This window comes from Micromonospora citrea (assembly GCF_049629545.1).
Lineage (GTDB): Bacteria > Actinomycetota > Actinomycetes > Mycobacteriales > Micromonosporaceae > Micromonospora > Micromonospora citrea_A.
Genome location: NZ_JBNADX010000016.1, coordinates 109,143 through 153,899, shown reverse-complemented (window position 1 = coordinate 153,899; position 44,757 = coordinate 109,143). Strand labels below are relative to the sequence as shown.

At 73.1% G+C, this 44,757-nt stretch carries 48 protein-coding genes and 3 tRNA genes (1 of these 51 cut by a window edge); 25 read left to right on the top strand and 26 right to left on the bottom strand.

Annotation, left to right across the window (positions count from 1 at the left end):
* Positions 1-117 precede the first annotated feature (117 nt).
* Together ACPFP2_RS18780 and purD are read left to right on the top strand one after the other, a co-directional pair.
* Positions 118-909, top strand: a complete 792-nt coding sequence (locus tag ACPFP2_RS18780) for a type IV toxin-antitoxin system AbiEi family antitoxin domain-containing protein (RefSeq protein ID WP_424090466.1) — start codon at positions 118-120, stop codon at positions 907-909.
* Positions 910-993: 84 nt separating this feature from the next.
* Positions 994-2,241, top strand: a complete 1,248-nt coding sequence (purD, locus tag ACPFP2_RS18775) for a phosphoribosylamine--glycine ligase (protein WP_424090465.1) — start codon at positions 994-996, stop codon at positions 2,239-2,241.
* A gap of 122 nt (positions 2,242-2,363) precedes the next feature.
* Here the strand turns inward: purD and ACPFP2_RS18770 are convergent, their stop codons facing one another.
* The 3 genes from ACPFP2_RS18770 to ACPFP2_RS18760 form a co-directional block, all read right to left on the bottom strand.
* Positions 2,364-3,926, bottom strand: a complete 1,563-nt coding sequence (locus ACPFP2_RS18770; protein WP_424090464.1) for an AMP-binding protein — start codon at positions 3,924-3,926, stop codon at positions 2,364-2,366.
* A gap of 156 nt (positions 3,927-4,082) precedes the next feature.
* Positions 4,083-5,297 carry an acyl-CoA dehydrogenase family protein gene (locus ACPFP2_RS18765; protein ID WP_424090463.1) on the bottom strand — a complete coding sequence of 405 codons (1,215 nt, stop codon included), beginning with the start codon at positions 5,295-5,297 and terminating at the stop codon, positions 4,083-4,085.
* 1 nt (position 5,298) lies between these two features.
* Positions 5,299-5,751, bottom strand: coding sequence for an SCP2 sterol-binding domain-containing protein (locus ACPFP2_RS18760; RefSeq protein WP_424090462.1), 453 nt, complete (start codon positions 5,749-5,751; stop codon positions 5,299-5,301).
* Between the two features lie 74 nt (positions 5,752-5,825).
* On the opposite strand from ACPFP2_RS18760, the gene ACPFP2_RS18755 reads away from it, so the two are divergent.
* On the top strand, positions 5,826-6,464 hold the full coding sequence (locus tag ACPFP2_RS18755) for a TetR/AcrR family transcriptional regulator (RefSeq protein WP_424090461.1): 639 nt from the start codon (positions 5,826-5,828) through the stop codon (positions 6,462-6,464).
* Positions 6,465-6,573: 109 nt separating this feature from the next.
* On the opposite strand, the gene ACPFP2_RS18750 is transcribed toward ACPFP2_RS18755, so the two are convergent.
* The 3 genes from ACPFP2_RS18750 to ACPFP2_RS18740 all read right to left on the bottom strand — a co-directional run bounded on the left by ACPFP2_RS18750 (position 6,574) and on the right by ACPFP2_RS18740 (position 9,675).
* Entirely contained in the window at positions 6,574-7,191 is a 618-nt protein-coding gene (locus ACPFP2_RS18750; protein ID WP_424090460.1) for a DedA family protein, read from the bottom strand.
* 85 nt (positions 7,192-7,276) lie between these two features.
* The gene (locus ACPFP2_RS18745) at positions 7,277-8,101 is read right to left on the bottom strand and encodes a MaoC/PaaZ C-terminal domain-containing protein (RefSeq protein WP_424090477.1); all 825 of its coding nucleotides are present in this window, start codon (positions 8,099-8,101) and stop codon (positions 7,277-7,279) included.
* A gap of 218 nt (positions 8,102-8,319) precedes the next feature.
* Positions 8,320-9,675 (bottom strand): 3-oxoacyl-ACP reductase, encoded by a 1,356-nt coding sequence (locus ACPFP2_RS18740; RefSeq protein ID WP_424090459.1) that lies wholly within the window; start codon positions 9,673-9,675, stop codon positions 8,320-8,322.
* 56 nt (positions 9,676-9,731) lie between these two features.
* On the opposite strand from ACPFP2_RS18740, the gene ACPFP2_RS18735 reads away from it, so the two are divergent.
* The 3 genes from ACPFP2_RS18735 to ACPFP2_RS18725 all read left to right on the top strand — a co-directional run bounded on the left by ACPFP2_RS18735 (position 9,732) and on the right by ACPFP2_RS18725 (position 12,495).
* Positions 9,732-11,024 carry an acetyl-CoA C-acetyltransferase gene (locus tag ACPFP2_RS18735; RefSeq protein WP_424090458.1) on the top strand — a complete coding sequence of 431 codons (1,293 nt, stop codon included), beginning with the start codon at positions 9,732-9,734 and terminating at the stop codon, positions 11,022-11,024.
* 136 nt (positions 11,025-11,160) lie between these two features.
* Entirely contained in the window at positions 11,161-12,135 is a 975-nt protein-coding gene (locus ACPFP2_RS18730) for a TNT domain-containing protein (protein ID WP_424090457.1), read from the top strand.
* A gap of 108 nt (positions 12,136-12,243) precedes the next feature.
* Positions 12,244-12,495: a hypothetical protein gene (locus ACPFP2_RS18725; RefSeq protein ID WP_424090456.1), complete on the top strand. Its 252-nt coding sequence runs from the start codon at positions 12,244-12,246 to the stop codon at positions 12,493-12,495.
* 335 nt (positions 12,496-12,830) lie between these two features.
* On the opposite strand, the gene ACPFP2_RS18720 is transcribed toward ACPFP2_RS18725, so the two are convergent.
* Together ACPFP2_RS18720 and ACPFP2_RS18715 are read right to left on the bottom strand one after the other, a co-directional pair.
* Positions 12,831-13,175: a type II toxin-antitoxin system PemK/MazF family toxin gene (locus ACPFP2_RS18720; RefSeq protein WP_424090455.1), complete on the bottom strand. Its 345-nt coding sequence runs from the start codon at positions 13,173-13,175 to the stop codon at positions 12,831-12,833.
* Positions 13,172-13,426, bottom strand: coding sequence for a hypothetical protein (locus ACPFP2_RS18715; protein ID WP_424090454.1), 255 nt, complete (start codon positions 13,424-13,426; stop codon positions 13,172-13,174). Before ACPFP2_RS18715 ends, ACPFP2_RS18720 begins: the two co-directional genes overlap by 4 nt.
* 78 nt (positions 13,427-13,504) lie before the next feature.
* Here ACPFP2_RS18715 and purB point away from each other — a divergent pair, with 78 nt between their 5' ends.
* Positions 13,505-14,929 carry an adenylosuccinate lyase gene (purB, locus tag ACPFP2_RS18710; protein WP_424090453.1) on the top strand — a complete coding sequence of 475 codons (1,425 nt, stop codon included), beginning with the start codon at positions 13,505-13,507 and terminating at the stop codon, positions 14,927-14,929.
* A gap of 103 nt (positions 14,930-15,032) precedes the next feature.
* On the opposite strand, the gene ACPFP2_RS18705 is transcribed toward purB, so the two are convergent.
* Positions 15,033-15,596 (bottom strand): YbjQ family protein, encoded by a 564-nt coding sequence (locus ACPFP2_RS18705; RefSeq protein WP_424090452.1) that lies wholly within the window; start codon positions 15,594-15,596, stop codon positions 15,033-15,035.
* A 23-nt stretch (positions 15,597-15,619) separates the two neighbouring features.
* Positions 15,620-16,303, bottom strand: coding sequence for a S1 family peptidase (locus ACPFP2_RS18700; RefSeq protein ID WP_424090451.1), 684 nt, complete (start codon positions 16,301-16,303; stop codon positions 15,620-15,622).
* Between the two features lie 463 nt (positions 16,304-16,766).
* Here ACPFP2_RS18700 and purS point away from each other — a divergent pair, with 463 nt between their 5' ends.
* From purS to ACPFP2_RS18680, 4 genes are all read left to right on the top strand, one after another.
* Positions 16,767-17,030: a phosphoribosylformylglycinamidine synthase subunit PurS gene (purS, locus tag ACPFP2_RS18695; RefSeq protein ID WP_088959474.1), complete on the top strand. Its 264-nt coding sequence runs from the start codon at positions 16,767-16,769 to the stop codon at positions 17,028-17,030.
* Positions 17,027-17,710: a phosphoribosylformylglycinamidine synthase subunit PurQ gene (gene purQ, locus ACPFP2_RS18690; RefSeq protein ID WP_424090450.1), complete on the top strand. Its 684-nt coding sequence runs from the start codon at positions 17,027-17,029 to the stop codon at positions 17,708-17,710. Before purS ends, purQ begins: the two co-directional genes overlap by 4 nt.
* A 70-nt stretch (positions 17,711-17,780) precedes the next feature.
* Positions 17,781-20,564 (top strand): phosphoribosylformylglycinamidine synthase subunit PurL, encoded by a 2,784-nt coding sequence (gene purL / locus ACPFP2_RS18685; protein WP_424090449.1) that lies wholly within the window; start codon positions 17,781-17,783, stop codon positions 20,562-20,564.
* 4 nt (positions 20,565-20,568) lie between these two features.
* On the top strand, positions 20,569-21,324 hold the full coding sequence (locus ACPFP2_RS18680; protein ID WP_424090448.1) for a 2-phosphosulfolactate phosphatase: 756 nt from the start codon (positions 20,569-20,571) through the stop codon (positions 21,322-21,324).
* Positions 21,325-21,393: 69 nt separating this feature from the next.
* Here ACPFP2_RS18680 and ACPFP2_RS18675 read toward each other — a convergent pair whose 3' ends face one another.
* A complete protein-coding gene (locus tag ACPFP2_RS18675; protein ID WP_424090447.1) occupies positions 21,394-23,451 on the bottom strand; it encodes a carboxypeptidase regulatory-like domain-containing protein in 2,058 nt (685 codons plus the stop codon).
* Between the two features lie 154 nt (positions 23,452-23,605).
* On the opposite strand from ACPFP2_RS18675, the gene ACPFP2_RS18670 reads away from it, so the two are divergent.
* From ACPFP2_RS18670 to amcA, 5 genes are all read left to right on the top strand, one after another.
* The gene (locus tag ACPFP2_RS18670; RefSeq protein WP_424090446.1) at positions 23,606-23,959 is read left to right on the top strand and encodes a sterol carrier family protein; all 354 of its coding nucleotides are present in this window, start codon (positions 23,606-23,608) and stop codon (positions 23,957-23,959) included.
* A 159-nt stretch (positions 23,960-24,118) separates the two neighbouring features.
* Entirely contained in the window at positions 24,119-25,660 is a 1,542-nt protein-coding gene (purF, locus tag ACPFP2_RS18665) for an amidophosphoribosyltransferase (RefSeq protein ID WP_424090445.1), read from the top strand.
* 61 nt (positions 25,661-25,721) lie between these two features.
* Positions 25,722-26,876 (top strand): phosphoribosylformylglycinamidine cyclo-ligase, encoded by a 1,155-nt coding sequence (purM, locus tag ACPFP2_RS18660; protein ID WP_424090444.1) that lies wholly within the window; start codon positions 25,722-25,724, stop codon positions 26,874-26,876.
* A 130-nt stretch (positions 26,877-27,006) separates the two neighbouring features.
* Positions 27,007-28,110: a cyclophane-forming radical SAM peptide maturase AmcB gene (gene amcB / locus ACPFP2_RS18655; protein WP_424090476.1), complete on the top strand. Its 1,104-nt coding sequence runs from the start codon at positions 27,007-27,009 to the stop codon at positions 28,108-28,110.
* Positions 28,079-28,315: a multiple cyclophane-containing RiPP AmcA gene (gene amcA, locus ACPFP2_RS18650; protein WP_424090443.1), complete on the top strand. Its 237-nt coding sequence runs from the start codon at positions 28,079-28,081 to the stop codon at positions 28,313-28,315. The genes amcB and amcA overlap by 32 nt, the downstream gene beginning before the upstream one ends.
* 146 nt (positions 28,316-28,461) lie before the next feature.
* Here the strand turns inward: amcA and ACPFP2_RS18645 are convergent, their stop codons facing one another.
* Together ACPFP2_RS18645 and ACPFP2_RS18640 are read right to left on the bottom strand one after the other, a co-directional pair.
* A complete protein-coding gene (locus ACPFP2_RS18645) occupies positions 28,462-28,677 on the bottom strand; it encodes a DUF3073 domain-containing protein (protein ID WP_088976875.1) in 216 nt (71 codons plus the stop codon).
* Between the two features lie 289 nt (positions 28,678-28,966).
* Complete coding sequence (locus tag ACPFP2_RS18640) at positions 28,967-30,049, bottom strand: Glu/Leu/Phe/Val family dehydrogenase (protein ID WP_424090442.1); 1,083 nt, start codon at positions 30,047-30,049, stop codon at positions 28,967-28,969.
* A 174-nt stretch (positions 30,050-30,223) separates the two neighbouring features.
* Between ACPFP2_RS18640 and ACPFP2_RS18635 the strand changes: the two genes are divergently transcribed.
* Together ACPFP2_RS18635 and ACPFP2_RS18630 are read left to right on the top strand one after the other, a co-directional pair.
* Positions 30,224-31,063: a hypothetical protein gene (locus ACPFP2_RS18635; RefSeq protein WP_424090441.1), complete on the top strand. Its 840-nt coding sequence runs from the start codon at positions 30,224-30,226 to the stop codon at positions 31,061-31,063.
* A gap of 241 nt (positions 31,064-31,304) precedes the next feature.
* A complete protein-coding gene (locus ACPFP2_RS18630) occupies positions 31,305-31,514 on the top strand; it encodes a BldC family transcriptional regulator (protein ID WP_007073996.1) in 210 nt (69 codons plus the stop codon).
* 98 nt (positions 31,515-31,612) lie between these two features.
* Here the strand turns inward: ACPFP2_RS18630 and ACPFP2_RS18625 are convergent, their stop codons facing one another.
* A complete protein-coding gene (locus ACPFP2_RS18625; RefSeq protein WP_424090440.1) occupies positions 31,613-31,993 on the bottom strand; it encodes a PPOX class F420-dependent oxidoreductase in 381 nt (126 codons plus the stop codon).
* A 55-nt stretch (positions 31,994-32,048) separates the two neighbouring features.
* Between ACPFP2_RS18625 and ACPFP2_RS18620 the strand changes: the two genes are divergently transcribed.
* Positions 32,049-32,828 (top strand): class I SAM-dependent methyltransferase, encoded by a 780-nt coding sequence (locus ACPFP2_RS18620; protein WP_424090439.1) that lies wholly within the window; start codon positions 32,049-32,051, stop codon positions 32,826-32,828.
* Positions 32,829-32,856: 28 nt separating this feature from the next.
* On the opposite strand, the gene ACPFP2_RS18615 is transcribed toward ACPFP2_RS18620, so the two are convergent.
* A complete protein-coding gene (locus tag ACPFP2_RS18615; RefSeq protein ID WP_424090438.1) occupies positions 32,857-33,147 on the bottom strand; it encodes a hypothetical protein in 291 nt (96 codons plus the stop codon).
* 160 nt (positions 33,148-33,307) lie between these two features.
* Here ACPFP2_RS18615 and ACPFP2_RS18610 point away from each other — a divergent pair, with 160 nt between their 5' ends.
* Together ACPFP2_RS18610 and ACPFP2_RS18605 are read left to right on the top strand one after the other, a co-directional pair.
* Positions 33,308-34,165 carry a 3-hydroxyacyl-CoA dehydrogenase family protein gene (locus ACPFP2_RS18610; protein WP_424090437.1) on the top strand — a complete coding sequence of 286 codons (858 nt, stop codon included), beginning with the start codon at positions 33,308-33,310 and terminating at the stop codon, positions 34,163-34,165.
* Entirely contained in the window at positions 34,162-34,905 is a 744-nt protein-coding gene (locus tag ACPFP2_RS18605; RefSeq protein WP_424090436.1) for an enoyl-CoA hydratase/isomerase family protein, read from the top strand. The genes ACPFP2_RS18610 and ACPFP2_RS18605 overlap by 4 nt, the downstream gene beginning before the upstream one ends.
* A 61-nt stretch (positions 34,906-34,966) precedes the next feature.
* Here ACPFP2_RS18605 and ACPFP2_RS18600 read toward each other — a convergent pair whose 3' ends face one another.
* Positions 34,967-36,319 carry an ABC transporter substrate-binding protein gene (locus tag ACPFP2_RS18600; protein WP_424090435.1) on the bottom strand — a complete coding sequence of 451 codons (1,353 nt, stop codon included), beginning with the start codon at positions 36,317-36,319 and terminating at the stop codon, positions 34,967-34,969.
* A gap of 124 nt (positions 36,320-36,443) precedes the next feature.
* On the opposite strand from ACPFP2_RS18600, the gene ACPFP2_RS18595 reads away from it, so the two are divergent.
* Entirely contained in the window at positions 36,444-36,875 is a 432-nt protein-coding gene (locus ACPFP2_RS18595) for a hypothetical protein (RefSeq protein ID WP_424090475.1), read from the top strand.
* A gap of 43 nt (positions 36,876-36,918) precedes the next feature.
* Here the strand turns inward: ACPFP2_RS18595 and ACPFP2_RS18590 are convergent, their stop codons facing one another.
* Entirely contained in the window at positions 36,919-37,332 is a 414-nt protein-coding gene (locus tag ACPFP2_RS18590; protein WP_424090434.1) for a hypothetical protein, read from the bottom strand.
* A gap of 123 nt (positions 37,333-37,455) precedes the next feature.
* On the opposite strand from ACPFP2_RS18590, the gene ACPFP2_RS18585 reads away from it, so the two are divergent.
* Positions 37,456-38,163, top strand: coding sequence for a DUF2786 domain-containing protein (locus tag ACPFP2_RS18585; RefSeq protein ID WP_424090433.1), 708 nt, complete (start codon positions 37,456-37,458; stop codon positions 38,161-38,163).
* Between the two features lie 112 nt (positions 38,164-38,275).
* Here ACPFP2_RS18585 and ACPFP2_RS18580 read toward each other — a convergent pair whose 3' ends face one another.
* Entirely contained in the window at positions 38,276-38,788 is a 513-nt protein-coding gene (locus ACPFP2_RS18580; protein ID WP_424090432.1) for an SRPBCC family protein, read from the bottom strand.
* Positions 38,789-39,077: 289 nt separating this feature from the next.
* On the opposite strand from ACPFP2_RS18580, the gene ACPFP2_RS18575 reads away from it, so the two are divergent.
* Positions 39,078-40,055 carry a hypothetical protein gene (locus ACPFP2_RS18575; protein WP_424090431.1) on the top strand — a complete coding sequence of 326 codons (978 nt, stop codon included), beginning with the start codon at positions 39,078-39,080 and terminating at the stop codon, positions 40,053-40,055.
* Between the two features lie 52 nt (positions 40,056-40,107).
* Here ACPFP2_RS18575 and ACPFP2_RS18570 read toward each other — a convergent pair whose 3' ends face one another.
* Complete coding sequence (locus tag ACPFP2_RS18570; protein ID WP_424090430.1) at positions 40,108-40,842, bottom strand: hypothetical protein; 735 nt, start codon at positions 40,840-40,842, stop codon at positions 40,108-40,110.
* Between the two features lie 99 nt (positions 40,843-40,941).
* On the opposite strand from ACPFP2_RS18570, the gene ACPFP2_RS18565 reads away from it, so the two are divergent.
* Positions 40,942-41,280 (top strand): hypothetical protein, encoded by a 339-nt coding sequence (locus ACPFP2_RS18565; RefSeq protein ID WP_424090429.1) that lies wholly within the window; start codon positions 40,942-40,944, stop codon positions 41,278-41,280.
* Positions 41,281-41,441: 161 nt separating this feature from the next.
* Here the strand turns inward: ACPFP2_RS18565 and ACPFP2_RS18560 are convergent.
* The 7 genes from ACPFP2_RS18560 to crtI all read right to left on the bottom strand — a co-directional run.
* Positions 41,442-41,515 (bottom strand) — tRNA-Phe (locus ACPFP2_RS18560).
* Between the two features lie 102 nt (positions 41,516-41,617).
* Positions 41,618-41,694, bottom strand: a tRNA-Asp gene (locus ACPFP2_RS18555).
* 33 nt (positions 41,695-41,727) lie between these two features.
* Positions 41,728-41,800: transfer RNA gene (locus ACPFP2_RS18550), tRNA-Glu, on the bottom strand.
* Positions 41,801-41,955: 155 nt separating this feature from the next.
* Positions 41,956-42,747 (bottom strand): polysaccharide deacetylase family protein, encoded by a 792-nt coding sequence (locus ACPFP2_RS18545; protein WP_424090428.1) that lies wholly within the window; start codon positions 42,745-42,747, stop codon positions 41,956-41,958.
* Positions 42,748-42,821: 74 nt separating this feature from the next.
* Positions 42,822-43,757: a MerR family transcriptional regulator gene (locus tag ACPFP2_RS18540; protein ID WP_424090474.1), complete on the bottom strand. Its 936-nt coding sequence runs from the start codon at positions 43,755-43,757 to the stop codon at positions 42,822-42,824.
* A complete protein-coding gene (gene idi, locus ACPFP2_RS18535; RefSeq protein WP_424090427.1) occupies positions 43,747-44,379 on the bottom strand; it encodes an isopentenyl-diphosphate Delta-isomerase in 633 nt (210 codons plus the stop codon). Before idi ends, ACPFP2_RS18540 begins: the two co-directional genes overlap by 11 nt.
* A gap of 43 nt (positions 44,380-44,422) precedes the next feature.
* Positions 44,423-44,757: the 3' end of a phytoene desaturase family protein gene (gene crtI, locus ACPFP2_RS18530; RefSeq protein WP_424090426.1), read on the bottom strand. It continues 1,147 nt past the right edge of the window; 335 of the gene's 1,482 nt are visible here — the last part of the coding sequence; the start codon falls outside the window, past its right edge; its stop codon occupies positions 44,423-44,425.

Genomic DNA, 44,757 nt, shown 5'->3' with positions numbered 1-44,757 from the left:
GTGTCGCGGCAATAACTTCATGATCGACGCGCTTCCCCGGAGCGGGTTTTCCACAGGGGTGTGGATGGTTGTCCACAGGGGGTTCAGGCGAGTGCTGCGGGCCGGGACAGTGGCGGTGTGGATGCGCTGACGGTGCTGCGGCGGATGGCTGCCCAGCGGGACGGGGTGGTGACCCTGAGGCAGGCCCGCGCGGCCGGCCTGACGGTGCACGAGGTGCAGCGGCTGTGCCGGGCGGGGCGCTGGCGGGTCGTCGCCAGGGGCGGGTACCTCGTCGATGCCGATCTCCATGACGGCATTCCCCGCCGCGCGCGGATCCGCGCCGTCGTCGCATCCTTCGGTCCGTCGGCGGCTGCCGTTCTCGGGACGGCTGCCGAGTTGCACGGGATCGCCGGGTGTCGGCGGACCGACGAGATCCACCTCTCGGTGCCCGGGAAGGTGGCGAGACCGCTTCGGGCCGCTCACCCGGAGGTGGTCGTCCATCAGTTGGTCGTCGCCCCCGGGGAATTGGTCCGGGTGGCGGGGATCGCCACCACCGGGTCGTTGCGCACCGTCGCGGACGTGATTCTTCGCGAGGCGCGGTATCCGGCGGTCTGCGTGATCGACTCGGCGCTGAACCGTGGCCTCGTCACGGACGAGGAGTTGCTGACCCGTCCGCGTCTGATCCGGGGTGGCTACCTGCTCGGCATCGGCGACCTCGGCTGGCGGGTTCCGAGGCTGATCGCCGAGGCGGACGGTCGGGGCCCGCACGGCACCTCGGAAGCCGTCTTCGCCGACCGTCGCCGCCAGAACCGCCTCCTCAACGCAGGCTGGCGCATCCTCCGCTTCACCTGGCAGGACACCCTCGACCCCCACTACATCCCCTGGACCGTCCGCCAGGCGATCGCCGCCGCACAAGCCCCGCGATCATGAAATTGGCGGCGAGGTGGATCTCAGATACTGCCGCCTACTTCATGATCAACTGGGCGGGTGGAAGGGCGCGTAGGATGCGGGGTCGTGCGCGTACTTCTTGTGGGGGGTGGCGGGCGGGAGCATGCGCTCGCGCTCGGACTCGCGAACGATCCCGCCGTCGACCAGTTGATCGCGGCACCCGGTAACCCGGGCATCGCCGCCGTGGCCGAGCTGCGGGAGGTGGCGGGGAACGATCCCGCCGCCGTCGCCGCGCTCGCCGTCGAGGTGCAGGCCGACCTGGTGGTGATCGGGCCGGAGGCGCCGCTGGTCGCCGGGGTCGCCGACGCCGTACGCGCCAAGGGCATCCCGGCCTTCGGGCCGTCGGCTGAGGCGGCCCGGCTGGAGGGTTCGAAGACCTTCGCCAAGGAGATCATGACGGCGGCGCAGGTGCCGACCGCCCGCGCCCACACCTGCACGGATGCGGAGAGCACCGCAGAGGCGCTCGACGACTTCGGCCCGCCGTACGTGGTGAAGAACGACGGGCTCGCCGCCGGCAAGGGCGTCGTCGTCACCGACGACCGGACGATCGCCGAGGAGCACGCGCGTGAGTGCGGCCGGGTGGTGATCGAGGAGTACCTGGCCGGTCCCGAGGTCTCCCTGTTCGTGGTGACCGACGGCGAGGCGGCGCTGCCGCTGCTGCCGGCGCAGGACTTCAAGCGGGTCGGCGACGGTGACACCGGCCCGAACACCGGCGGCATGGGGGCGTACGCGCCGCTGCCCTGGACCCCGCCGGGTCTGGTCGACGAGGTGATGCGCGACGTCGTGCACCCGACGCTGGCCGAGATGCGCCGCCGGGGCACCCCGTTCGCCGGTCTGCTCTACGTCGGTCTGGCGCTGACCGCCGCCGGCCCCCGGGTGATCGAGTTCAACGCCCGCTTCGGCGACCCGGAGACGCAGGTCGTCCTGGCCCTGCTGGAGACGCCACTGGCCGGGCTGCTGCACGCCGCCGCCACCGGCACGCTGGCCGCCCACCCGCCGCTGCGCTGGCGCGAGGGCGCCGCCGTCACCGTGGTGGTCGCGGCCGAGGGCTACCCGGCGGCCCCGCGTACCGGTGACGAGATCGTCGGCGCGGACCGCGCCGGGATCATCCACGCCGGCACCCGCCGGGCCGACGACGGCACGCTGCGCTCCGCCGGCGGCCGGGTCCTCTGCGGTACGGCCACCGGCCCCGACCTGGCCGCCGCGCGGGACGCCGCCTACGCCCTGGTGCGCGGGATCGAGCTGGCCGGCTCCCACCACCGCACCGACATCGCCGCCGCAGCGGTCGAGGGGCGGATCGCCGTCCCCGACTGACGGCCACCGGGGTGGACCCGGCTCGCCGGTCGACCCGGCGACCAGCCCGTCGAGTGGACCGGTCCCCAAGGTCAGGATTGTTCCGGGTCCGTCGGGGCCCGAGGGGTGTGCCGAGGGCCCGGTCAGCCGTAGTAGCGGCGCAGTTCCCGGGTGAGCACCTTGCCGGTGGCGTTGCGCGGCAGGTACTTGACGAAGATCACGTCCCGGGGGACGGAGAAGCGGGCCAGGTAGTGCCGGACGTACTCGCGGACCGCCTCGGGGTCGAGGGTCTCGCCGGGGTGCAGGCCGAGGAAGGCGGCGAGCCGCTGGCCGTACTGGGGGTCTTCGACGCCGATGACGGCGGCCTCGCGTACCTGGGGGAGGCGGGCGAGCAGGTCCTCCACCTCGGACGGGAAGACGTTCTCCCCGCCGGAGACGATCATGTCGTCGGCGCGGCCGTCGACGAAGAGCAGCCCGTCGCTGTTGATCCGCCCCAGGTCGCCGGTGTCGAGCAGCCCGTCGCGGGTCTCCCGCCGCGCCCCGGAGGTGTAGCCCTCGAAGAGCATCTCGTTGCCGACGAAGATCCGGCCCACCCGCCCGTCGGGGACCGGCCGGCCGTCGTCGTCCAGGATGGCCAGTCGGGTGCCGTGCGGGGGGCGGCCGGCGGTGGTGGGAGCCTCCCGCAGGTCGGCGGGGGTGGCGATGGAGGCCCAGGAGACCTCCGTCGAGCCGTACAGGTTGTAGATGACGTCGCCGTAGACGTCCATGAACCGGGGCGCGAGGCCGCCGGGCAGCGCCGAGCCGCTGACCGCGACCACCTTCAGCGGGGGCCGCGGGTCCGGTGGCGGCACGTCGAGCATCCGCTGCACCATCACGGGTACGGCGAAGAGCGCCTGGCACTGGTGGGTCACGAGCGCGTCCCGGGTGGCGGCCGGGTCGAACCGCCGGTGCAGCACGATCGTCGCGCGCAGCGCGAAGCAGACCTGGAGGGCGGCGTACCCCCAGGTGTGGAAGATCGGCGCGGCGATCAGCACGGTGTCGCGGGCGTGCAGCGGGATGCGGTCGATGATGGACACCAGCGGGCCGAAGCCGTTGGGGGTGGGACGCCGGGCGCCCTTCGGCGTGCCGGTGGTCCCGGAGGTGAGGACGATGGTGCGCCCGTCGCGCTCCGGCGGTTGCAGGTCGCCGGGGAGCGCGCCGGCCACCAGGTCCTCGTGCGCGCGTTCGTCGACCCGCTGCACCTCGGCGGGGAGGCCGACGACCCGCTCGGCGAACTCGTCGTCGTGCACCAGCACCCGCAGCTGCTGCTCCTCGGCGACGGTGGCCAGTTGGGCGGCGGAGAGACCGGTGTTGACCAGCACGGCGTCCGCACCGAGCACGGTAGTGGCGACGATCGCCTCGATCAGCCCGTGGTGGTTGCGGCAGAGCAGCCCGACCCGGTCGCCGGCCTGTACGCCGAGCGCGGCGCGCATGGCCCGGGCCAGCCGTTCGGCCCGGTCCAGCAGTTGCTGGTACGTCAGCTCGGCGCCCGTGTCGTCGATCACGGCGGTCCGGTCCGGGTCCCGGGCGGCGGCCTGCCGGAGCTCGCCGGTGAGGCTCCAGCCCCATTTGCGCAGCGCCCCGAGCTGGGAGGCGACCCGGATCGGCCGGCCCGGGGTGAGCAGTCCGCGCCGGGTCAGCGTGGCCACGACGAACGGCAGGTCCATGCGGCGGGCTCCTCGTGCGGGGTGCGGTGAAGGGCCCCACGAGGGGCCCTTCACCTGGGCTTCACCTTTCGATCATGCCCCGGTCGGCGGTGTCGGCCCAAGCCGTGGAACCGTCCGCCACCTCAGGTGTTGGACGTCGACACCGACGGTGACGGGTCAGCGGACGTGCACTCCGGAGATGGCGCGGGAGATGACCAGCCGCTGGATCTCGGAGGTGCCCTCGAAGATGGTGTAGATCTTCGCGTCCCGGTACCAGCGCTCGACCGGGTGGTCACGGAGGAAGCCGGCCCCGCCGAGCAGCTGCACCGCCTTCTCGGTGACCGAGACGGCCACCTCGCCGGCCTTGAGTTTGGACATCGAGCCCTCGCCGGCGGTGAAGGGGCGGTTGTTGCGCCCCATCCAGGAGGCCCGCCAGACCAGCAGCCGGGCGGCGTCGATCTCCATCCTCATGTCGGCCAGCGCGAACGCGACCGCCTGGTTCTCGATGATCGGCCGTCCGAACTGGACCCGGTCCTTGGCGTAGTCCAGGGCGTACTCGTAGGCGGCCCGGGCCACGCCGAGCGCCTGCGCGCCGACAGTGGGCCGGGACAGCTCGAAGGTGCGCATCGCGGCCTGGCCGGAGGCGCGCTGCCCGGAGCGGGCGCGGGCCAGCCGCTCGTCCAGGGCTTCCTTGCCGCCGAGCAGGCAGCGCCCGGGTACGCGTACGTCGTCGAGGAAGACGTCGGCGGTGTGCGAGGCGCGCAGGCCGAGCTTGCGCAGCTTGCGGGTCGCGTTGAGCCCGGCCGTCCCCGGCGGTACGACGAACGCGGCCTGCCCGCGCGAACCGAGTTCGGGCTCGACGGAGGCGGTGACCACGTGGACCCCGGCGATCCCACCGTTGGTGGCGTACGCCTTCTGGCCGCGCAGCACCCACTCGTCGGTGGCCTCGTCGTAGACGGCCCGGGTACGCATGGCGCCGACGTCGGAGCCGGCCTCCGGCTCGCTGGTGCAGAACGCCGCGACGGCCGGGGAGTCGATGCTGCCGAAGCACTGCGGCACCCATTCGACCATCTGGTCGGGGGTGCCGGCGCCGTAGATGGCGGCGACCGCGAGGCCGGTGCCGAAGATGCTCAGCCCGATGCCGGCGTCACCCCAGAAGAGTTCTTCGCTGGCGATCGGCAGAGACAGGCCGGTGGGGTCTGCCCAGCAGGTGGCGAGGAATTCGAAGCCGTACAGGCCGACCTTCACCGCCTCCTGGATGACCGGCCAGGGGGTCTCCTCCCGGGCGTCCCACTCGGCTGCGGCCGGGCGCACGACCTCGGCGGCGAAGCCGTGCACCCAGTCGCGTAGATCCCGCTGTTCCTCGTTCAGGTCGAGCGAGAACTCGGTCATGTCAGGCCTTGGGGATGTCGAACAGGTTGGCGATGTTGGCGGCCAGGCCCAGGTCGCCCTTGGCCTTGAGCTTGCCGGTCATGAACATCATCACCGGGTTGGCGCCACCGGAGACGATCTTGAGGAACTCGACCGGGCCCATGGTGAGGCTGAGCTTCGGGTCGCGGGTGGCGCCCTCGTTGACGGTGCAGGCGCCGTCGGCGATGGCCACCTCGTAGGTGTCGGTGCCACCGTCGGGGCGGCCGGTGATGTTCCAGTGGATGACCGCGTTGGTCGAGCCCGCCCGGTCGGCGCGGAAGAGCTGCGGCATCCGGCCGAAGACCTCGCTGAGGATCTTGCCGCGCAGGTCGCCGGACATCACCTCGGCGATCTTGTCGTCCGGGGTGGACTTGACCAGCTGGGCGAACTCCTTGGGGCCGACGTTGGCGAAGTTGGCCGGGTCGAAGTCAGTCATGGGGGATGCACCTTCCGGGGGTGTGAGTGGTTACTCGAGCGTAACCTTACGCACGGGTAGGTATGCTCGCAAGAGTGTCCAGCACACCCACCTTCAAGCGTCTCCCGCGCGCCGTCCGTGAGCAGCAGATGCTCGACGCCGCCGTGAAAGTCTTCTCCCGACGTGGCTTTCACGCCGCCAGCATGGACGAGATCGCCGACGATGCCGGCATCTCCAAGCCGATGGTCTACGCGTACCTGGGCACCAAGGAGGAGCTCTTCGTCGCCTGCCTGCACCGGGAGACCGCCCGGATGATGGAGGCGATCGCCGGGGCCGCCGCGCCGGACCTCCCCGCCGACCAGCGGCTCTGGCGCGGGTTGCGCGCCTTCTTCGGCTTCGTCGGGGCGCACCGGGACGGTTGGGCGGTGCTCTACCGGCAGGCTCGTGGCTCCCAGCCGTTCGCCGGGGAGTTGGCCGCCATGCGGGCCCGGCTGGTCGACGTGGTCGCCGGGATGCTGGACCACGCGCTGCGCACCGAGGGGCGCGAGGTCCCCGATTCCGAGCTGGAGGTCGTCGCGTACGCCCTGGTCGGGGCGTCCGAGTCGCTGGCCGACTGGCTCGCCGACCACCCCGAGGCCGACCCGGGGCGGACCGCCACCCGGATGATGAACGTCGCCTGGCTGGGCGCCGCCCAACTGCTCCACGGCACCACCTGGCGCCCCCCAACCCCCTGACCCCCCATCCCCAGGAGCCAGCATTGATCATGAAGTTGTTGCCGCGACACGCCGAAAAACCGGGCAACAACTTCGTGATCGGCGAGGGGAGTGGGAGACGCGGGGGCGGTCAGCGGTGGGTGGCGGCGCGGCGGTGGGCGCGGCGGCGCAGCCAGCGGGCCAGCTCGACCAGGCCGGTGACGGCCAGGGAGAGGCCGACTCCGACGAGCAGGCCCTTGACCGGATCACGCTCGAAGGCCAGCCCGCCGAAGTAGCCGAGCAGCCCGCAGTACAGGCCCCAGGTGCCGGCGGCCAGCGCGTCGAAGAACAGGAACCGCGGCAGCGGGTAGCGGACCGCGCCCATGGTCAGGGTGACCGCGGTGCGACCGCCGGGCACGTACCGCGAGGTGGTGAGGATCGAGCCGCCCCGCCGGTCCACGGCCCGCCGGGCCCACTCGGAGCCGGCGCGGCGGCGGCTGTCGGCCGGCAGCCGGGCCAGCCGGTGCGCGCCACCGCCCCGGCCGATGGCGTACGAGACGTGGTCGCCGGCGAGCGCGCCGAGCGCGGCGGCCACGATCACCACGACCAGCGCGGGCTCGCCCCCGGCGGCGAAGACCCCGGCGGTGATCACGACCGTCTCGCCCGGGACGGCCGGGAAGAACGCGTCGACCGCGGTGACCGCGAAGATCACCAGGTACACCCACGGCGAGGTGACCGTGTGGTGCAGCAGGTCGAGCACGGACTCCATGCCCTCATGCTCGGCGCTCGGTCCGGGTCGCGGACCGAGTCGCCGGATCACGTCCGCCGCCGGCCGACGGAGCCGGCGGCGGACGTCAGCGGACCGTGCCGACCAGGTGCGGGCGGGCGGTCCGCGCGTCGTGCAGGGTGAAGTCCCAGGCTCCGGTGGCGCTGAAGGCCACCGTCGTGGGCAGGGGCACCGGCAGCTTGAACGCCACCTCGACCGTGTACGACTCCGGCAGGCGGCTCTCCAGGGCGGCCAGGCAGCGCGCCTTGCTCCACATGCCGTGCGCGATCGGCCGGGGGAAGCCGAACAGCCGCGCCGCCAGCCGGGAGGTGTGGATCGGGTTGTGGTCGCCGGAGACCCGGGCGTAGTCCGTACCGACCCGGGGGGTGACCCGCCAGTGCGCGGTGGCGGCCGGGGGCGTGGGCCGCTCGCCCGGGTCGCGCCGCCCGCCGCCTGCCGCGCGCCCCTTGCCGAGGTACGTCGAGACGCCGCGCCAGACCTCCTCGCCGCCGACCGACCCGACCAGCACGACGTCGATCTGCCGCCCCCGCTCGTGCGGTCGCAGGTGCTCCGCGTGGGTGACGAAGTCCAGCGTCTCTCCGGCGAGGACCGGGCGGTGCACGGTGATCCGGTTGCCCACGTGCACCACGCCGGCGAGCGGGACGGGGAACTCCGGCGTGGTCATCAGCCGCAGCGCCAGCGGGAAGCCCAGCACGTGCGGGTACGTCCCCGGCAGCGTGTCCGACAGCCGGAACCCGCAGACCCGGTCGTACTCGGCGAGGTGGGCCCGGTCGACGGTCACCCCGGCGACGGCCAGTTCGACCTCCGGCGCGACGTCCGGACGGTGGGACCGGCCGATCATCGGCACCGCGTCGCGCAGCGCCCGCCGGTAGAGGGCGCCCGGCGTCGGCATCCGGGGCAGCTCGACCCGGGCCCGACCGGCCCGGGCGGTGTGCGCCGAGAGGTCCTCGGTGGCGTACCCGGACAGGTCGTGCGTCTCCTCGACGCTGACGTCGTGCCGGTGCCCGGCGGCGCGGACGGCGGCCAGGGCGTCCGCCGAGATGACCTCGGTCGGCCCGTCGATCAGCTCGTGCACGGAGAGGTCGTCGCTCGGTTCGTCGTGCCGTGCCATCACGCCCCCAGCAGGCTCTGGCCGCAGACCCGGACGACGTTGCCGCTGACCGCCCCGGAGGCCGGCCAGGCCAGCCAGCCGATGGTCTCGGCCACGTCCACCGGCAGGCCGCCCTGCGACATGCTGTTCATCCGGCGGCCCGCCTCGCGGACCATCAGCGGGATGCGGGCGGTCATCCGGGTCTCGATGAACCCGGGGGCGACCGCGTTGACGCTGATCTGCTTCTCGCGCAGCACCGGCGCCAGCGAGTCGACCAGTCCGATCACGCCGGCCTTGCTGGTGGCGTAGTTGGTCTGGCCCCGGTTGCCGGCGATGCCGGCGATGGAGGAGACCGCCACGATCCGTCCGCCGGCCGGGATGAGTTCGCGTTCCAGCAGCACGTCGTTGATCCGTTCCTGGCTGGAGAGGTTGACGTCGATCACCGAGTCCCAGCGGTCGGCGTCCATCCGGCCGAGGGTCTTGTCCCGGGTGATGCCGGCGTTGTGCACCACCACGTCGACCCGGCCGTGCCGGGCGGCCAGGTGCTCGGCGAGCCGGGCGGGGGCCTCCGGGGTGGTCAGGTCGAGCTGCACGGCGCTGCCGCCGATCTCGTTGGCGACCGCGGCCAGCGCGTCCCCGGCGGCCGGCACGTCCAGGGCGACGACCTGGGCGCCGTCGCGGGCGAGCACCCGGGCCAGCGCGGCACCGATCCCGCGCGCCGCCCCGGTGACCAGGGCGACCTGCCCGTCCAGCGGCCGGTCCCAGTCCGCCGGGGCCTGCGCGTGGCCGGCGCCGACCCGGACCACCTGCCCGGAGACGTACGCGGAGCGGCCGGAGAGAAGGAATCGGAGGGTCGATTCGAGGCCGGTGAGGGTGCCGTCGTCACCGGCCGGGGTGACGTACACGAGTTGGGCGGTGACGCCCCGGCCGAACTCCTTGCCGACGCTGCGGGTCAGCCCCTCCAGGGCCCGCTGGGCGGTGGCCGCACGGGGGGATCCGCATTCGGCGGGCGGGGTGCCGAGCACGATCACCCGGCCGCTGGGCAGCACGGAGCGGGCGTGCGGGTGGAGGAAGTCGTAGAGCTGGCGCAGGCCGGTGGAGTCGGTGATGCCGGTGGCGTCGTACACCAGGGCTCCGAAGCGGGTGTCGGCGTCGACGGCGAGGGGGTCGCGCACCTCGACCCCGGCGAAGGCCAGGATCCTTCCGACCGGCTCGGCGAGCCGGCCGCCGGTGGCCGCGCCGAGCAGGGCGGGGCCGGTCAGCAGCGGGTCGCCGGGGGTGTGCCGGCGCAGGCTCGGCGGGTCGGGCAGCCCGAGGCGCTTGACCAGCGTGCGGCCGGCCCCCGATTGGACGAAGCTCGCGTACCTGTCGGTCATAGGCGTAGCCTACTGGCCAGTAGGTTGTGGGCAAGTCCTGAAACGGAGGCGGGATCGTGCAGAGCATCCGGCGGGTCGCGGTCATCGGCGGCAACCGCATCCCCTTCGCCCGGTCCAACTCGCGGTACGCGAGCGCGTCCAACGCCGACATGCTCGGCGCGGCGCTGGACGGGCTGGTGGCCCGGTTCGGGCTGGCCGGGCAGCGGGTCGGCGAGGTGGTCGCCGGGGCGGTGCTCAAGCACTCGAAGGACTTCAACCTGACCCGCGAGGTGGTGCTCGGCTCCCGGCTCGACCCGCACACCCCCGCGTACGACATCCAGCAGGCCTGCGGCACCGGCCTGGAGGCGGCCATCCTGGTCGCCAACAAGATCGCCCTCGGGCAGATCGAGGTCGGCATCGCCGGTGGCGTCGACACCACCTCCGACGCGCCGCTGGCGGTCAACGAGGACCTGCGCCGCACCCTGCTCAAGCTCAACTCCGCCCGTACCCTCGGCGAGCGGTTGAAGATCGCCGCGAAGCTCCGCCCGCACCAGCCGTTCAAGCCGGAGATCCCGCGCAACGCCGAGCCGCGTACCGGGCTGTCGATGGGTGAGCACGCCGCCCGGACGGCGCTGCGCTGGGGGATCGACCGGCAGTCCCAGGACGAGTTGGCGCTGCGCTCGCACCAGCGGCTCGCCGCCGCGTACGACCGGGGATTCTTCGACGACCTGCTGACGCCGTACCTGGGGCTGACCCGGGACCAGAACCTGCGCGCGGAGACCAGCCTGGAGAAGTTGGGCTCGCTCAGGCCGGTCTTCGGCGCCAAGGGGCCGGACGCCGAGCAGGCCACGATGACCGCCGGCAACTCCTCCCCGCTCACCGACGGAGCGTCGACCGTGCTGCTGGCCAGCGAGGAGTGGGCGCGCGAGCACCACCTGCCGGTGGCCGCCTGGTTCTCCTGGTCGGAGACGGCCGCCGTCGACTTCGTGCACGGCGACGAGGGGCTGCTGATGGCCCCGGCGTACGCCGTCCCGCGGATGCTGACCCGGGCCGGGCTGACCCTGCAGGACTTCGACTACTACGAGATCCACGAGGCGTTCGCCTCGCAGGTGCTGGCCACCCTGGCGGCCTGGGAGTCGCCGGAGTTCTGCAAGGACCGGCTGGGCCTGGACGCCCCGCTCGGGTCGATCGACCGGGACAGGCTCAACGTCAACGGCTCCTCGCTCGCCGCCGGGCACCCGTTCGCCGCCACCGGCGGACGGATCGTCGCCACCCTGGCCAAGCTGCTCGCCGAGAAGGGCGGCGGCCGTGGGTTGATCTCCATCTGCGCGGCCGGTGGGCAGGGCGTCACCGCCATCCTGGAGCGCTGAGACCGGGCTCCCCGCACGTCTCCGGACGAGCGGGGAGCTGTCCACCTTTAGTGGGCAAAATGTCACTAACGCTCACATTCACCCACTGATCTCTCCACGATGAGGGCGCTGGTCGTCTGTCAACGGGAGGTTCGTGGTGAGGCGTAGACGTTGGCTGCTCGCCGTCGTGTCCGGCGCGGCCCTGGCCATCTTTCCCGGTGGGGCGCAACAGGCCGCCACCCCCACCGCCGTGCCGCAGGCCGTCGGTCTCTCCGACGACGGCTCGCGTCCCGGTGGCGGCGGGAGCCGCCCCGGTGACGGCGACCAACGCGACGGCCGGGCGGGCTGGCCCGGTCAGCCCGGTCAGCCCGACGGTCGGCCCGGTCAGCCGGAGCCGCCCGGTGGTGGGTCACAGCCGCCGGGGCACCAGGGTCTCTGCCGTCCCGGCGTGCCGCCGAACGCGCCGCAGACCACCCGGTTCTACGACGACAACCGGCTGCTCGGCCCGGAGGCGTTGCCGCTCCAGTCACCGGTCGGCCCGCTGCTCGCCGGCTACCAGCGGTTCGGCGCACAGAGCGAGGCGCAGTGGATCCGGAACTTCACCGTGAACGGGGCCGGGACCCAGCTGGTCTTCCCGCCCGAGAACGGCTTCGTCCTCGGCCCGGACGGCGAGCCGGTCAAGCAGCGGCAGACCCTGCTGCCCGGGTACCGCCTCGACCGTTTCGGCTTCCCCGGCGGCGCCTTCCTGGCCCCGCTCGGCACGCCGTTCGGCTCCCGCTCCCTGGCCCCGCAGAGCCTGAACACCCCGCCCACGCCGCCGGCCACCACACCGCCCGCGCCGCTGGCGAACTACCACACCTACTGCGTGCTCAAGCCGTTCGACGTCGACTCCGGCCCGATCGCGCCGTGGTTCGCGCAGCCCGGCATGGGCACCCAGTTCCAGCTCAACCCCGCGTACGTGCCGCGGGCCGGCAACAACCTGACCGTGCAGTGGCTGCTCGACCACCACTTCATCGTCGAGGAGCACCTGGGCGGGCCCGTCCCGCCGCCGTGCCCGACCGACGCCGTGCCGCTGCCCGTACCGCTGGAGGGTGGGGCGGGCGGCGGCGTGCCCACCGTCCAGGTCTGCTGATCGCGGGGTTCACTGGGAGTGCGAATCGTCGGCCGGCGGTCACCGGAACGGGGTGGCCGCCGGCCGCCTGGACGACGCGGGCGCAGGTGAGAGACCGAGGAGGACGGGATGGACCGGCACGAGGTGCGCAACGCCCTGATGAAGGCCGGCATCTCACCGGACGCCTTCGATTTGGAGGGCGTGCACGAGCACGTCCCCCTACCGCCCGACTTCTGGTTCCTGCGCCGGTCCGGCGACGGGCGGTGGGAGATCGGGGCGTACGAGCGCGGGGTGTACGACGTACGCCAGACCTTCGACACCGAGGAGGACGCCTGCGGGGGGCTGTGGCACGCGCTGACCGGGCGGCCCGTGCCGTCCTGACCGGCGGCGATCGCCCTGACCAGTCCTGACCGGTGTTGATCGACTCCGTTCCGCCGCAATGGCGGTGTCGGGGCCGTTCCGACCCCGCCATCTCGCCGACATGGAGTCATCAGGTCGGCCGAAGCCAGCCGAGGAAGCGGGCGTACAGGTCGCCGGCCGCGGCGGACCGCCAACACCACCGCGCTCCTGACGGATCTGGCGGCGCGTCTGGAGTGAGGACATGGCGGCGTTGAAGGCGACGACGGCCAAGATGCTGCCCGAGGTGGCCTGGTACATCAGCACCAGGAGTGATGCCGGAAGCGGCAACTTGACCATCGAGTAGCAAGCTGGTGCACTCACAGGTCGAGCATCTGGCGGAGCATCCGGCGTACCTCCGCGATCTGCTCGGGCCGGAGCCGGTACACCGGCCCGCGACCGGTCAACCGGTTGGCGGACACCGTCCGCACCTGCTCGGTGATGACCCACCCGGTCCGCCGGTCGGGCACCTCGATCGGCACCCGGTGCAGCCATCCCGGCCGTTCCCGGGTCGTCAGGGGCAGCACGCTGACCAGCGCGCCGCCGGTCAGGTCGAGGTGGAAGCGGGACGACACGACCAGGGCCGGGCGCTGCCCGGCCTGCTCACGACCCTCGGTCGGGTCGAAGTCGAGCCACCGGATCTCCCATGGCTTGATCCGGCTCACGCCTCCTCGGCCCACGGGTCGCCGACGGGGGCGTCGGCGCCGTGCCATTCCTCGGTCTCGACGAGGTATTCGGCCCAGCCCCCGGGGTCGGTCGCGCGATAGTGGTCCATCGCGGCGACCGCCTTGACCCGCCAGTGCTCCTCCAACAGGCGCTTGACCGCCTCGTCGGCGCTCACCCCGCCGAAGTCCTCGGCGGCGACCCGGAGCACCTGCTCCCGGGTCTCCGGGCTGACCCGCATCATCGTCGTCACACCGGCCAGTATACGTCGGCGTAAACGTTGCCGCCCGCAGCGACGGGACGAGATTCGGACCATGAAAGACTGAGGTACGTGACGACGATCCCGAACGTGCTCGCCAACCGGTACGCCTCGCCCGAACTGGTCGCCCTCTGGTCGCCGGAGGAGAAGGTACGGATGGAGCGGCGGCTCTGGCTCGCCGTACTCAAGGCCCAGCGGGACCTCGGCGTGGCCGTGCCGGACGGCGTGGTCGAGGCGTACGAGCGGGTGCTCGACGACGTCGACCTGGCCTCGATCGCCGAGCGGGAGCGGGTGACCCGGCACGACGTGAAGGCCCGGATCGAGGAGTTCAGCGCGCTCGCCGGGCACGAGCACGTGCACAAGGGGATGACCTCCCGGGACCTCACCGAGAACGTCGAGCAGCTCCAGGTCCGCGCCTCGCTGGAGCTGATCCGGGACCGGGTGGTCGCCGCGCTGGCCCGGCTGGCCCGGCTCGCGACCGAGCACTCCGGCCTGGTGATGACGGGCCGGTCGCACAACGTCGCCGCGCAGGCCACCACGCTCGGCAAGCGGTTCGCCTCGGCCGCCGAGGAGCTGCTGATCGCGTACGAGCGGCTGACGGACCTGATCGACCGGTACCCGCTGCGGGGCATCAAGGGCCCGGTCGGCACCGCCGCCGACCAGCTCGACCTCTTCGACGGTGACGCCGGCAAGGTCGCCGAGCTGGAGCGCCGGGTCGCCGCGCACCTCGGGTTCAGCCGGGTGCTGGACAGCGTCGGCCAGGTCTACCCGCGCTCGATCGACTTCGACGTGCTCTCCGCACTGGCCCAGGTGGCCGCCGCGCCGTCGTCGCTGGCCACCACGATCCGGCTGATGGTCGGGCAGGAGCTGGCCACCGAGGGCTTCAAGCCCGGCCAGGTCGGTTCCAGCGCGATGCCGCACAAGATGAACACCCGCTCGTCGGAGCGGGTGAACGGCTTCGCGGTGATCATCCGGGGTTACCTGTCGATGGTCGGCGAGCTGGCCGGCGACCAGTGGAACGAGGGGGACGTCTCCTGCTCGGTGGTCCGCCGGGTGGCCCTGCCGGACGCGTTCTTCGCCGCCGACGGGCTCTTCCAGACCTTCCTCACCGTGCTCGACGAGTTCGGGGCGTACCCGGCGGTGATCGGCCGGGAGCTGGAGCGCTTCCTGCCGTTCCTGGCCACCACCAAGATCCTGGTCGCGGCGGTGCGCCGGGGCGTCGGGCGTGAGGTCGCGCACGAGGTGATCAAGGAGCACGCGGTGGCCGTGGCGCTGGCCATGCGGGAGAAGGGCGCCGCCGAGAACGACCTCTTCGACCGCCTCGCCGCCGACACCCGCCTCGGCCTGTCCCGGGCCGAGATCGACACCCTCGTCGCCGACCCCACCACCTTCACCGGCGCCGCCCGCTCCCAGGTCGACGCGGTCACCCGGCGCATCAGCGCGGTCGTGAAGACCCACCCCCACGCCGCCACCTACACCCCACCCCCCATCCTCTGACCCGCCCGCCACGCCCGGGGTCTCTCGCCGTTTGCGGCGTGTCGCGCTGTCGTCCGGCGGGGACACCGCGACACGCCGCAAACGGAGTGGATCAGGTGCGGGGTCATTGGCCGGTGGGGGTTTCGGCGGCGGAGGAGAGGTTGGGGGCGCTCGCCGGTTCTGCGATGCCGCCGGGGGCCTCGGTGATCGTCGGGTCGTGGGCGGTCTCGGCGGCCACCAGGGGCTGGTCGGGCGGCATGACGTCGGCGACCTTGGGGGCCACGATCACCGCCGTACCGTACGCGCAGATCTCCATCCACATCTCGCCGCAGTCCCGGCTGTCGAAGCGCATGCCCACCACGGCGTTCGCGCCGAGCCGGCGGGCCTCCTCGCCGAGCCGGGCCACCGAGTCGGTACGCCAGCGGGTGAGGTTGTCCGGCGCCATCGGGTCGTACGCGCCACCGCGCAGGTTCTTCACCCCCTCGCGGTAGGGGTTCCGGGTCCTGGCCATCGAGGACACCACTTCGCCGAGGATCTGGCGGATCTCGTAGCCGGGCAGTTGATCCGTCGTCACGACCAGCACGGTTCCGATGCTGTCAGTCGTGGGCCGACCCGTTCGTGACCCGTGTTCACCTGAGCGGATGCTGCAAAACGAGGCGGCGCGGACGTCCGGCGCCAGGCCGGCCATCCGCGCCGCCGGGGCGCTAACCGTCAGACACCGGCCACCGAGGTGATCCAGGCCCGGTTGTACGCGACGCTGCCGTAGTTCTGGATGCTGTAGCCGTCGGCGGTCGAGGCGACGCCGACCTGCCGGCCGTTGTAGAACTGCGGGCCGCCCGAGTCGCCGCGCCAGGCGTTGCCGCTGATCTCGGTGCTCCGGATCGCCTGGCCGCCGTACGCGTCGGTGTAGTTGGTGCTGGTCACCCGGACCGAGGCGGTCTTGAGCTGGCTGGAGGCGGAGCAGCCGCTGTAGCAGGTCTGGCCCCAGCCGTAGATCGTGTTGGTGGAGTTGATCGGCGGGTTGGCGCTGGCCAGGGTCACGTACGAGGTGCTGACCGGGCTGGACAGGCGCATCAGGGCCAGGTCGTAGCGGCTGTAGGTGGCGCTGACGGTGCGGGTCACGCCGCCCGACGAGCGGTAGACGCTGCCGATCCGGACGGACATCGAGCCGTTGATGCAGTGCCTGGCGGTGAGCACCCACTGCGACGAGATGACGCTGCCGGAGCAGGTGAACGAGCCGTTGCTGAACACCGCGGCGGCCCAGGGGGCGGAGGAGACGGTGCTGCCGCCGATGATCGGCTGGGGGCCGGCCGGGGCGGCGGTGGCGCCGGAGGCGGTGGCGAGGACGCCGGCGAGGGCGGTGGTCAGCACCGCGAGCAGGGGGCGGAGACGCATGTCGGGACTCCTTGTCGGGGTGGCCCGGGGTCACCGGGCGAGAGCCGGAGCGTCGGCGGGCGAGGGGTGGTCCGCCGAGGACGCCACGCATGGACGTCTGTCGATGTACGCTAGGGCTCGCGAGTCCCGTTCACAAGAGTGCGATCGAGATTAACCGATGTGACACAGTGGGTCGACGACATGCTCGTCCCTGTTTGTCGGGAACTGGTCAGCCGGGTGTGACGAAACCGCAACTTCCCTGGTCAGAGCGGTGACGACAGCGTGTCGCCGCCGTGACAGGCAACGAATCCGCATCAGCGGCGCAACGAACGCGCATCAGCCGGCCGCTCGGACGTCCGGTTATGTCGATCACTGCCTGAACTGCCCCCGGCCGGTGCGTCCGGAGCGGAATCTGCCAGGTACGCTGGCTGCGCTCGCCCGTAGTGGGCCGGCACCCAACTGCGTACACAGTCAGGAGTGCCCAGTGCCTCGCGTCGTCGTCGACGTCATGCTCAAGCCCGAGATCCTCGATCCTCAGGGCCAGGCCGTCGCAAACGCGCTGCCGCGGCTCGGCGTCAGTGACGTCGCCTCTGTCCGGATCGGCAGGCGGATCGAGATCGAGTTCACCGGCGAACCGGACCTGGACCGGGCCCGGGAGATCGCCGACAAGCTGCTCGCCAACCCCGTCATCGAGGACTTCACCGTCCGCGTGGTGGAGGCCGACGAGACCGTGGACGCGCACCCGTGACCGCGCGCGTCGGTGTGGTGACCTTCCCCGGCTCGCTGGACGACGGGGACGCCGCCCGGGCCGTACGGATCGCCGGGGCGGAGCCGGTCCGGCTCTGGCACGGTGACGCGGAGCTGCACGGGGTGGACGCCGTCGTCCTCCCGGGTGGCTTCTCCTACGGCGACTACCTGCGCTGCGGCGCCATCGCCCGGTTCGCCCCGGTGATGGAGAAGATCGTGGACGCCGCCCGGGGCGGCCTGCCGGTGCTCGGCATCTGCAACGGCTTCCAGATCCTCTGCGAGGCCCACCTGCTCCCCGGCGCGCTCACCCGCAACCAGCACCTGCACTTCCGCAACCGGGACCAGGTCCTGCGGGTGGAGTCGGCCGGCACCGCCTGGACGAACGCGTTCCAGGCGGGCCAGGAGATCCTCGTCCCGGTCAAGAACGGCGAGGGGTGCTACGTCGCGGACACCGCGACCCTGGACGAGCTGGAGGGCGAGGGGCGCGTCGTCGCCCGCTACGTCGGCGGCAACCCCAACGGGTCGCAGCGCGACATCGCCGCGATCACCAACCCCGCCGGCAACGTGGTCGGCATCATGCCCCACCCCGAGCACGCGGTGGAAGCACTCACCGGCCCCTCCCTGGACGGCCTCGGCTTCTTCACCTCGGTGCTCAAGCACCTGGTGGGGACGCCGGCGTGACCGTGCGCGGCAGGATCATCGGTCGGCTCCACCGCCCGGCGGGCGGCCACGAGCGCAGCGAGGAGAGGTCATGACCACCCATCCGGACCCGGTCGTGCGGGAGACCCCGGGCACCTACCCGGCCGTCCCGGCGGAGCCGCGCGGGGCCGTGGCGCCGCAGGGCGGCCCGGCCGACGCGGGCCGTCCGGTCGCCCCGGCGCCGGGCGCCGAGTGGGCCGACGGCGTGGACACCGTGCCGCGCGCCGCCGGCACCCCGGAGGAGCTCCAGCCGTACGCCGAGCTGGGCCTCCGTGACGACGAGTACGACCGGATCCGGCACATCCTCGGCCGGCGTCCCACCCAGGCCGAGCTGGCCATGTACTCGATCATGTGGAGTGAGCACTGCTCCTACAAGTCGAGCAAGGTGCACCTGCGCCAGTTCGGCGAGAAGGCCCCGCCGAGCGACCGGCTGCTCGCCGGCATCGGGGAGAACGCCGGCGTGGTCCGGGTCTCCGACGAGCTGGCGGTGACCTTCAAGGTCGAGTCGCACAACCACCCGAGCTTCGTCGAGCCGTACCAGGGCGCGGCGACCGGCGTCGGCGGCATCGTCCGGGACATCCTCGCCATGGGCGCCCGCCCGGTCGCCGTGATGGACCCGCTGCGCTTCGGCGCGGCCGACCACCCGGACACCGCCCGGGTGCTGCCCGGCGTCGTCGCCGGCGTCGGCGGGTACGGCAACTGCCTCGGCCTGCCGAACATCGGCGGCGAGGTCGTATTCGACCCCTGCTACCAGGGCAACCCGCTGGTCAACGCGCTCTGCCTCGGCGTGCTGCCGGTGGACCGGCTGCAGAAGAAGGACGCCACCGGCCCCGGCAACATCGTGGTGCTGATGGGCGCCCGGACCGGCCGGGACGGCATCGGCGGCGTGTCGGTGCTGGCCAGCGCCACCTTCGACGAGGGCAGCGAGCAGCGCCGCCCGTCGGTGCAGGTCGGCGACCCGTTCATGGAGAAGCTGCTGATCGAGGCCTGCCTGGAGCTGTACGACGCCGAGCTGGTCGTCGGCATCCAGGACCTCGGCGGCGCCGGCCTGACCTGCGCGCTCACCGAGACCGCCGCGTCGGCCGGCACCGGTATGCGGGTGTGGCTGGAGCGGGTGCCGCTGCGCGAGCCCTCGATGGAGCCGCACGAGATCCTGGCCAGCGAGTCCCAGGAGCGGATGCTGCTGGTCGTCTCGCCGGACAAGCTGGAGGCGGTGCTCAAGACCGCCGAGAAGTGGGGCGTCTGGGCCACCGCGATCGGCGAGGTCACCGCGCCCTCCCCGGACGGCCGGCCGGGCCGGTTGGTGGTCACCTGGCGCGACCAGCTCGTGGTCGACGTCCCGCCGGGCTCGCTGGTGGACGACGGTCCGGTCTACGCCCGCCCGATGCGCGAGCCGGCCGACCTGATCCTGCTCCAGGCCGACCGGGCCGAGACGCTGCCCCGGCCGACCGACCCGGAGGCGCTGCGGGAGACCGTGCTCCGGATGATCGCGTCGCCGAACCTGGCCGACAAGACCTGGGTCACCGAGCAGTACGACCGCTACGTGCTGGGCAACACCGTGCTCGCCCAGCCGGAGGACTCCGGCGTGATCCGGATCGACGAGCGGACCGGCCTCGGGGTCGCCCTCTCCGTCGACGGCAACGGCCGGTACGCCCGCCTCGACCCGTACAACGGGACGAAGCTGGCGCTGGCCGAGGCGTACCGGAACGTCGCGGTGACCGGCGCGAAGCCGATCGCCGTGACGAACTGCCTCAACTTCGGCTCCCCCGAGGACCCGGGCGTGATGTGGCAGTTCGCCGAGGCCGTGCGCGGCCTGGCGGACGGCTGCCTGGAGCTGGGCATCCCGGTGACGGGCGGCAACGTCAGCTTCTACAACCAGACCGGTGCCGCCCCGATCCACCCGACCCCGGTGGTCGGCGTGCTGGGCGTGCTGGACGACGTGGCCGACCGGGTGCCGATGGGCTTCGTCCCGCGCGCCGGCGGCGACCACGACCAGCTCTTCCTGCTCGGCGACACGCACGTGGAGCTCTCCGGCTCGGAGTGGGCCTGGGTGACCCACGAGCACCTGGGTGGCATGCCGCCGCAGGTCGACCTGGCCCGCGAGCGGCAGCTCGCCGAGCTGATGGCGGAGGCGGCCCGGGTGGGTCACCTCAGCTCCGCGCACGACCTCTCCGACGGTGGTCTCGCCCAGAGCCTGGTCGAGTCCTGCCTGCGGCGCGGGGTCGGCGCGCGGATCGCGGTGCCCGAGCGGTTCGCCGACGGTTCCCTGCCGTTCGTCTTCCTGTTCAGCGAGTCCGCCGGCCGGGTGCTGGTCTCGGTGCCGCGCGGGCACGAGAAGGCGTTCACCGCGCTCTGCTCCGAGCGGGGCGTGCCGTGGGAACTGATCGGCGTCACCGACCCGACCGGCGGCGCGCTGGAGGTGCACGGCCAGTTCCGGCTCGGCCTGGAGGAGCTGCGCGAGGCGCACACCGCGACCCTGCCGAAGCTCTTCGGTGGCCCGGAGGCGGTGCAGGTCGAGGTCGAGGCGACCCGTACCGGCACCACCACCGTCGCCCCGGCGACCGCCGCGCAGCCGGTGGACGTGCCGACCGGCGGGCCGGCCGAGGCTGCCGACGCTCCGGCGGCCGAGGTGGTCGCGGTGGTGCCGGCTGCCGAGGGCGTACCGGTGGCGGAGGCCGCGCCGGTCGACGAGGCCGACGACACCGAGGCCGACGAGCCGGCCGCCGAACCGGAGTCGACCACGGAGGCCAGCGCCGATGCCACGGCTCCCGACGCTGCGGCGGCGCAGACCGACTCCGGTGACGACGAGCAGCCCTCCGCGCCCGATAAGCGCTGAGGCGTTGGCCGCGGCCGTCTACGCCCAACCCGGCTCGGGCGCCCGGTTCGACTGGGGCCTGAGCGGGGCGGCGGAACTCGGCCGCGTCTGCGCGGCGCTGGTGGTGGTGGACGTGCTCTCGTTCACCACCGCCGTGGAGGTCGCGGTCGGCCGGGGCATGCGGGTGCACCCGTTTCCCTGGGGGGAGCAGGCGGCCGACTACGCGCGGCGGGTCGGCGCGGTCGCCGCGGTGGGCCGTCGACAGATGACCCCGGAACACCCGTGGTCGCTCTCCCCGGCGGCGCTGGCCACCGCGCCGGTCGTCGCCGATCTGGTGCTGCCGTCCCCGAACGGGTCGGCCATCAGCGCCGCCGCGAGCGCCACCGGCCTACCGGTGGTCGCCGCCTGCCTGCGCAACGCCCGCGCCGTCGGGCGATGGCTGCGCCGCCACGGGTACGGCTCGAAGGACGCCCCGGTGGGGGTGGTCGCCTCCGGCGAACGGTGGCCCGACGGCACGCTCCGCCCGTCGGTGGAGGACCAGCTCGGCGCGGCCAGCGTGCTCGACGCCCTTTCCGGGGTGCCGGGCGGGCTCTCGGTGGAGGCGGCGATGGCGCTCGCCGCGCTGGCCAGCACCCCGGACGTCCCCGCGGCGGTCCGTGGCTGCGTCTCCGGCCGGGAACTGATCGAGGGCGGCTTCGCCGCCGACGTGGAGGTCGCCGTGCGGGTGGACGTCTCCGAGGTGGTCCCGCTGCTCCGCCAGGGCGTCTTCTCCGCCGCCTGACCCGCTGCGGCTGAAACGTACGAAGGGCCGCCCGGATCCCGGGCGGCCCTTCGTACGTGTGTCCTCGGGTCAGTCGTCCAGCCAGTCGAGGCGGCGACCGCCCCGGTCCTGTGCCGGGGGCACGTCGGGCCGGGCCCGGCCCGCGGGGGCCTGGTCGCCGTAGTAGCCGCCGCCCTGCTGCTGGTCGTAGCCGGGAGCGTCGTACCCGCCGCCGCGCTGCTGCGGGGGCTGCTGGTCGTACCCGCCCTGCTGCTGGTCGTACCCGCCCTGGTGGCCGGCGTAGCCGCCGCCGGGCTGCTCGTACCCGGCCTGCGCGCCGTAGCCGCCCTGCTGGTCGTAGCCGCCGCGCTGGTCGTACCCGTTGTCGTAGCCCTGCTGCGGGCCGTACCCGTTGCCGCTCCGGTAGCCGCCGGCCGGCTCCTGGCCGTAGGCCGGCTCGGGCTGGCCGTAGCCCTGCTCCGGCTGGTAGGTGCTGGTCGGGTACGGGTCGGCCGGCGGGGTGTAGTTGCCGGTGGGCTCGCCGGTGTAGCGGCCGGTCGGCTCGTCGTACCGCTCGCCGTAGCCGCCGCCCTGGTCCTGCCCGGCGTAGCCGGGACCGCCGGCCGGGGCGCGGTAGTCGTTGCCGTAGCCGCCGCCGGAGGCGGGCGCGTTGCCGTAGCCGCCGGCCGCGGCGCCGGCGGCGCCGTAACCGGGCTCGCCGCCGTAGCCGGCGCCGGAGGCCGGGGCGTTGCCGTAGCCGGGACCCGAGGCGGGTGCGTTGCCGTAGCCGGCGCCGGAGGCGGGTGCGTTGCCGTAGCCGGCACCGGAGGCGGGTGCGGTGCCGTAGCCGGCGCCGGAGGCCGGGGCGTTGCCGTAGCTGCCCTGCTGGCCGTATCCGCCCTGGGCGGGCTCGTCACCGTAGCCGCTGCCGGCCCAGCCGCCCGCTGCGGCGCCCGCGCCGTACGGCTGCGGCGGAGCCCCGTACGGGTCCGGCGGGACGTCGTCGACGATCGGGCGGTGCATCATCGTCGGCGCGTCGCTCAGCGAGGTGCCACCGACCATCGTCGGGTCCGGTCCGGCGCCGACCCGGTTGACCACGCGGGTCTGGTCGTCGGCGCCGCGCAGCGCGCCCCGGGCAGCCGGAACGGCGCCCGCCGCGGCCCCGGCGGGAGCGTCGCCGTCCTCGTCGTCCGCGTTCTTGCGGCGCATCCAGAGCAGCACGATCGTGCCGACGCCGGCCGCCACGAGCAGGCCGCCGAGCAGGATGACCAGGAACGAGCCCATGCCCCCGCCCTCGTCGTTCGAGGCGGCCTGTGACTGGCCCTGGGTGGCCTCGGCACTGGTGTCGGTGGCGTCCTCGGTCACCTCCTCGGTCGGCACCGCCTCGACGGAGGTCGACGGGGTGGCGCTCGGGGAGACCTCGACCTTGATCGGCAGGGTGATCCGCTGGCCGGTCAGGCTCTGCCCGGCGCTGGCGTTGATCACCTTGGTGTTGACCGCGTCGGTGCCCTTGCTGGCGCCCAGGTCGATCCGGCCGGGGGCGATGGGCTGCGAGGAGGAGCCGGTGAACCGCCAGTTGCCGCTGCCGTCGCTGGTGGTCTGGTACTGGTGACCCTGGGAGTCGCGCAGCATCACCACGGCGTTGGGGACGGCGTCGCCGTTGGCGGCCACGACCACCTTGCCGGAGATCGACTTGACGGTCTGGGTCTCCGGCGGCTTGGTGGTGGGGGCCGCCTTGGCCTTGACGGTCACGGAGAGTGGCGCGGTGGCCGGGTCGGACTGGTCGGGCACCACCCGGACCGTCGCGGAGCCGTTGCCGTCCGGCGCGTTGTCGTTGGCCTTGAGGGTCAGCAGCACCGTCTTGGGGGTGCCGGGCGGGCCGTTGAACTGGAAGCTGCCGCAGCCGTTGGCGCAGCTCACCCCGGAGGGCAGCCCGGTGATGCTGATCTGGCCGCTCTTGTCGTCGATGCTGGGGACGACGGTCACGCTGACGGTGGCGTCGTTACCGGCGTCGAGGTTCACCGAGCCGGGCGAGACGTTGGCGGTCGCGGCGAGGGCCGGTGTGGCGGGGGCGGTGAGCAGGGCGCCGGCAACCAGCGCTACGACCACACCGGCCCGCTGCTTCCAGGCACGTCGGTGTGTTGACACGTCCACCGCCTTCCGGTCTGACTTCCCCGGTCGGGTTTGAACCAGGGATCATCACGGTACGAATACGCCGTCGGCAACTATGCCTTGTCTGACCGGATCGGCGCGACCCAGGGCCAGCGTCGACGCCGGTGGCATCGAGTCGTATCGTCCCGTCGTGTCCTCTCCGCACATTAAGTCCGCCGCGGTCGCGGCGGCGCTGTCGGCGCTCGACGAGGGGCGTACCCCCGAACGGCCGGTGTACCGGGAGGCGGTCCGTACCTTGTTGGCCGCCCTGGCGGATCGCGCCCCCGGCCGATCGGTGGAGGTGCGTGTCCCACCTTACGGTGCAGTTCAGTGCCTTCCGGGTCCCCGACACACCCGTGGCACCCCGCCGAACGTGGTGGAGATGGATCCGCCGACCTGGTTGGCGCTGGCCACCGGACGGCTCTCCTGGGTCGAGGCGGTCACCGACGGTCGCGTACAGGTGAGTGGAAACCGGGCGGATCTCTCCGGCCATCTGCCCCTCTAGCTGCGACGACCGGAATCGCCTCGTGACGCACTGGAGGCAAATCGTGACTATCTGTATCGACTTCGATTCGCGTACACTGTCAGGCGACGACAGTGGTCCCGGCCGGTGGCGTGGTCGACACACCCCAGGCCAGTCCAGACCAGCATGAGGGAGCGGCAGGTGCCCCGAGGCGACGGCCGGCTGAGCCACGACCTTGATCCCCAACGACCCGGCCCCCAGGACGCGTGTGGCGTCTTCGGCGTCTGGGCCCCCGGCGAAGAGGTCGCCAATCTGACCTACTTCGGTCTCTACGCGCTCCAGCACCGGGGCCAGGAGGCCGCCGGCATCGCGGTGAGTGACGGCTCCGGGGTGGTGGTCTACAAGGACCTGGGTCTGGTGGCCCAGGTGTTCGACGAGCCCACGCTGGCGAGCCTGCGCGGGCACCTGGCGATCGGCCACACCCGCTACTCGACCACCGGCGCGTCGAACTGGGAGAACGCCCAGCCGACCATCCGGTCCACCAGCTCCGGCACCACCATCGCCCTGGCCCACAACGGCAACCTGGTCAACACCGCCGAGTTGCAGAAGGAGGTCGCCGAGCGGGGGCTGGTCGCCGACGGCGCCACCAACGACACCTCGCTGGTGACCATGCTGCTGGCCAGCCGCCCCGACCTGTCGGTGGAGGGTGCCGCGCTGGAGGTGCTGCCGCAGCTCAAGGGCGCGTTCAGCTTCGTCTTCATGGACGAGTCGACGCTCTACGCGGCCCGCGACCCGCACGGGGTGCGGCCGCTGGTGCTCGGCCGGCTGGAGCGCGGCTGGGTGGTCGCCAGCGAGACCGCCGCGCTGGACATCGTCGGCGCGAGCGTGGTCCGGGAGGTCGAGCCGGGCGAGCTGATCGCGATCGACGAGGACGGCCTGCGGTCCACCCGGTTCGCCGTGCCGGAGCCGAAGGGCTGCCTCTTCGAGTACGTGTACATCGCCCGCCCGGACGCCACCATCGCCGGGCGCAACGTGCACGCCGCCCGGGTGCAGATCGGCCGTCAGCTGGCCAAGGAGCACCCGGTCGAGGCCGACCTGGTGATCCCGGTGCCGGAGTCGGGCACCCCGGCCGCGATCGGCTACGCCGAGGCGTCCGGCATCACGTACGGCGCGGGCCTGATGAAGAACCCGTACGTCGGGCGTACCTTCATCCAGCCCTCGCAGACGCTGCGCCAGCTCGGCATCCGGCTGAAGCTCAACCCGCTGCGGCAGAACGTGCGGGGCAAGCGGCTGGTCGTGGTCGACGACTCGATCGTGCGCGGCAACACCCAGCGGGCCATCGTGCGGATGCTGCGCGAGGCGGGCGCGCTGGAGGTGCACGTGCGGATCTCCTCCCCGCCGGTCACCTGGCCGTGCTTCTACGGCATCGATTTCGCCACCCGGGCCGAGTTGCTGGCCAACGGGTTGGACAACGAGGGCATCCGGCGCTCGATCGGCGCGGACACCCTCGGCTACGTATCGCTCCCCGGTCTCATCGCCGCGACCGAGCAGCCCAAGACCCGGCTCTGCCGCGCCTGCTTCGACGGGGAGTATCCGATCGAGCTGCCGGCGGGGAACCTGATCGGCAAGCACGTGCTCGAAGCAGTGGGACGTCGGGTCGCCCAGGAGGCGCCGGACACCCCGGAGCACACCGCCACACCGCTCGTCGCCACTCCGGGCGGCGCGACCGTCCACCGCCCGTAGCACCGCCTGGCGTCCTCGGGGCACCCCCGGTACGACGCCGAGAACCACAAAGGGGAGAACCGTGACGCACGTGTCCGAGCGCAGCGGCGCAGGAAGCAGCCCGACCGGCGCCGGCGACGACCGCCAGCCCTGGACGGCCGGCACCGGCCGCACGACGCGCAGACGCTCGGTCTCGTACGCGGACGCCGGGGTGTCGATCGAGGCGGGCGACCGTGCGGTCGAGCTGCTGAAGTCCAAGGTCAAGCAGACCCGGCGCCCGGAGGTCATGGGCGACCTGGGCGGCTTCGCCGGCCTGTTCCGGCTGGACACCAAGAAGTACAAGAACCCGATCCTGGCCTCCTCCACCGACGGCGTGGGCACCAAGCTGGTGATCGCGCAGCAGATGGACATCCACGACACGGTCGGTATCGACCTGGTCGCCATGGTCGTCGACGACCTGGTGGCGTGCGGCGCCGAGCCGCTGTTCCTGCTGGACTACATCGCCACCGGCGAGGTCGTTCCGGACCGGGTCGCGGAGATCGGCGCGGGCATCGCCGACGGCTGCCGGTACGCCGGCTGCGCCCTGCTCGGTGGCGAGACCGCCGAGCACCCGGGCGTGCTGCGCCCCGACGAGTACGACATCTCCGCCACCGGTGTCGGCGTGGTGGAGGAGAGCGAGATCCTCAGCCCGGAGCGGGTCGAGGTCGGTGACGTGGTGATCGCCATGCGCTCCTCCGGCCTGCACTCCAACGGCTACTCGCTGGTCCGGCACGTGCTGCTGGGCGCCGGCCGGATGCGGCTGGACGTGGTGATCGAGGACTTCGGCCGGCAGCGCACCCTCGGCGAGGAGCTGCTCACCCCGACCAAGATCTACGCGCAGGACTGCCTCAAGCTGATCGCCGAGGCGGAGGTGCGGTCCATCGCCCACGTCACGGGCGGCGGCATCCCGGGCAACCTGGTGCGGATCCTGCCGGAGCACGTCGACGCGGTGGTCAACCGCTCCACCTGGAAGCCGCAGCCGATCTTCGACCTGATCCAGTCCAAGGGGCGGATCGAGGACCCGGAGATGGAGGCGACCTTCAACATGGGCGTCGGCATGTTCGCGATCGTCTCGGCGGAGGACGCCGACCGGGCGCTGGCCACCCTGGCCGGCCGTGGCGTGGACGCCTGGCAGGCCGGCGAGATCATCGAGGGCACCGGCAACGTGCAGATGATCGGTCAGCACACCCGGGGATGATCACGCTCCGCTGATCATCCGAGCACCTGATCAGGGCTTCACCCGAGTGGCCATCGCCGCCTAGCCTGAAGGGCACTTCAGGCACGGGGGAGGAGGGCCGATGGCTGCTCGGGCACAGCCGGTGACGGGGATGCGCGGCATCGCCGTCGTCCCCTCGTACGTGGTGATGCAGCCGACGACGCTCTGCAACCTGGACTGCGCCTACTGCTACCTGCCGTTCCGCGCCGCGGACCGGCGGATGCCGGTGGCGGTGGCCGAGGCGGTCGCCGCCTCGGTCGACCCGTGGGCGGCGTCGGGGCGGTTCTCGGTGGTGTGGCACGGCGGGGAGCCGCTGGCCGCCGGTCGGGAGCACCTGGCCGCGCTGATGGCCCCGTTCGGGCCGGCGGTGGAGCACCACGTCCAGACCAACGCCACGCTGATCGACGACGCCTGGTGCGCGTTCTTCGTCGAGCACGGGGTGCGGGTCAGCGTGAGCGTGGACGGCCCCCGGGAGCGCAACGGCGACCGGGTGACCCGGGGCGGGCTGCCGGCGTACGACCGGATCGTGCGCGGCGTCGAGGCGCTGCGCCGGCACGGTCTGCCCTTCTCGGCGCTGGCGGTGGTCGGTCGGCCCGGTCCGGGGCTGGCCACCGAGCTGTACGACTACTTCCTCGACCTCGGGTGCGACGTGCTCGGCGTCAACATCGAGGAGACCGAGGGGGTCAACACCCGGGGCAACGCGCACGACGTGGCGGCGGTGACCGCCTTCTGGGCCGAGCTGGTGGCGGCCTGGCGTCGTGCGCCGAGGATCCACCTGCGCGAGGTGGAGTGGTCGCTGCGGTACGCCGCGGCGGTGCTCGACGGCAGCGCCGACGACCTGCTGCCCCGGCAGCTCGACCCGATCCCGACGGTCGGCCACGACGGTTCGGTGGTGGTGCTCTCCCCGGAGCTGGCCGGCTTCACCGATCCCCGCTACGGCGACTTCAGCAGCGGCAACGTCCTGGTCACCCCGTTGGCCGAGATCCTGGCCGGTGCGGCCGGCACGCCGTGGGTCGGCGAGTTCCTGACCGGGGTCGAGGCGTGCCGGTCGTCGTGTGCGTACTTCGGCTTCTGCGGCGGCGGCCACGCGGCCAACCGCTATTTCGAGCAGGGCCGGTTCGACGGTACGGAGACCGAGCACTGCCGCAACAGCAAGATCCGCCTACTGGAGGGAGTGTTGGAGCATGCCCGAGACCACGAGTCACCGGCGGCCTGAGCGTGTCGGGGGTGGCGTACCGGATCCGGTCGCCGACCGGGTGCGTCAGGCTGCCACCGGGTTGACCGCCCTGCTCCGGGAGGCCGAGGCCGCGCGGCGGTCACGGGCGGAGGTGTCGGGGCCGGACGGCGCCGGCGCGGTCTGCGCCTGGAACCACTTCGAGAACATCCCGACCTTCTACAACTGGAACAACCGGCCGCGCTGAGCGCCGGACACGCCGAGATCAGGGACCCTGCCGGTCAGCCGGATGAACCGGCACGGCGGGGTCCCCGATCGTCGGTCGTGTCACCGCTGGGGATGGCACATGCGTGAGCACGCGGGAGGCGCCGCGTGCTCAGATGTGACCGGAGGTCAGCGGGTCGGAGGAACCCAGGTGTCCGGGTCGTCGTCCGCGTGATCCTCATCATCGTCGTCGACATACTCTTTGTAGTCGTCGTCGAAGTTGTGCTCAGACTTACCAGCACCCGCCAGTTCGCGCTGCAAGGCGGTGAGGTCGGTGTTCGGGGAGTGGTACTTCAACTCCCGGGCCACCTTCGTCTGCTTGGCCTTAGCACGGCCGCGCCCCATGGCTCGACCCCCTCGCACAGAATGCGGGGCAGCCCGAAGGCGGGCCCCGATGACGTCAGGCATCTCTCGTGGCTCTTACGGTACATGGGGATGCCACCGTTCGGCACCTCGGGTTACCGTCTGCCGGCCCTGCGCGTCGCAGTCATCCGGACGTCACCGAGTGTACCCGGTAAGGAGCGATGGCGGTAACCGGTCGTGACACCGGACAGAAGGCCACGAATCAGCCGAATTCATCTTACCCACCGGGCGTCCCGGGATGCGGACGGCTCCACACCCCGGGACGGTGTACTCAACGCAGGTGGATCGTGCGCAGACGGCCCACATCGGCCATCCGGCGCTCGGCGAGCCGGTCGGCCGCCACCGCCGGCGGCACACCCTCGTCGTCGGCGAGGCGGAGGATCTCCCGGGTGGTGTCGTAGATCTTCGTGGCGCGCAGCTTGGCCCGCTCGAAGTTGAAGCCCTCGATCTCGTCCGCCACCTGGATCACGCCGCCGGCGTTCACCACGTAGTCGGGGGCGTAGAGGATGCCCCGGTCGGCCAGCAGCTTCTCGATGCCCGAGTGGGCGAGCTGATTGTTCGCCGCCCCGGCGACCACCTTGGCCCGCAGCGCCGGCACGGTGTCGTCGTTCAGGGCACCGCCCAGCGCGCACGGGGCGTACACGTCGATGTCGGCGGCGACCAGCGCCGAGGCGTCGTCGACCAGCTCGACCTGCGGGTGGGTGGCGCGCGCCCACTCCAGGGCCCTCGGGTTGACGTCGGTCGCCAGCACCTCGGCGCCGTCGTCGACCAGGTGGCCGACCAGGTACTTGCCGACCTTGCCCAGCCCGGCCACGCCGACCCGCCGGCCGGAGAGCGTCGGAGCGCCCCAGACGTGCTCGGCGGCGGCCCGCATGCCCTGGAACACGCCCCAGGCGGTGAGGATCGAGGAGTCGCCGGCGCCGCCGTGCTCCACGCTGCGGCCGGTGACGTAGCGCGTCTCCCGGGCGATCACGTCCATGTCGGCGACGTAGGTGCCGACGTCGCAGGCGGTGTAGTAGCGGCCGGCCAGCGACTCGACGAAGCGGCCGTACGCGCGCAGCAGCGCCTCGCTCTTGATCTGCTCCGGGTCACCCCAGATGACCGCCTTGCCGCCGCCCAGGTCCAGGCCGGCCAGGGCGTTCTTGTACGCCATGCCGCGGGACAGGTCGAGCACGTCGGCCAGCGCGGCCTCCTCGCTGGCGTACGGGTAGAACCGGGTGCCGCCGAGCGCGGGGCCCAGCGCGGTCGAGTAGATGCCGATGATCGCCTTGAGGCCGGACTGCTTGTCCTGGCAGAAGACGACCTGTTCGTGTCCGGTCGATCCCGGGTCGTCGGTGCTGGCGAATACGCCCATGGCTGACTCCTGTGTCGGTGTGCGTCCTTGTGGGACGCGGACCTGGTGGCGCACCGGCGGGATGCTGCCGGTGCCGCTGAGCCTAATATCGGTCGTCGCCGGACTGTCGTCCACGTCACGCCCGGGCCCGGGCGCCGACGGCGGTCGGGCCCGGATTCGTGGGAGGATCGCGCCGTGCCGTCGCTCTTCGCTTCTTACCTGCGCGTGTACGAGCCGCTGACCGCCTTCGACCGGGATCGCCAGGCGTACTGGCGGCGCTACGTCCGGGAGGGGCGCGCGGTGGCGCCACTGGAGGGTCCCGGACGGCAGCGCACCTCGGTGATCGAGGCGCTGGGCGCGGGCTGGACCCGGCTGCCCGACCTGCCGGACGAGGCGTACGTGCTGGAGGCCGACGACACCCTGCTGGTCTGCCCGTGGAACCTGCGGATCCGGGTGGCCGAGGCGGCGCTGAGCGCCCGGGACGGCGTCCCGTCGGTGATCGCCGACGCGTTCGTGCCGCCGGTGCTGGCCGGTCAGGCCAAGGCGGTGGTGGACGACTGGCGCAGCGGGGCCCGGGTGCTGGAGCACGGTGTGCCCCGGCTGCACGAGCAGACGGCCACCTGGGGGGTGCCGCTGCGCTGGTTCGTGCTCTTCGAGGCGTCGGAGCGGGATCTGGTCACCCACCCGGCCCGGCGGGCGCTGCGCTACCGCACCGAGATCTCGAAGGCCCGCCGCCGGTCGTCGCGGGCCCTGTCGGTGCTGCGCAAGTCGGTCGGGGAGGCCCCGATCACCGAGGCGGTCGAGGAGGCCGCCCGCTGGCTGGAGGAGTTCCACCCGCGTTCGGTGGTGGAGCTCGACTACGGCGGGCTGGTGCAGCTCCTGTCGGACGAGACCCTCACCGCGGACGACTCGACGGAGCTGGTCGCCACCGGGCTGGCCGGGCTCTCCCGGGGCGAGGCGGAGGAGGCGTCGGCGGCGTACGACCGGCTGGTGGCCCGCTGGCGTGCCGTCCAACTGCTGGAGCGGTGCAACTGAGCACGAATCGCCCGCACAGGTGAGTCGTCCTCGTAGTTGACGCATCACGAACCGTGATCATGAGTCCGAATAAGGTACTTTCTGACGTGTAAAAGTCAGATAAATCGGGCATGGTTCATCCGTCCGTCTAGGGACCTTCGGCCGTTCGGCCCATGTCGGACATCGGGGACTAGCCGGACCATGGGAGACGCGTCGGCCGGCGGGACCCCGGCCGATGTCTATACATGTGGAGGAGTGACCGATGGCATCGCGAACGCACGAACCAGAGCCGCTACTCACACCGGCCGAGGTGGCGTCGATGTTCCGTGTCGACCCGAAGACGGTGACCCGGTGGGCCAAGGCGGGGAAGCTCAGCGCGATCCGGACTCTGGGCGGCCACCGTCGGTACCGCGAGTCGGAGGTTCGGGCCCTGCTTCAGGGGCAGATCCCGCAGCAGCGCCAGGGAGACTGACCGGCCGGCATCGCAAGACAGCTTTCCGATCTCAGGGGCGGGCGGACGTCGCGACAGCGACGATCCACCGCCCCTGAACCGTGTCCGGGCCCGCGCCCTCACTCCTGGACGGTGACCCGGATCCCGATCGTGCCCGCCTCACCCCGGCGCAGCCTGCTGCCGAGCAGGCTCAGCCGGCCGATGAGCCGGTACTTCCGCTTGATCAGGTCACGCACCCGGCGGCTCTCCTCCGGGCCGCAGAGCACGGCGTGCCCGGGCACCGCCGACCCGTGCGGGCGGCCGCGCACGTCGCACGGGGCGACCGTCACCGCGCCGTCGCGCCGGATCCGCTTCACCTTGCCGGAGTCGGCCGCCGTCCACACCGCGAGCGTGTCGCCGTCGCGCACCGCCCAGACCGGCGTCGACACGGCCCGGCCGTCCTTGCGGAACGTCGTCAGCAGGACGTACTTCTCCGCCGCCAGGCGGTCCAACTCGGTCACGAGGCCCAGGATACGGCCGCGACAGCCCGCACCCCCGACGGTTAGCGTGGGCGGCGTGAGCGGGGAACCCAGGATCGGCGACGTGTTCGGCGAGATGCTGCGCGACGCGTACGCGGTGCACACCGGGATCGGCCCCCGGCCACTGGCGGGCGGACGACTGCCCCGCCCGGTCATCGAGATCATCGAGCGGGACGACGGACTGGTCAACGGCGCCCCCGCCGCGCACTACCTGGACGGACCCGAGCACTGGCAGCCGTACGACCACCGGGCCGTCGACCGGGCCCGGGGCGAGACGCTGGACATCGGGACCGGGGGCGGCCGGATCGCGCTGGCGCTCCAGGAGCGGGGCGTGCCGGTGACCGGGCTGGACACCTCCCTCGGCGCACTGCGGGTCTGCAGGCACCGGGGCGTCCGCGACCTCGTCCCCGGCACCGTCGACGCGCACGTCGCCGACGGCCGCCGGTACGACACGTTCCTGCTGCTCGGCAACAACCTCGGCCTGATCGAGGGGCGCGAGCGAGCCCCCGCCTTCCTCGCCGCGCTGGCCGCCATGGCCCGGCCCGGCGCGCAGGTCATCGCGCACGGCACCGACCCGTACGGCACCACCGACCCGCTGCACACCGGCTACCACGAGCGCAACCGCCGGCTCGGCCGGCTCGGCGGCCAGCTCCGGCTGCGGCTGCGCTATCGGGAGCTGGGCACCGGCTGGTTCGACTATCTGGTCTGCTCCGCCGCGGAACTGGCGGAGCTGGTCCACGGCTCGCCGTGGGAACTGGTCGACGTGGACGACCGGGACGCCCCGTACTACCTGGCCACCCTGCGGTTCGCGGGGTGACCGGGCGGCCGGGGCTCCCCGGTCGGGATCACACCTGGACGGTCGGGGTGTGCTGCTCGGGCGGCAGCCCGCCGTCACCGTCGACCACCTCGTCCGGGGTGCCGTCCTCGTCGATGTCGACCATGGTGATGTCCACCTTGCCGTCACCATCGGTGTCGAACTGGAACAGGTCGGCCTTGCCGTCGCCGTCGGTGTCGACCACCCACACGTCGGTCTTTCCGTCGTTGTTGGTGTCGGCGCGGAGCAGGTCCACGCGGTCGTCGCCGCGCGTCTCCACGGTCTCCGTGCCCTCGGTGCCGTCCACGGGTGTCTGGCTCATGTCGACTCGTCCTTCCCTTGACGTTGCCGGCCGTCTGTACCCGGTCCGGCGATCCCCCACGCATACCGCCGGCACCGGTGCTGCATAGGGTCGCACGCAGGAGCGAGCGGCACGGCGCGACGGAGACCCCGTGCGTCGCCGCGCGCAGCGAGGGAGCGTCATGAGTGGTCGTTTTGTCGTCGTCGGGGCCGGCACGATGGGCCTCGGGATCGCGTACGTCGCCGCCGGTGCGGGCTACGCCGTCGAACTCGTCGAGGTCGACCGGGGCCGGGCGGAGGCCGCCGCCGCGCGCCTCGGCGAGCTGTGGGACCGGGCCGTGGCCCGCGGGAAGCTCGACGCCGGGCAGGCCGCCGCGAACCGGGCACGGCTGACCCTGCGGGCGGCGCCGGCGCAGGTCGCGCCGGAGCCCGACGTGGTCGTCGAGGCGGTGCCGGAGCGGGCGGACCTCAAGCGGGCCGTGCTGGGCGAGGCCGAGGCCCTGCGCCCGGCGCTGCTGGGCAGCAACACCTCCAGCATCCCGATCGCCGAACTGGCCGAAGGGCTGGCCCGGCCGGAGCGCTTCCTCGGGCTGCACTTCTTCAACCCGGTCTGGGCGATGGCCCTGCTGGAGGTCGTGGTCGGCCCGGCCACCGCGGCGGCGACCACGGACGCGGCCGTCACGCTCGCCGGCCGGCTGGGCAAGGACCCCGTCGTGGTACGCGACATGCCCGGCTTCGCCACCTCCCGGCTCGGCGTCACCCTCGGCCTGGAGGCGATCCGGATGGTCGCCGACGGGGTGGCCGCCCCCGCCGACATCGACAAGGCGATGGTGCTCGGCTACCGGCACCCGGTCGGCCCGCTGGAACTCACCGACCTGGTCGGGCTCGACGTCCGGCTCGACATCGCCCGCACCCTGCAGGCCGCGTACGGGGACCGCTTCGCGCCGCCGCCGCTGCTGGTCGAGATGGTGGCCGCCGGGAAGCTGGGCAAGAAGTCCGGCCAGGGCTTCTACACCTGGGAAGGCGGGGTGAAGGCATGAGCGGGCTGCGGATCGAGGAACTGCCCGACCGGTTGGTGGTGACGCTGGACCGGCCGGAGAAGCGCAACGCCATCGACGCCGACCTGATCGGCGAGCTGCACGCCGTCTGCGCCGAGCTGGAGGCCCGCCCCCGGCTGCTGCTGCTCACCGGCGGGGCGGAGGGCATCTTCGCCGGTGGCGCGGACATCGGCCAGCTCCGGGAGCGGGGCCGGCTGGACGCCCTCGCCGCGATCAACCAGGCCGCCTTCGCCCGGATCCGGGCCCTGCCCATGCCGAGCGTGGCCGCCGTGGACGGGCCGGCGCTGGGCGGCGGCGCCGAGCTGGCGTACGCGTGCGACCTGCGGGTCTGCACGGCGCGGGCGGTCTTCGGCCAGCCGGAGGTGCGGTTGGGCATCCTGGCCGGCGCGGGCGCGACCCACCGGCTGCCGGCCCTGATCGGCGAGGCCCGCGCCAAGGAACTGCTCTTCACCGGCCGCCGGGTGGACGCCGAGGAGGCGCTGCGGATCGGCCTGGTCAACCGGGTGGTGGCCGAGCCGGCCGAGCTGCTGCCCGCCGCGCACGAGCTGATCGACGAGATGGCGAAGGGCTCCACGCTGGCGCTGCGGCTGACCAAGCTGGCCGTGGACGCGCCGCCGGCCGCGCATCCGCACCTCGATCTGGTCAGCCAGGCGGTGCTCTTCGAGGACGACGAGAAGCGGCGGCGGATGACCGAGTTCCTGGATCGGCGGCGCACCCGCTGACCCCCGTACGCAGACGACGGCCGCACCGGATGTCCGGTGCGGCCGTCGTCGTCGGTGGCGCTCAGTGACGGATCGGCACGCCCGCCTCGTCCAGCGCCGTGATCAGCCCGGCGGACTCGGCGAAGCCGATGACCAGCACCGCCTCCGGTCCGTACGTCTTGATCTCCTTGGCCATGCCGGTGAAGTCCACCGGGGCGGCCTGGGCGTCCTCCGGCGGCTCGTAGGTCAGCAGCTTCACCCGGTCGGCGCCGATGCCGGCCCGCTCCAGCTCGGCCCGGACGGTCTCCTGGAGGCCCTCGCCGTAGGAGTCCTTGCGGGCCACCACGACGATCCGGTCCGGGCCGTCCCGCAGCATGACGTCGGCCAGGGCGCGGCCCTGGAGGCTGTCCGGCGGGGCGGTACGGAAGTACAGGCCGTTGTCCTCGGCCTTGCTCAGCCCGGAGTCGGTGTTCGAGGGCGAGAAGAGGATCCGCCCGGCCGCCACCACGTCCGGCAGCACGGCGGCGGAGATGCCGGAACCGCCGGCGCCGATGATGACGTGCACCTTGTCGCGGATGTGCGACGCCACGGTGGCCTTGGCGACCGCCACACTGGTGCCGTCGTCGCCGTCGATCCAGACCATCGGCTCGCCGAGCACGCCACCGGCGGCGTTGATCTCCCGGACCGCCAGCGCGGCTCCGGCCGCCAGCGGCGGGTTCGCCAGGGCCAGGTCACCGGTCTTCGGCAGCAGCCCGCCGAGGATCAGCGGGGAGCCGTCGCTGCGGTCGGTACGGCCACCCTGCTGCTTCTTCGGCTTCGGCGGGAGCTTGGTGCTCGCCCCGGACTCGTCACCGGCGCCGACGAACTCGGTCTTCGCGTCGTTGATCTTCTGATCGTCGAAGTGCATCGTCGCGTAGCTCGCGGTGGCCGGCTCGCCGTTGTCGGTGAAGCCGGCCCGGGACAGCGAGGGGCCCCGGTACTCGATGTCCTGCCCGGCGCGGGCCAGCGCCAGGCAGGCCTTCGTCTCGGTGCAGCGCTGACCGTTGGTGGTCACCCCGACTATCTGCCGGGCGATGTCCGCCGGGTCGGTGCTGCCGGCGAGCTGCGCCGCCAACGCGCTGATCACCACCGCGTCGTACGCCTCGGCCGCGTAGAGGAAGTCCTTCAGGTCGGGATCGACCGCGCGCAGTCGCTCCTTGAAGTCCTCGGTCAACGGCGTGAGCGGGGTGGTGCCCTTCATGCCGTCGACCAGGTTGCCCCGGTCCTTCAACTCCCCGGGGAAGGAGTTCAGCATGTTGCCGTCGGTGCCGTAGAGGCGCACCTGCGGGGTTGCCGTGTCCTCGGGCTTGTCGGTGGTCCCGCATGCGCTGGTGGCGAGCAGGAACGCCGCACCCGCCGCCAGGATGGCAGCGCGCGGGCCGCGTGTTGCGAGCATCGTCGTCCTTCCTCCGGGGAGGTCCGCTGCGCACCATAGCGCGCCGACGCCGCTGGTGGGAGCGTGGAGTCCGCCCCGGTCGGTGGCCCGACAGCCGCCCGTACGCAGCGTCACCGCCATGGAGATGCCGGGTCACCGCTTGACCCCCGGTCCTACCGTTGCCCAGGTGACCGACCTGCCGGAACAGACGTTCGACGACGCGACCGCCGTGCTCCGTTCGGCCCTGGCCGGCGACGGTGACGCGGTGGTGGGGACCTTCGACGCGGTGGTCGACCGGTCGGGGCTCGAAGGGGCGTACGGGGTGGCCTGGTGCCTCGCCGCGACCATGGTCGGCGACCCGCCGCCGCCCGGCACCGCCGCGCTGGACTTTCCCGGCATCGACGAGGCCCGGTACGACGCCCGCTGGGTGGCCCGCTTCGTCAGCGCGTACGCCAACCACGACGCGGACACCGGCGAGGCCCTCTTCGGGGCGGCGGCCGCCGACGGCCTGCTGCCCGAGTGCCTGCTCACGCTCGCCGGCTCGACCGTGGCCACCCTGCGCAGTCGGGCCGGCTGACGGCGGCGGGACGCCCGGCCGAAGCCGGGCGTCCCGTCACCGCTCAGTACGCGTGGTACGCGACCAGCGGCTCGTACTCGTAGCGCAGGGTCTCGAAGCGGACCTGGAACCGGACCCCGTCGCGGACGTTGGTCGCCACGGTGATGAAGTCGGACTTCGACGGCAGGTACGTCCGGTAGTTGCACTTGTCCGTCTTGTCCACGAAGATCACGCACGCCTCGACACCGAACTCGCTGGCGTTGCGCACGTTGATGTCCCGGCACCGGGTGCTGGTGCGGTACGGCCCGGCGTCACCGCCCCAACCGGCGGTCTGGAAGTACGAGCGGACCGCCCCGCCGTAGCAGGTGGCGTACGACCCGGACAGGTTCGTCTCGGGGGCGGCGTGGGCGGGGGAGCCGAGGGCGAGCAGGGACAGCGCCGCCGTGAGTGCCGTCAGGCGGGCGACCGGGGATGCCATGCGGATGCCTCCAGGGGGGATGAAGGTGGACCCTGCGTTGCGGACAGGGTGCTGAGCGTGGTGATCGTACCGGGCGATCCGTCCGAGGTGGACCGTCTGGTCCGATGTGATAGCTCTGGTGGCATGTCCGAGGCGATGCTCAGCAAGGTGCGCAAGCTGCTGGCGAAGGCCGAGGACCCGGCCTGCACGCCCGCCGAGTCCGCCGCCTTCACCGCCAAGGCCACCGAGCTGATCGCGCGGTACGGCGTCGACCGGGCGCTGCTGGCCGCCCGTGACCCGGCCACCGACCCGGTCGGCGACCGGGTGGTCGACGTCGTCGCCCCGTACGCCCGCGACAAGGCGGGGCTGCTCGCCGCCGTGGCCGACCCGTTGCGCTGCCGCTGCGTGCGCCGCCGGCAGGGCGACGGCTTCGCCGTGCACCTGTTCGGCTTCGCCAGCGACCTGGAGCGGGTCGACCTGCTCTTCACCTCGCTGCTGGTGCAGGCCGCGCACGGGCTGGCCGGCACCCCCGTGCCGGCCGGCGAACACCCGGCCGCCTTCCGCCGTTCCTGGCTGGCCGGCTTCGCCCGGGTGGTCTCCGAGCGGCTGCGCTCGGCCGAGGCGGGCGCGGCGGCCGAGCAGGGCGGCCGGTCGGTCGCGCTGGTCCTCGCAGACCGCTTCGACCGGGTGGCCCGGCGGGTCGACGAGGTCTACCCGAGGCTGAGGACGGCAGCACCGCGCCGGCTCGTCGGCGGCGGCTTCGGCTCCGGGGCCGAGGCGGGCCGCCGCGCCGATCTCGGTGGGCGCGACGTCGTCGACGGCACGGCGGGGAGCCGCGGCATCACCCGCTGACGCCCCGCTGCCTCCCCGTCCCGTCCCCATGATCGGGTCGCGTAGAGGGACACGATACGCCGAGAGACTTGTCCAGAAACGCGACTGGATCTCGCTCAGAAGGGCAGCCGGCTCAGTTGCCGGTGGCGTGGCGGGTGACCGTGGCCAGGAAACGGCTGAGCAGCTCGTGCCAGCCGGCGGTGAGCGCCTGCCGGTAGCCTTCGGCGGCCTCGCCGTGCCGGTCGAAGTGCCGATGCTCCACCTCGACCCGGGTGCCGCCGGAGTCGTCGGTCAGGAAGAGCACCTCGACCTCGCTGGCCCGCGCCGGGTCCGGCACCGGCACCCGGTCCGGGCCGATCTGCCAGGTGAAGACCAGCCGCTTCGGTGGGTCCCAGGTGAGCACCCGGCCCCAGTCGCTGCGGAAGCCGTACGGGCCGATCTCGTAGAGCATCCCGCCCGCCCGTGGCTCCATGCCCAGCTCGGCCAGCGCCGCCGGGCCGGACCAGGTGTATTCGCGTACCCACCACTCGGTGAGCGCCCCGGTGAACACCGCGAACGCCAGCTCGGCGGTGACTGGGGCGAGGAGTGTGCTGCGGAGCGCATACCGCTCGACGTCCTGATGGACCTCCGCCATCTCCTGTCCCATAGGCCCGGACCATACCGGCTCATGCCTCGGTGTGCAGCTTCGCGTGCTGCCCGCTTCCGGACATTGGAACGGAACGGCAAGCGCCTTCGTCGGCCCTGCCCGGCCCGGTTCAGGGCGATCGACTCCGTTGCGCCGACATGGCGGTGCTCCTCAGCGCCGGACACCGCCATGTCGGCACCATGGCGTGCGCCTCACCGAGCTCGGCCGGCGGTCGCACGGATGGTGGTCGGCTATCGGGGTAACCGCGGCTGACGTGGTCCACGGCCGGGCCGCGGGTGGGGAGCGGACGATGAGCGAGGCGCGGGAGCCGGAGCGGACCGGGGGCGGTCGCGAGGTCGAGCCGGACGTGCTGCTCGACATCCCGGAGGTGTCGGTCGACTCGCTGCGGCTGGCGGTCGACGGGCTCGACGCGGACGTGTCGTTGCGCGCCCGGCTGGCCAATCTGCTCCAGATCGACGCCGGCGTCCGGGTGCACCTGGAGGGGGTGGAACTGGACCTCCAGGGGGTCAGTGCCGAGGCGCTGCTGAAGGTCCGGCTGGAGAAGCTGGTGGAGATCCTCGACCGGGCACTCACCACGCTCGACCGGAACCCGGAGATCATCCAGGCGCTGGCCCGTACCGCCAACGTCTCCCTCAACGACGTCAACCGGGCGGCCGACCGGCTGGGGACCGCTGCCGCACCCGTCGTCGACGAGGCCGGCCAGCAGGTCGGCTCGATCGGTGCGGTGGCCGACCGGACCCTGCGCGAGGCAGCCCGCGCCGCCGGCCCCGCCGGACCTGCCGCACCCGTCACGGGCACGTCGGCGCAGCGCGCCACCAAAGCAGCCGGGACGGCCGGGGAAGCCACCGGGCCGACGGCGGCCGGCACGGGGCCGGCGGGGGAAACCGGGCCGGCCCGGGAACCCGGGAAGGCAGCCGAGCAGGCCGGGAAGACGGAGCGGCCCACCGGTCCACGCCCGGAGTCCCCGGCGGGGCCGTCGCCGGCGGGCTCCCCGCCGGAACCCCCGTTGGAGCCGCCGCCGACCAGCCGCCCGCCCCGTCCGGGCGCCGAGGTCCCGGCGGGCGGCCCGCCACCCGCGCCCACCGGCCCCCGACCCGCCGACCGGGGTACGACCGCCGGTGACCGTGAGCGTCGTGGCGCCTCGCCGGCGTCCCAGTTCGCCGGGCAGGCCGGCGAGACGCTGCGCCAGGCCGGCCGCAGCGTGTGGGAGGCGATCCAGGGCGGCATGGCCCAACGGCGTCAGGGGCAGCAGCGACGCGACCGCTGACGGATCCCGCCCCACCGGCGTGGCCGCAGTCCGCCCGGCGGTACGGGAGCGCTCAGTGCGGTCGACGCCACCAGGCCGTACGGGCCAGCAGGGGCAGCGCCGCGAGCGGGGTGAGGGTGACCGCCAGGGCCGCTCCGCTGGTGAGGTCCCGAGGCGTCCAGAGCAGGTTGTCGCCGATCCCGGCCGTGTGCGCGGTGAGGGACAGGCCGACGAAGAGCGCGACCGCCCCGATCACCGTGACGAGCCGGTGCCACCCCGTCCCCACCGCCGTGACGGGGGTGCGCCGTACCGCCGTCAGGTCCCCACCCACTGCCGGCTGTGCGGGTGCCGCCTCGACCTCCGATCGGTGCCGCGTACCGGTGAGCCGCCGCTGCACGGCGGTCAGCCCCTGGACGGCCCACGCGACGACCGGGACGACCAGCGCGAGGATCAGCCCGGCGTGGGTGGCCCAGGCGCCGGCGAGAGTGGGGCCGCCCCACGAGTCGGCGTACCCGCCGTCGGTCGGGCCGGGGAGCAGGAGCTGTTCCCGCCACGGGTACGCCAACACGTTGATCAGGACCAGGAAGGCCAGGACGGCGGTCAACGCCGACGAGGCGAGCGCGACCGGCAGCGCGACCAGCGCGGTGACCAGATTGCCGGGCCGTCCCCCGCGGACGGCCCGGACCGCCGCCCCGAGCGCCCGGGGCACGGCGAGGAGGGAGAACCGGAAGGCACGGCGGGATTCCGGGCCGTACGCCCTTCGCCAGGGTGCGCCGAGCCGACCGGGGAACTTGCCGCCAATTGTCATGTGCTCAGTCTCGGCTCCGGACGGATCCGCCCACCATCGGGAGCCTCCCGGCCCGCACCCCTAGGGGCGGACGCCCCGGTGCCCTTGACACTCGTCTCGATGATGAGCCGCATGAGCGTGAATGACCCGGACCCGGTCTGGATTGCCGTGCGCCTCGTGATCGTCGTCCTCGGTTTCGCCATGGTCGTGTTCGGCGTCCGCGTCGCCATGTCGCGTCGGTTCCCGGTGGCGTGGGTGCGGGCGGTACGCCTGCCGGCGAGCCAGCGATCCCAGCCCGTCCGCGTGGGCGGCGGTCAGGCGCTGGTCGGCGCGAGCCTGCTGATCCAGCAAGCGCCGTTCCTCGTTCCCGTGTCCTTCCCGGCCGGAGTCGCACTGTTCGGGACGGCGCTGCTCTTCGCGCTGGCTGCGCTGGGGTGGTTCGCCCTGCGGCGGGACTGACTGTCCGGATCCGCCGCTCCCGCCGGATGTGCTGCTCGCGGGTCTGCGCGCGACAACAGGCGGAGGTCAGGCTCGACCGAACGGAACCGGCCCAGGGGACGCAGAAACGCCGACCTGCGTTTCCGCTGGTCGGCGTTTCAGTAGCCCGGCGAAAGGCTATGTGGCCAGGGGCGGGGTCGAACCGCCGACCTTCCGATTTTCAGTCGGACGCTCGTACCAACTGAGCTACCTGGCCGTGCTGCTCGGCTCATGCTACCCGGAAGGCGGGGTCTCCGCCGCACAGGTCACACGCTCCGATACGCAGAACGCCGCGCAATGGTGCACGCGGCGTCGGCGCTGGCGGTCCTGACGGGACTTGAACCCGCGACCTCCGCCTTGACAGGGCGGCGAGCACTCCAACTGCTCCACAGGACCTAGCTGATGTTGCATCCGGCCGAAGCCGGACCGTGCCCCCAACGGGATTCGAACCCGTGCTACCGCCTTGAAAGGGCGGCGTCCTGGGCCGCTAGACGATGAGGGCGGCCCCGCCATCATTGCACACTCGCAACTTCAAGCGGACTTGCTCCCATCCGGCCCCGCCGGAGGCATGAGAAGCATATGCCATGCCTGGGCGGACGGCCAAACCGGTATGGCCAGGGGCACAGCGCCCCGCGAAACCGCAGGTCAGGACGGTTGTCACCGGGGTGGAGCGATGCCGAAGCGCCGTTTCAGGTCGGCGATCAGGTGTCCGCAGGCGGCCAGGGTGCGGCTCCGGTCGCCCCCACCGTCGTGCATCAGGACGATCGCGCCGGGGCGTACGCCGGCCTGGACCCGCTTCGTCAGCACCGGGGCGGTGGGCTTCGCCCAGTCCTGCGGGTCGACGCTCCAGTGCAGCGACCGCATGCCGAGCTGCCGGGCCACCGCCACCACCTCCGGTGTCCACCGGCCGCCGGGCTGGCGGAAGAACGGCACCTTGGCACCCGGGACGGCCGCCCGGACGGCCCGGTTCGTGCGGGTCAGGTCGGCCCGGATCTCGGCCACCGGCCGGCGGCCGAGATCGAAGTCGTGCCGCCAGCTGTGGTTGCAGAGCTGGTGACCCTCCCTGACGATCCGCGCCACCAGCTCCGGGTGCTTGCGGACCTGGGTGCCGACCACGCAGAACGTCGCCTTCACCTTGGCCGACCTCAGCTGGTCGAGGACCTTCGGCGTCCAGGTCGGGTCGGGGCCGTCGTCGAACGTCAGCGCCACCGCGCGTACGCCGGTGGCGCGCCGCAGGCCGGCGGGGAGCGTCTTCGGCGTCGGCCGCAACCGGGGCTTCGGCCGGGTGGTGGGTCGCGGCGCGGGCGACGGTGTGGGGGCGGCGGACGGGTCCGTCGAGACCGTCGGGGCGGGCGCCGCGACCTGCCGGCTGTTCCGCTGCTCCTCGCCGCAGCCGACGAGGAGCAGGACCAGGGCCAGGGCGACCGCCAGGACGGGGCGTGGACGCATCGTCACTCCGAGGGGGATCGGGTACGCGGACCGCCCCGACGGTAACGGACGAAACGTGAATCCGGCAGGGCCGGTCAGTCCCCCGTCGCCTGGTCCAGCGAGTCCCGGACGGCCAACGCCAGCGAGACCGCCTCGGCCAGGTCGACCGGGCGGACCACCCCGGCGGGCAGGGTGTCGGCCCGCCAGCCCGGCCCGGCGGCCAGCACCAGCAGCGGCCGGCGGGGCACCCCGAGCAGGGCGCTGAGCTGCCCCGGGTCGGCGGTCGCCCGGGTGTGCGACCAGATCACCACCGCCGCCGGTCCGGTCCGGTTCACCGCCTCGATCAGCGCCGCCACCGGCACCCTCGCCCCGAGCATCCGGTACGCGACCCCGGCCTCGGCCAGCGCGGCGGCCAGCGCCTCCAGCGGGAGGGTGTGCTGTTCCTCGTCCGCGCAGGAGAGCAGGATCCGGGGTGGGCCGGTGGACGTGCCGGCGCGGGCGGCGGCGGCGAACGCCTCGGAGACGCAGCGGGAGACCAGGTGCTCCACCTCGATCAGGCCGGCGGTGGCGGCGTGCCGTTCGCCGATGCCGACCAGCACCGGGCGGAGCAGCCCGTCCCAGGTGGCGATCACGCCGTCACGGGCCAGCGAGTGCGCGATCGTCTCGCTGATCGCCACCGAGTCCAGCCGCATGGCGGCCCGGGCCATGCCCCGGGCGACCGGCCCGGCCCGGCCGACCGGGATGGTCTGCCCGCCGCCGTCCCGGACGCCCCGCATCCGCAGTTCGGCGCCGGGGCCGATGGCCGGGCCCTGCTTCGCCCAGCGGGCCGCCTCGGCCGGGGCCACCCCCTCGGCGGTGAGTTTGCGCATGATCTCCAGGCGTGCCAGGTCGGCCGGCGTGTAGCGCCGGTGGTGACCCGGGACGTGGTGACTGGGACCGAGGCCGTAGCGCTGGTGCCAGGTACGCAGCGTGGTGACCGCCACGCCCAACCGGCGTGCGACGGCCCCCGCGCTCAGCGCCTCATCGGCCACCCGACCGCTCCGGAGCATCGTCCGCCGGTACGCCGGACGGGATCGTGGTGCCGGCCGGGCCGCCGGAACTCGTGGTGCCGGCCGGGCCGCCGGAGCGCAGCAGCCGGCTCACCACCCCGCCCAGCCAGGGCGCGTACGCACGGGGGTCGGCCTCGATCTCGGTCATCAGCCGGACCGGATCGACCCAGCGCAGCTCGGACACCTCGTCCGGGTCCGGCAGCAGGGTGACGTCGGCCGGCACGTCGGCGCGCAGCACGTGGTCGTACTCGAACTCGACCCGGCCGGTGACCGGATCCTCGGCGTAGTAGAGGTAGACCCCCACCTCGGTCAGCGACACCGGCTCGGCGCCCAGTTCCTCGCGCAGCCGCCGGTTGGCGGCCTCGGCGAGCGACTGGCGCGGGCCGGGGTGGCCGCAGCACGAGTTGGCCCAGCGTTGCGGGAACCGGGTCTTCACCGCGGCCCGCCGCTGGAGCAGCACCCGTCCCTGCGGGTCGACCAGCAGCACCGAGAAGGCGCGGTGCAGCCGCCCCGGCGCCTGGTGCGCGGCGGCGACCGTGGCCTCGCCGAGCACGTGGCCGGTGTCGTCGACCAGCTCGACCAGGTGCCCTTCCCGGGACTTCACCGCCGTGGCCCCCCACTCCTCGTGGTCACCGCACTCCGCGCGTTCACCGGCCGGCGCCCGTGACCCGGTTCGCGGCGAGCTTGCCGGAGATCAGCACCATCGGCACGCCCACTCCGGGCTGGGTGCCGGATCCGGTGAAGACCACGTTGGGCAGGCTCCGGTGCAGGTTCGACGGGCGGAACGGGCCGGTCTGGAAGAGGCTGTGCGCGGCGGCGAACGGCGTACCGGCGGCCATGCCCTGCTCCTCCCACTCGGCGGGGGTGATCGTACGCAGCACCTCGATGCCGGCGCCGAACCCCACGTACCCGCGCTCCTCCAGCGTCCCGACGAGCTGGTCGGCGTAGCGGCGGCTGAGGTCACCGCGCCAGTCGAACGGCG

What these genes read in the sequence shown, in the direction of transcription:
- ACPFP2_RS18760 (WP_424090462.1), bottom strand. Translation starts at nt 5,751, where the DNA reads ATGACTGACTTCGACCCGGCCAACTTCGCCAACGTCGGCCCCAAGGAG.
- ACPFP2_RS18765 (WP_424090463.1), bottom strand. Translation starts at nt 5,297, where the DNA reads ATGACCGAGTTCTCGCTCGACCTGAACGAGGAACAGCGGGATCTACGC.
- ACPFP2_RS18600 (WP_424090435.1), bottom strand. Translation starts at nt 36,319, where the DNA reads ATGCTCGCAACACGCGGCCCGCGCGCTGCCATCCTGGCGGCGGGTGCG.
- ACPFP2_RS18565 (WP_424090429.1), top strand. Translation starts at nt 40,942, where the DNA reads ATGATGAGCCGCATGAGCGTGAATGACCCGGACCCGGTCTGGATTGCC.
- ACPFP2_RS18750 (WP_424090460.1), bottom strand. Translation starts at nt 7,191, where the DNA reads ATGGAGTCCGTGCTCGACCTGCTGCACCACACGGTCACCTCGCCGTGG.
- ACPFP2_RS18545 (WP_424090428.1), bottom strand. Translation starts at nt 42,747, where the DNA reads ATGCGTCCACGCCCCGTCCTGGCGGTCGCCCTGGCCCTGGTCCTGCTC.
- ACPFP2_RS18585 (WP_424090433.1), top strand. Translation starts at nt 37,456, where the DNA reads ATGTCCGAGGCGATGCTCAGCAAGGTGCGCAAGCTGCTGGCGAAGGCC.
- ACPFP2_RS18645 (WP_088976875.1), bottom strand. Translation starts at nt 28,677, where the DNA reads ATGGGGCGCGGCCGTGCTAAGGCCAAGCAGACGAAGGTGGCCCGGGAG.
- ACPFP2_RS18725 (WP_424090456.1), top strand. Translation starts at nt 12,244, where the DNA reads ATGGACCGGCACGAGGTGCGCAACGCCCTGATGAAGGCCGGCATCTCA.
- amcA (WP_424090443.1), top strand. Translation starts at nt 28,079, where the DNA reads ATGCCCGAGACCACGAGTCACCGGCGGCCTGAGCGTGTCGGGGGTGGC.
- ACPFP2_RS18590 (WP_424090434.1), bottom strand. Translation starts at nt 37,332, where the DNA reads ATGGCATCCCCGGTCGCCCGCCTGACGGCACTCACGGCGGCGCTGTCC.
- ACPFP2_RS18610 (WP_424090437.1), top strand. Translation starts at nt 33,308, where the DNA reads ATGAGTGGTCGTTTTGTCGTCGTCGGGGCCGGCACGATGGGCCTCGGG.
- ACPFP2_RS18640 (WP_424090442.1), bottom strand. Translation starts at nt 30,049, where the DNA reads ATGGGCGTATTCGCCAGCACCGACGACCCGGGATCGACCGGACACGAA.
- ACPFP2_RS18700 (WP_424090451.1), bottom strand. Translation starts at nt 16,303, where the DNA reads ATGCGTCTCCGCCCCCTGCTCGCGGTGCTGACCACCGCCCTCGCCGGC.
- ACPFP2_RS18595 (WP_424090475.1), top strand. Translation starts at nt 36,444, where the DNA reads ATGCCGGGTCACCGCTTGACCCCCGGTCCTACCGTTGCCCAGGTGACC.
- ACPFP2_RS18580 (WP_424090432.1), bottom strand. Translation starts at nt 38,788, where the DNA reads ATGGGACAGGAGATGGCGGAGGTCCATCAGGACGTCGAGCGGTATGCG.
- purL (WP_424090449.1), top strand. Translation starts at nt 17,781, where the DNA reads ATGACCACCCATCCGGACCCGGTCGTGCGGGAGACCCCGGGCACCTAC.
- ACPFP2_RS18575 (WP_424090431.1), top strand. Translation starts at nt 39,078, where the DNA reads ATGAGCGAGGCGCGGGAGCCGGAGCGGACCGGGGGCGGTCGCGAGGTC.
- ACPFP2_RS18740 (WP_424090459.1), bottom strand. Translation starts at nt 9,675, where the DNA reads ATGACCGACAGGTACGCGAGCTTCGTCCAATCGGGGGCCGGCCGCACG.
- ACPFP2_RS18605 (WP_424090436.1), top strand. Translation starts at nt 34,162, where the DNA reads ATGAGCGGGCTGCGGATCGAGGAACTGCCCGACCGGTTGGTGGTGACG.
- ACPFP2_RS18705 (WP_424090452.1), bottom strand. Translation starts at nt 15,596, where the DNA reads ATGGCCGGCCTGGCGCCGGACGTCCGCGCCGCCTCGTTTTGCAGCATC.
- ACPFP2_RS18615 (WP_424090438.1), bottom strand. Translation starts at nt 33,147, where the DNA reads ATGAGCCAGACACCCGTGGACGGCACCGAGGGCACGGAGACCGTGGAG.
- amcB (WP_424090476.1), top strand. Translation starts at nt 27,007, where the DNA reads ATGCGCGGCATCGCCGTCGTCCCCTCGTACGTGGTGATGCAGCCGACG.
- ACPFP2_RS18570 (WP_424090430.1), bottom strand. Translation starts at nt 40,842, where the DNA reads ATGACAATTGGCGGCAAGTTCCCCGGTCGGCTCGGCGCACCCTGGCGA.
- ACPFP2_RS18630 (WP_007073996.1), top strand. Translation starts at nt 31,305, where the DNA reads ATGGCATCGCGAACGCACGAACCAGAGCCGCTACTCACACCGGCCGAG.
- ACPFP2_RS18745 (WP_424090477.1), bottom strand. Translation starts at nt 8,101, where the DNA reads ATGCCGACGCCGGGCGCCCTCTACCGGCGGGCGCTGCGCGACGCGGTG.
- ACPFP2_RS18770 (WP_424090464.1), bottom strand. Translation starts at nt 3,926, where the DNA reads ATGGACCTGCCGTTCGTCGTGGCCACGCTGACCCGGCGCGGACTGCTC.